Annotated in this window: 52 protein-coding genes and 1 riboswitch (1 of these 53 running past the window's edge); of the genes, 29 read left to right on the top strand and 23 right to left on the bottom strand. The window is 48.3% G+C overall.

Going from position 1 to position 57,671, the window contains the following annotated elements; genetic code table 11:
• The 4 genes from AA84_RS0104255 to menB form a co-directional block, all read right to left on the bottom strand.
• Positions 1-600 carry the 5' portion of a PH domain-containing protein gene (locus tag AA84_RS0104255; protein WP_028976172.1) on the bottom strand. Its footprint begins 843 nt before the window's first position, so only the first 600 of its 1,443 coding nucleotides appear in the window; it begins with the start codon at positions 598-600; its stop codon lies off the left edge, out of view.
• Entirely contained in the window at positions 590-1,072 is a 483-nt protein-coding gene (locus AA84_RS0104250) for a PH domain-containing protein (RefSeq protein WP_028976171.1), read from the bottom strand. Before AA84_RS0104250 ends, AA84_RS0104255 begins: the two co-directional genes overlap by 11 nt.
• Positions 1,073-1,491: 419 nt before the next feature.
• The gene (locus AA84_RS0104245) at positions 1,492-2,973 is read right to left on the bottom strand and encodes an o-succinylbenzoate--CoA ligase (RefSeq protein ID WP_081791717.1); all 1,482 of its coding nucleotides are present in this window, start codon (positions 2,971-2,973) and stop codon (positions 1,492-1,494) included.
• Positions 2,974-2,993: 20 nt separating this feature from the next.
• Positions 2,994-3,815, bottom strand: a complete 822-nt coding sequence (menB, locus tag AA84_RS0104240) for a 1,4-dihydroxy-2-naphthoyl-CoA synthase (RefSeq protein ID WP_028976169.1) — start codon at positions 3,813-3,815, stop codon at positions 2,994-2,996.
• Positions 3,816-4,018: 203 nt separating this feature from the next.
• On the opposite strand from menB, the gene truA reads away from it, so the two are divergent.
• Positions 4,019-4,756, top strand: coding sequence for a tRNA pseudouridine(38-40) synthase TruA (truA, locus tag AA84_RS0104235; protein ID WP_028976168.1), 738 nt, complete (start codon positions 4,019-4,021; stop codon positions 4,754-4,756).
• Here truA and AA84_RS0104230 read toward each other — a convergent pair.
• The gene (locus AA84_RS0104230) at positions 4,746-6,440 is read right to left on the bottom strand and encodes an adenine deaminase C-terminal domain-containing protein (RefSeq protein ID WP_028976167.1); all 1,695 of its coding nucleotides are present in this window, start codon (positions 6,438-6,440) and stop codon (positions 4,746-4,748) included. The two genes, truA and AA84_RS0104230, sit on opposite strands and share 11 nt — an antisense overlap.
• 272 nt (positions 6,441-6,712) lie before the next feature.
• Between AA84_RS0104230 and AA84_RS0104225 the strand changes: the two genes are divergently transcribed.
• A complete protein-coding gene (locus AA84_RS0104225; protein ID WP_028976166.1) occupies positions 6,713-7,324 on the top strand; it encodes a hypothetical protein in 612 nt (203 codons plus the stop codon).
• Here the strand turns inward: AA84_RS0104225 and AA84_RS17045 are convergent.
• Together AA84_RS17045 and AA84_RS0104215 are read right to left on the bottom strand one after the other, a co-directional pair.
• Positions 7,288-7,899 carry a DUF6944 family repetitive protein gene (locus AA84_RS17045; RefSeq protein ID WP_051575203.1) on the bottom strand — a complete coding sequence of 204 codons (612 nt, stop codon included), beginning with the start codon at positions 7,897-7,899 and terminating at the stop codon, positions 7,288-7,290. The two genes, AA84_RS0104225 and AA84_RS17045, sit on opposite strands and share 37 nt — an antisense overlap.
• A gap of 137 nt (positions 7,900-8,036) precedes the next feature.
• Positions 8,037-9,272 (bottom strand): MFS transporter, encoded by a 1,236-nt coding sequence (locus AA84_RS0104215; RefSeq protein ID WP_028976165.1) that lies wholly within the window; start codon positions 9,270-9,272, stop codon positions 8,037-8,039.
• A 434-nt stretch (positions 9,273-9,706) separates the two neighbouring features.
• Between AA84_RS0104215 and AA84_RS0104205 the strand changes: the two genes are divergently transcribed.
• Together AA84_RS0104205 and AA84_RS0104200 are read left to right on the top strand one after the other, a co-directional pair.
• On the top strand, positions 9,707-10,807 hold the full coding sequence (locus AA84_RS0104205; protein ID WP_028976163.1) for a branched-chain amino acid aminotransferase: 1,101 nt from the start codon (positions 9,707-9,709) through the stop codon (positions 10,805-10,807).
• 557 nt (positions 10,808-11,364) lie between these two features.
• Positions 11,365-12,525, top strand: a complete 1,161-nt coding sequence (locus AA84_RS0104200) for an aminotransferase A (protein ID WP_028976162.1) — start codon at positions 11,365-11,367, stop codon at positions 12,523-12,525.
• Between the two features lie 81 nt (positions 12,526-12,606).
• On the opposite strand, the gene AA84_RS0104195 is transcribed toward AA84_RS0104200, so the two are convergent.
• Positions 12,607-13,068 carry an Hsp20/alpha crystallin family protein gene (locus AA84_RS0104195; protein WP_172969028.1) on the bottom strand — a complete coding sequence of 154 codons (462 nt, stop codon included), beginning with the start codon at positions 13,066-13,068 and terminating at the stop codon, positions 12,607-12,609.
• 133 nt (positions 13,069-13,201) lie between these two features.
• Between AA84_RS0104195 and AA84_RS0104190 the strand changes: the two genes are divergently transcribed.
• From AA84_RS0104190 to AA84_RS0104175, 4 genes are all read left to right on the top strand, one after another.
• Positions 13,202-13,744, top strand: a complete 543-nt coding sequence (locus tag AA84_RS0104190) for a cysteine hydrolase family protein (RefSeq protein ID WP_028976160.1) — start codon at positions 13,202-13,204, stop codon at positions 13,742-13,744.
• A gap of 150 nt (positions 13,745-13,894) precedes the next feature.
• Entirely contained in the window at positions 13,895-15,679 is a 1,785-nt protein-coding gene (recQ, locus tag AA84_RS0104185; protein WP_028976159.1) for a DNA helicase RecQ, read from the top strand.
• A gap of 189 nt (positions 15,680-15,868) precedes the next feature.
• A riboswitch (Lysine riboswitch) is annotated at positions 15,869-16,050 on the top strand.
• 232 nt (positions 16,051-16,282) lie between these two features.
• Positions 16,283-17,671, top strand: coding sequence for an amino acid permease (locus AA84_RS0104180; RefSeq protein ID WP_223362608.1), 1,389 nt, complete (start codon positions 16,283-16,285; stop codon positions 17,669-17,671).
• A 207-nt stretch (positions 17,672-17,878) separates the two neighbouring features.
• Entirely contained in the window at positions 17,879-18,205 is a 327-nt protein-coding gene (locus AA84_RS0104175) for a DUF1516 family protein (protein ID WP_081788048.1), read from the top strand.
• 54 nt (positions 18,206-18,259) lie between these two features.
• On the opposite strand, the gene AA84_RS0104170 is transcribed toward AA84_RS0104175, so the two are convergent.
• Positions 18,260-19,453 carry an aminotransferase class I/II-fold pyridoxal phosphate-dependent enzyme gene (locus tag AA84_RS0104170; protein WP_028976156.1) on the bottom strand — a complete coding sequence of 398 codons (1,194 nt, stop codon included), beginning with the start codon at positions 19,451-19,453 and terminating at the stop codon, positions 18,260-18,262.
• Between the two features lie 250 nt (positions 19,454-19,703).
• On the opposite strand from AA84_RS0104170, the gene AA84_RS0104165 reads away from it, so the two are divergent.
• From AA84_RS0104165 to AA84_RS0104155, 3 genes are all read left to right on the top strand, one after another.
• Positions 19,704-20,963, top strand: a complete 1,260-nt coding sequence (locus AA84_RS0104165) for a glycosyl hydrolase family 18 protein (RefSeq protein ID WP_028976155.1) — start codon at positions 19,704-19,706, stop codon at positions 20,961-20,963.
• A gap of 81 nt (positions 20,964-21,044) precedes the next feature.
• Positions 21,045-21,917 carry an NAD(P)-dependent oxidoreductase gene (locus tag AA84_RS0104160; RefSeq protein WP_028976154.1) on the top strand — a complete coding sequence of 291 codons (873 nt, stop codon included), beginning with the start codon at positions 21,045-21,047 and terminating at the stop codon, positions 21,915-21,917.
• 98 nt (positions 21,918-22,015) lie between these two features.
• The gene (locus AA84_RS0104155; protein ID WP_028976153.1) at positions 22,016-22,390 is read left to right on the top strand and encodes a DUF423 domain-containing protein; all 375 of its coding nucleotides are present in this window, start codon (positions 22,016-22,018) and stop codon (positions 22,388-22,390) included.
• A gap of 233 nt (positions 22,391-22,623) precedes the next feature.
• Here AA84_RS0104155 and gerQ read toward each other — a convergent pair whose 3' ends face one another.
• The 3 genes from gerQ to hemQ all read right to left on the bottom strand — a co-directional run bounded on the left by gerQ (position 22,624) and on the right by hemQ (position 24,641).
• Positions 22,624-23,166: a spore coat protein GerQ gene (gerQ, locus tag AA84_RS0104150; protein WP_028976152.1), complete on the bottom strand. Its 543-nt coding sequence runs from the start codon at positions 23,164-23,166 to the stop codon at positions 22,624-22,626.
• 30 nt (positions 23,167-23,196) lie between these two features.
• Entirely contained in the window at positions 23,197-23,619 is a 423-nt protein-coding gene (locus AA84_RS0104145) for a cell wall hydrolase (RefSeq protein WP_028976151.1), read from the bottom strand.
• Between the two features lie 275 nt (positions 23,620-23,894).
• Positions 23,895-24,641, bottom strand: coding sequence for a hydrogen peroxide-dependent heme synthase (gene hemQ, locus AA84_RS0104140; protein ID WP_028976150.1), 747 nt, complete (start codon positions 24,639-24,641; stop codon positions 23,895-23,897).
• 154 nt (positions 24,642-24,795) lie between these two features.
• Between hemQ and pta the strand changes: the two genes are divergently transcribed.
• Together pta and AA84_RS17040 are read left to right on the top strand one after the other, a co-directional pair.
• The gene (gene pta, locus AA84_RS0104135) at positions 24,796-25,788 is read left to right on the top strand and encodes a phosphate acetyltransferase (RefSeq protein ID WP_028976149.1); all 993 of its coding nucleotides are present in this window, start codon (positions 24,796-24,798) and stop codon (positions 25,786-25,788) included.
• Positions 25,789-26,423: 635 nt separating this feature from the next.
• The gene (locus AA84_RS17040; RefSeq protein WP_028976148.1) at positions 26,424-27,701 is read left to right on the top strand and encodes an MFS transporter; all 1,278 of its coding nucleotides are present in this window, start codon (positions 26,424-26,426) and stop codon (positions 27,699-27,701) included.
• A gap of 66 nt (positions 27,702-27,767) precedes the next feature.
• Here AA84_RS17040 and AA84_RS0104125 read toward each other — a convergent pair whose 3' ends face one another.
• From AA84_RS0104125 to AA84_RS0104105, 5 genes are all read right to left on the bottom strand, one after another.
• Positions 27,768-28,649 (bottom strand): aminoglycoside 6-adenylyltransferase, encoded by an 882-nt coding sequence (locus tag AA84_RS0104125; protein WP_028976147.1) that lies wholly within the window; start codon positions 28,647-28,649, stop codon positions 27,768-27,770.
• Positions 28,650-28,959: 310 nt separating this feature from the next.
• Positions 28,960-30,204, bottom strand: a complete 1,245-nt coding sequence (gene efeB / locus AA84_RS0104120; RefSeq protein ID WP_028976146.1) for an iron uptake transporter deferrochelatase/peroxidase subunit — start codon at positions 30,202-30,204, stop codon at positions 28,960-28,962.
• Positions 30,205-30,224: 20 nt separating this feature from the next.
• Positions 30,225-31,379, bottom strand: coding sequence for an iron uptake system protein EfeO (gene efeO, locus AA84_RS0104115; RefSeq protein ID WP_037562929.1), 1,155 nt, complete (start codon positions 31,377-31,379; stop codon positions 30,225-30,227).
• Between the two features lie 6 nt (positions 31,380-31,385).
• Complete coding sequence (locus AA84_RS17035) at positions 31,386-32,852, bottom strand: FTR1 family iron permease (RefSeq protein WP_051575195.1); 1,467 nt, start codon at positions 32,850-32,852, stop codon at positions 31,386-31,388.
• 696 nt (positions 32,853-33,548) lie between these two features.
• Positions 33,549-34,043 (bottom strand): hypothetical protein, encoded by a 495-nt coding sequence (locus AA84_RS0104105; RefSeq protein WP_028976144.1) that lies wholly within the window; start codon positions 34,041-34,043, stop codon positions 33,549-33,551.
• Between the two features lie 158 nt (positions 34,044-34,201).
• Here AA84_RS0104105 and AA84_RS0104100 point away from each other — a divergent pair, with 158 nt between their 5' ends.
• The 7 genes from AA84_RS0104100 (at position 34,202) to AA84_RS17030 (ending at position 39,588) form a co-directional block, all read left to right on the top strand.
• A complete protein-coding gene (locus tag AA84_RS0104100; RefSeq protein WP_051575196.1) occupies positions 34,202-35,161 on the top strand; it encodes a CPBP family intramembrane glutamic endopeptidase in 960 nt (319 codons plus the stop codon).
• 84 nt (positions 35,162-35,245) lie between these two features.
• Complete coding sequence (locus AA84_RS0104095; protein ID WP_037562927.1) at positions 35,246-36,040, top strand: hypothetical protein; 795 nt, start codon at positions 35,246-35,248, stop codon at positions 36,038-36,040.
• A gap of 41 nt (positions 36,041-36,081) precedes the next feature.
• Complete coding sequence (locus tag AA84_RS0104090) at positions 36,082-36,459, top strand: GntR family transcriptional regulator (protein WP_028976141.1); 378 nt, start codon at positions 36,082-36,084, stop codon at positions 36,457-36,459.
• A complete protein-coding gene (locus AA84_RS0104085) occupies positions 36,456-37,148 on the top strand; it encodes an ABC transporter ATP-binding protein (protein ID WP_028976140.1) in 693 nt (230 codons plus the stop codon). The genes AA84_RS0104090 and AA84_RS0104085 overlap by 4 nt, the downstream gene beginning before the upstream one ends.
• On the top strand, positions 37,138-38,076 hold the full coding sequence (locus AA84_RS0104080; RefSeq protein WP_028976139.1) for an ABC transporter ATP-binding protein: 939 nt from the start codon (positions 37,138-37,140) through the stop codon (positions 38,074-38,076). Before AA84_RS0104085 ends, AA84_RS0104080 begins: the two co-directional genes overlap by 11 nt.
• Entirely contained in the window at positions 38,069-39,025 is a 957-nt protein-coding gene (locus AA84_RS0104075) for an ABC transporter permease (protein ID WP_028976138.1), read from the top strand. Before AA84_RS0104080 ends, AA84_RS0104075 begins: the two co-directional genes overlap by 8 nt.
• Before the next feature lie 311 nt (positions 39,026-39,336).
• Positions 39,337-39,588 carry a hypothetical protein gene (locus AA84_RS17030; protein ID WP_051577803.1) on the top strand — a complete coding sequence of 84 codons (252 nt, stop codon included), beginning with the start codon at positions 39,337-39,339 and terminating at the stop codon, positions 39,586-39,588.
• A gap of 57 nt (positions 39,589-39,645) precedes the next feature.
• Here AA84_RS17030 and AA84_RS0104065 read toward each other — a convergent pair whose 3' ends face one another.
• Both AA84_RS0104065 and AA84_RS0104060 read right to left on the bottom strand, forming a co-directional pair.
• Positions 39,646-40,269 carry a L,D-transpeptidase gene (locus tag AA84_RS0104065; RefSeq protein ID WP_223362308.1) on the bottom strand — a complete coding sequence of 208 codons (624 nt, stop codon included), beginning with the start codon at positions 40,267-40,269 and terminating at the stop codon, positions 39,646-39,648.
• Positions 40,270-40,350: 81 nt separating this feature from the next.
• Positions 40,351-41,181, bottom strand: a complete 831-nt coding sequence (locus tag AA84_RS0104060; protein ID WP_028976136.1) for a lipoate--protein ligase family protein — start codon at positions 41,179-41,181, stop codon at positions 40,351-40,353.
• 125 nt (positions 41,182-41,306) lie between these two features.
• On the opposite strand from AA84_RS0104060, the gene AA84_RS0104055 reads away from it, so the two are divergent.
• Positions 41,307-42,038, top strand: a complete 732-nt coding sequence (locus AA84_RS0104055; RefSeq protein ID WP_128167213.1) for an HD domain-containing protein — start codon at positions 41,307-41,309, stop codon at positions 42,036-42,038.
• Between the two features lie 229 nt (positions 42,039-42,267).
• A complete protein-coding gene (locus tag AA84_RS0104045; protein WP_028976134.1) occupies positions 42,268-43,059 on the top strand; it encodes a GNAT family N-acetyltransferase in 792 nt (263 codons plus the stop codon).
• A gap of 91 nt (positions 43,060-43,150) precedes the next feature.
• Here the strand turns inward: AA84_RS0104045 and AA84_RS0104040 are convergent, their stop codons facing one another.
• Both AA84_RS0104040 and AA84_RS0104035 read right to left on the bottom strand, forming a co-directional pair.
• Positions 43,151-44,161 carry a FecCD family ABC transporter permease gene (locus AA84_RS0104040; protein WP_037562925.1) on the bottom strand — a complete coding sequence of 337 codons (1,011 nt, stop codon included), beginning with the start codon at positions 44,159-44,161 and terminating at the stop codon, positions 43,151-43,153.
• The gene (locus AA84_RS0104035; RefSeq protein WP_028976132.1) at positions 44,158-45,216 is read right to left on the bottom strand and encodes a FecCD family ABC transporter permease; all 1,059 of its coding nucleotides are present in this window, start codon (positions 45,214-45,216) and stop codon (positions 44,158-44,160) included. The genes AA84_RS0104040 and AA84_RS0104035 overlap by 4 nt, the downstream gene beginning before the upstream one ends.
• Before the next feature lie 150 nt (positions 45,217-45,366).
• Here AA84_RS0104035 and AA84_RS0104030 point away from each other — a divergent pair, with 150 nt between their 5' ends.
• The 4 genes from AA84_RS0104030 to AA84_RS0104015 all read left to right on the top strand — a co-directional run bounded on the left by AA84_RS0104030 (position 45,367) and on the right by AA84_RS0104015 (position 50,657).
• A complete protein-coding gene (locus AA84_RS0104030; protein WP_051577802.1) occupies positions 45,367-46,332 on the top strand; it encodes an iron-hydroxamate ABC transporter substrate-binding protein in 966 nt (321 codons plus the stop codon).
• Between the two features lie 16 nt (positions 46,333-46,348).
• Positions 46,349-47,143, top strand: a complete 795-nt coding sequence (locus tag AA84_RS0104025) for an ABC transporter ATP-binding protein (RefSeq protein WP_028976130.1) — start codon at positions 46,349-46,351, stop codon at positions 47,141-47,143.
• Positions 47,144-47,156: 13 nt separating this feature from the next.
• On the top strand, positions 47,157-48,161 hold the full coding sequence (locus tag AA84_RS0104020; protein ID WP_160168692.1) for an NAD(P)/FAD-dependent oxidoreductase: 1,005 nt from the start codon (positions 47,157-47,159) through the stop codon (positions 48,159-48,161).
• Positions 48,162-48,671: 510 nt separating this feature from the next.
• A complete protein-coding gene (locus tag AA84_RS0104015; RefSeq protein WP_028976128.1) occupies positions 48,672-50,657 on the top strand; it encodes a beta-glucoside-specific PTS transporter subunit IIABC in 1,986 nt (661 codons plus the stop codon).
• A gap of 156 nt (positions 50,658-50,813) precedes the next feature.
• Here AA84_RS0104015 and AA84_RS0104010 read toward each other — a convergent pair whose 3' ends face one another.
• Together AA84_RS0104010 and ilvD are read right to left on the bottom strand one after the other, a co-directional pair.
• Positions 50,814-51,800: a bile acid:sodium symporter family protein gene (locus AA84_RS0104010; RefSeq protein WP_028976127.1), complete on the bottom strand. Its 987-nt coding sequence runs from the start codon at positions 51,798-51,800 to the stop codon at positions 50,814-50,816.
• A gap of 141 nt (positions 51,801-51,941) precedes the next feature.
• Positions 51,942-53,666 carry a dihydroxy-acid dehydratase gene (gene ilvD / locus AA84_RS0104005; protein WP_028976126.1) on the bottom strand — a complete coding sequence of 575 codons (1,725 nt, stop codon included), beginning with the start codon at positions 53,664-53,666 and terminating at the stop codon, positions 51,942-51,944.
• A 515-nt stretch (positions 53,667-54,181) separates the two neighbouring features.
• Between ilvD and AA84_RS0104000 the strand changes: the two genes are divergently transcribed.
• The 3 genes from AA84_RS0104000 to AA84_RS0103990 all read left to right on the top strand — a co-directional run bounded on the left by AA84_RS0104000 (position 54,182) and on the right by AA84_RS0103990 (position 57,009).
• Complete coding sequence (locus AA84_RS0104000) at positions 54,182-54,973, top strand: PHP domain-containing protein (protein WP_028976125.1); 792 nt, start codon at positions 54,182-54,184, stop codon at positions 54,971-54,973.
• Positions 54,974-55,130: 157 nt separating this feature from the next.
• Positions 55,131-56,423, top strand: a complete 1,293-nt coding sequence (locus AA84_RS0103995; RefSeq protein ID WP_028976124.1) for an HD domain-containing protein — start codon at positions 55,131-55,133, stop codon at positions 56,421-56,423.
• 67 nt (positions 56,424-56,490) lie between these two features.
• Entirely contained in the window at positions 56,491-57,009 is a 519-nt protein-coding gene (locus AA84_RS0103990) for a YwgA family protein (RefSeq protein WP_028976123.1), read from the top strand.
• Positions 57,010-57,671: the final 662 nt, after the last annotated feature.

The following is a 57,671-nucleotide window of genomic DNA, read 5'->3' as shown; positions in this document are numbered from 1 at the left end:
CCAAAGCCCGAATACCGCGGCCAGCATCACGCCAATTTTCGATGAAAGCAGCGCAGCGGCCAGCAGCCGCTTTCCTGATAATTGATACCTTTTCTTCGGCTGTTTTTCTTTATGTACCGGAGATTCCGGCGCAGTCCCCTCCGTCCGTAAGTTCGACAGCTGCCCTTTAACGCGGCTAACTTCCGCTTTAATGCGTTCCGCTTCCTTTTTGTTCAATGCGGTGAGAACCCTATCGCCTTTTGAAGCAGGATCGGCCGTATCAAATTTTAACTGCACAACGCCAAGCAGACGGAGCAGCAAATTGGTCTTAATTTGAACGGATTGAATACGTTGAAATCGGATGTAGCAATCGTTGCGTACAAAGATGCCGGAGCGGATATGGATTTGATCATCCGACCATTCATAGGTATAGCGCAGCCATTTTACAAAATTAAAGATCAGAATGACGAGCGGCAGGATCAGGACATAGCCGATAATGTCGTCAAGGTGGCGCAGTCCCCAGACAAGCCCGAAGCCGAAGGGTACGATGATACTCCAGAGCGTCGATAAGGCGTCACTGAATATGGCAAAAAAGTGAAGATGTCTGCGTTTAGAGTTCATTGGCCGGATTCTCCTTGATCAGCTCGGAGATTTGGTCGCGCAGGGCAAGGGCATCACGTTCTTCCAAAGCGGGGATCTCATGTTCACCGGCAGCAGTTGTCACCGAAACCGCAGTTAAATGATGCTTGCGCAGTAATGGGCCTTGTTCGGTTTCCACATTTTGCACGCGCGTGAACGGGATAACCGTCTGTGTAATCACTAAGATGCCGTCTTGAATGAGCAGATCCTCTTGCCTGATTTCATAGAAAAACGTTCGGTAATTAATGTTTGGAAAGAGAAAAACGTACAGAATCAGCTGGAGAATGTTGAGCGCGGCCAGAGCGCCGGCAATATAGAATAGAAAGTGTGGCCAATCAAAAAAGCGGACGCATACGGCAAAGCCGCCGATAATCAGCCAAAAAATAAGATGTGTCATGATCGCACGTTGCCGCCAGATCGTAACAATACGGGGATTGAGTTGTCTTTTCTGCAAATAAAGGTCACCTCTTGTTAAGTCAATGAATCGGCAAAGTTTGCCATTTTAATAAATTATAGCATAAAGCAGACGGTGGAAAAGCAGCACCGAGTTAACTTTTCTAGTCAAACGGACGATTTGATTAAAGGGCGATACGTTTTGACCTTATAAGAAAAACCGGGCAAAAAGCGCCCGGTCCTTAATCTCCAATCATGTGTGATGGTCTCCTGTCTTTTCGGTGCTGAATCGCCGCTTCGGTTACTCGCTTGCCGCGGGCGATCCGGAAGCTTCCTCGAACACACAAATTCCTGTGGGGTCTTCCTCGGCTCACTGTTCCCGCTGACGCCAGAGCATCTGCGCATTTGATGCACTGTCTTTTGTGGGACCAAAAATCATATACATTCTTTTCCTGTAAGAAAAACCGGGCTCAGCCCGGTTCATTTGACTTGATTTAGTTGTTCATAATACATATAGAGTTTACGCCGCAGCAATTTGTGTGCAGCATTTTCAGGCAATGCATCAAGAACGAAGATACGCCGCGGCACCTTGTAGGAGGCAAGCTGCGCGCGACAAGCACCAATCAATTTGGTTTCGGAGAACGCAGCGCCTGGCTTCAAACAAACAAAAGCAACGGGGACGCGGCCCCATTTGTGATCGGGAATACCGATCACACCTGCTCGCGCAATGCCGGGGCAGCCATGCAGGATCGACTCGATTTCAGCCGGATAAATATTTTCACCGCCAGAAATGATCAAGTCCTTACGGCGATCAAGGACGAACAGAAAGCCGTCTTTGTCCAAATAGCCAATGTCGCCGGAATGGAACCAGCCATTCTTCATCGCCGCGGCGGTTGCTGAAGCGTTGTTTAAGTAATGACTGAATACCGTCGGTCCTTTAATCAGAATCTCACCAGGTTCATGCACTGCGGCACGTCGCCCATCTGTGGCAATCTGCAGCTGCAGCGGGAAAAGCGGTTTGCCGGCTGAGCCGGCTTTTTCGCGCATGTACTCGGGCGGCAGCGTGGCCGCTTGAGAGGCCGTTTCGCTCATTCCGTACGTTTGATAGATCGGCATGTGCAGGCGCAGGCAGCGATCAAGCAGCGATGCAGGCACCGGACCGCCGCCAAGCAGAATGCAGCGCAGTGTGTTCGGATAAGCTTGTCCGCTGCCAAGTCCATCGCTCATACGCTGCAGCATCGAGGCGACCACAGAAATATGGGTTGCCTTGCTGCTTAATAGAAGCTGATTGACTTGCACCGCGTTAAATTTCTTCATTAAATACACCGGCATGCCGTAGATGATGCTTTTCATCAAAATGGACAACCCGCTGACGTGAAAAAGCGGGACGCAGCAGAGCCACGTGTCGCTCTGCTGGAGTCCGAGATTGATTAATGAACCATTGGCGTTCCACCAATGGTTGCCATAGGTAAGTACGACGCCTTTTGGTCGGCCGGTTGTACCGGAAGTAAAAATGATCGTACATGGATCAGTCAGTTCAATCTCGGTTTCTTGATCATCAAAAAGCGCAGCAGTTTGCGCCAACTCTGCCGCATCGCGTATCATGCAGCCCATAGTAGTGACCGCTTGTTCAGCGGCCGCCGCATTATCGTGATCGGTGACCAGTATCCGGCTGCCGCTCTGTTTAATTTGTCCGGACAACTCCGTTGGTGACAGCCGCGTGTTCAAAGGCACCATAACGGCGCCAAGCAGCATCAGCGCATAAACGGTTACGGCGCAATCCAGCGTGTTTCCTTGCAGCGACGCGACAGGATCGCCGCTGCGCACACCAGCGTCGCGCAGTCCGGCGGCCGCCTGGCGCACGCGCGCATAAAGTTGTTTGAAGCTGAGCTGTTCACGTACCGTTTCCATTGCGATCCGATCAGGCGTCAGCAGCGCACGCTGACGGAGCCATTGCGGCATCGATGGATATGCGTCCGAACTCATGGGAATTTCGGGAACTTGCTGAAATCAGGATCGCGTTTTTCTTTGAAGGCATCGCGTCCTTCTTTGGCTTCATCGGTTGTGTAATAAAGAAGCGTCGCGTCGCCGCCCAGCTGCTGCAGTCCTGCCAGTCCGTCCGTATCCGCGTTAAACGACGCTTTGAGAAACCGAAGTGCGGTGGCACTCTTCGACAGCATTTCTTTGGCCCATTTAACGGTTTCTTCTTCAAGCTGATCGAGCGGGACAACCGTGTTGACGAGGCCCATGTCCAGTGCTTGCTGCGCGTTGTACTGACGGCATAGGTACCAGATTTCACGCGCTTTTTTGTGACCGACAATTCGCGCTAGATAACCGGCACCGTATCCCGCGTCGAAACTGCCGACTTTTGGTCCGGTTTGTCCGAAAACGGCGTTGTCGGCGGCGATCGTCAAGTCGCAAACCACTTGGAGGACGTTGCCGCCGCCAATCGCATAGCCGGCAACCATGGCGATAACCGGTTTCGGGATGATGCGAATCAGATGCTGCAGGTCGAGGACATTCAGCCGCGGAATATTGTCTTTGCCGACATATCCGCCGTTGCCGCGTACTTTTTGGTCGCCGCCGGAGCAGAATGCCTTCGTACCGGCACCTGTCAGAATGATGACACCGATCGATGCATCATCACGTGCTCGAGCAAATGCGTCAATCATTTCAACTACTGTATTTGGGGTGAACGCATTGCGTACATGCGGTCGATTAATGGTAATTTTTGCAATCCCTTCGTAGGTCTCAAAAAGAATATCTTCATAGTCTTTGACCTTTTGCCACTCAATAGAGGACATCATTCCACCTGACCTTCTGGAAAATTGGTTGGATTTGTCACTATTTTGTCAAATGTGACACCCTCATTGTAGCATATTGGATTGCCTTTTTTCGAATAGAGCACCTTTTCATGCAGGATGCAAAATTGACAAGCGGACTGAAGTTGCGGGACAATGCGGAGGTAGGAATGAGACGCCTTATGAGGCTTCAAAAGGAGAAAGAAATGAACAATTATAAATTAACCATCCAGTATGACGGCAGCCGCTACAAAGGCTGGCAGCGGCTGGGCGATACGAAGAATACGATTCAAGGAAAAATCGAACAAACGCTGACAGCAATTATCGGTCAGTCCATTGAAATCGTCGGCTGCAGCCGAACCGATGCCGGTGTTCATGCACTGGGACAAGTTGCCAATTTCAAAACGGAGACGCTGCTTGATGAAGCGGATTTTCTCAATCAATTGAATCATCAGCTGCCTAGAGATATTTGCGTGCCGACCATCGAACGCGTTTCTGAACGTTTCCATGCGCGTTACAATGCTAAAGCGAAAACCTATCTATATAAAATTTGGAATGAGCCGAACAGTAATCCTTTTATGCGAAAATTCAGCATGCATGTTGACGAAAAGTTGGACATCGCGCGCATGCGGCAGGCCGGCACGCATTTTATCGGCACGCATGATTTTACTGCTTACGCAAATGCAAAATCAAAGAAAAAGTCAGCAGTCCGCACGATTTCGGCGATTAAAATGGATGCGCATGATGGCTTCATTGATATCCGCTTGACCGGTGATGGCTTTCTGTACAACATGGCGCGGAAAATGGTCGGCACACTCATTGAAGTCGGGATATGCGCAATCGAAGTCGATGCGATTCCGCATATCCTCGAATCGAAGCAGCGCGTACAAACAGGCCGCCTGGCGGACGCCTGCGGCCTGTATCTGGAGCACATCAGTTATTAATGGTTGGCACAATCAGCTGATTGGACTTGATGTCAAGGATACCCCTTGGCGTCAGTCGTACGAACGGGAGATGCTGTTCGGTCAGGAAAAACAAACAGAAGAACGGATCGTCAAAAGCGAAGCCGTCCTTTTTCATTGCTTGCAAGAACTGTTCGGCTTTGGGACTCAATGCGTCCATCGATCGTGTGCTCATGACACCGAGCAGATCCAAGCTGAACGAGAACGCATCCGTACCATCAAACTGTGCCGTGATCCCTTGGAATCCATGGCGGATTTCTTGGTAGGCGGCGTGCATTGCAGCACGGTCGCGCCCGATGATCAGGATGTCGCCAGAGGCGCAGTAGGTACTTCCCAGTGCCTGAAGCGAATGCGCAAAGTTGCGAATACGTGTGTTTAAGACGGCACCGGTTAATCGGCATATATAGGTAAGAAAGCATTCATCATCAGACAGCGGGCTGACCGGATCAAAGGGGTACGGACGGGTAATGACGCTGTTTTGCAGTTCGAGACCGATCGGCGCGACTGGGCTAAGCGGATACTGTTCCGGCAAATGACGCGTGTCGGCGTGATTAAAATAACGTTTCAGATCAAGAGCAACCGGCTCGGTCATTCGTTTCTCGTTGCGCACGAGCCATTTTCCCTCAAAAAGAACGCTCGTCGGCTCGGGCTCCTGAAGCGATTCGATAATGTTGATGTCGGCAATTCTGCCCGGCGTGATGCTACCGAACAGGTCGTCGATATGGTAATATACTGCCGGGTTTAAGGTCGCCATTCGGTACGCGTCCGCCATAGAAATACCGCAATCCATGGTCTGTCTAATCATTGCGGCATGTGTGGCATGGTGTAAAAAGGGAAGTGATGCGCCGTCATTGGTCAGCATCAGCTTGGACAGATCAAGTCCCGGATGCCGTGCCAATCCGCTCATGATTACCGGAAGATCGGGACGGATCGATGAGTTGCGAATCGCAGTATAATAACCGAGATTGAGCCGATGAATTACATCGCGCGGAGTCATAGACTCGTGATCGCCCGTCATTCCGGATGCCGCGAACAGGTTGAGTGTGTTGAGCGATGAACCGGGCAGATGCGCTTCCATCCGTTTGCCGGAGCGACGCACGGCAAACAATTTATCCTTTAAGTCCTGAGCACCTAATTTAAGCGGCAGCCAGTGGCTCAATTCTCCGCCCTGCATCACGAACGGCTGCTTCAGCCATTTTTCCAGCGCAGCAGTTGAAGGATGCTGGTTCTCAAAGTAAGCCCACCATAACCAGGAGTGTCCGCCTGCTTGATTCAGTTCGTGAACAAACTGTTCCATTTGTTCACCGCTCAAATGCGCCAAAGCGAAGCTATTGTCATTGACTGAAATCATCGTTCCTTTTTCCGTCAGATAACGGCCTAAAGAAAGCGGGTTATAAACAAGAAAGGGGTGGGCATGTGGCTCAATATAGGCAGGGACCATGATCTGATTTGCTTTTAAACGGCAAACTTCCGTGTTTTCGGAAATCAGCGGTTCATCCGGCCCAACATAGGCAATCCGATTGCCGCTGATCCAAATGTTCTCTTTTTGGACGATGCCAGAATAGACATGAAGCACAGGGGCATCGGGAAAGAACAAGGATGCAGCTGCCTTTTTTTGAACGGTATCAATCAATTGGTGGTGTTCTTTTTCAGTTAACGCATGCATGGATGATCACATCACATTCTAACAAGTTGTCTCTATTATAACGAGAGACGCGCTGATTTTCATGGAAAGCAGATCCGCACCCCAATTTTTACCACTTTTTTTGAGATCAACACGGTCATCGAAATGCTGTTAAATCCTATCTTCTGAAACACATATTGCGTCAGCATGCACCGGTCCAAACGGTTGGCGCACACGTGACAGACATGCAGTTCTGCCACGCGTAGGCGTATAATCAAAGTAAATCATTTTCGGTACAGCGCAAAGGAGAATCGATGAAAAAGAAGAAATGGATGTATTTTGTGTTCATCAGTGTCATCGCCGCCCTTCTCATGGCTGCCGCTTGGTGGATCGCCGCTGGCGCAATCAATCCCGCGATGCGTACCCCGTCCACGGATTTGTCCCGAGAGGCGTTCCATGGCATGCGTATCGGCGACTCGATTGAATCAAAGGCGTTTGTCCGTCGATTTGGCAAGCCGATTCCAAGAGCGCAGAAGGATCGAAAGCTGGTCTATTATTCCTGGAAGGGCGGGCTGGTTACGGCTTCAAAAAGGGCCGAACCGCACAAGGGGCGGATTGCCGCCTTTTATCTGCTTAAAATGCAGCGCGTGCGCCTTGGCAATGTGTTTTCAGACTCATTGCCTGCCTTGCCGTCATTTTCTTTTCGCCCAAATAATCCGCTCAAAACCTATCGAGAGATTCAAATCGGGGACAGCAAAGAACAGGTGATTCGCCACTACGGCACTGATTATTATTCATTTAATATACGCGAGGGCGGGCAAATCATTGGCTATGTTGATCACAAGAATGAAATGAAGCTCGAGTTCAACATGAATAAGCATGCCCAGGTTCAGTCCATTAGGCTGGCGGAAGAAGGAATGAAGTGACCGGTGTCACGTGACTCAAAGGGGATTGTTGTTGCCCGATCATAGGCAGCCAGGAAAGAGAGTGATGCGCCGGTGGCTTGTACCCAACTGCCGGTCGCGTTAACTTGGTCCGTCTTGGCTTCGTCTGCCGCTTGATTGATCTGAAGAATCGTCGAGACCGCCTGAAGTGAGTTGCCGGCAATCTGCAACAAGTTGCCAATGATCGAGAGGGCGGTCGCACGATTGCGTTCCTCCGTTTCCAGATCCGACTGCAGCGACAGCGACCCTCCAAGTGCCTGAAGCATGTTGCCGATCGTAGTCGTTCGCAGATTATCGTGTTGCGGTTGCGCGGCGATGTCCCCATAGATGACGAGTCCGTTGCCGAAGCTTTGCATGGTACCGCCGACCGCATCCAGACCCTCGCTAATGTTTGCATCTAGACCATTCCCGGTTGCCTGCAAGGCGTTGCCCACAACATCCAGACCATTCTTTATCTCTTCCGGAAGCGTGATGGACGGTGTGGCACCAATAGCCGCACTTATCGTCCCTAGTGCATTGATGAAGGCATAATCAACCGCTCGAATTTGCTCGTCCATTACTCGCTCCTCCTCTTATCACAATTTATTCGGGATGATGGCGTGAGTTCATCAAAAACAGGTGAATCTGTTGATATAGGCCGAATGAAAAACCCGTACGGATGAGCCGTACGGGTTATCATTTATTCAAATTAAATTTATTTATAACGTGTGCGGCGTCCTGCGAAGGCAGGCTGGGCACGATGAAGATGCCAATTAAATTTGATGCGGCCGCTACGCAACTGATTGATTACCAGCAGAAAGATGAGATACGCAACGGCGATGCTAACGATATACCACAAGGTCATGCCGACACCCGCACGGTCAAGCGCGAATCCGGTAATGGCTGGGAACACGGCGGCACCCAGTCCGGATAATCCCGAGATAATTGGCGTCACCAAGTGTGCGCTGTTTGGGATGGAGTAGTTTGCGTAGACTAAGGTGATCGAGTAAATCCCGGACATCATCAGTCCCAGTGTACCAACGAAGATGTATCCCGTTATCACATTCTTTATAAAAATGAAGAACAACAGTGAGGTGATGGTTCCGGCGATACTCATCAACAGAAATTTGCTGTAGGTGAGTTTGCGGATGACAAATGCAGTTGCTGCACGGCCAATAACCATCGCACCCCAAAAAATACCGACACTGATTGAGGCATAATAGGCAGCTTGGTTTAAATAGTTCATGAAAATTGAAGACATGAAATTATTCAGACTGCCTTCAAGCCCGCCATACAGGAAGACGATCAAAGCGAAAAAGCCAAGTACCATCCATTTTAATTGATTGCTGAGTGGTCGCTGCGCATCGCTTGAACCCGAGGCATCCAAGGGCTCGCGAGTATCGACCATGGTTTTCGAGTATGAAATGCGCGTCCAGACAATGGCAAGGATGACTGCGAGCACGGCGGTAATGACGAACAGATAACGCCAGATATCATGGGCGATAAAGAAACTGGCAAGAAGCGGCATTGTAAAAGCACCGAGTCCGAACGATACTTCAAGATAGCTCATCGCTACTGCCTGACGGCCGATAAACACTTCAATGAACATGGTGGCAACGACGATCCCGATAGAAGCCGATCCAACACTGTTGAGAAAATAAAGAGCCATAAACAATGGAAACGGCGGCAATAGCAAGATGCTGAATTGCGCTGCAGCAATCAACAACGCGGAAAAGGTCAGCAGCGCTTTCGGATGAAAGCGGCGATTGAGATATGAAGTCAGCAGAACGCCTGCAAGAAATCCCATTGCACCAACAAAAATTAGTCTTCCACCAATTGTGTATGAAACATGGTAGTAACTTAAAAGTTCAGGCATCACAGATCCGATAGAAATAGCCGTCAGTCCGGTCAGAAAATACAAAGCACAAGAGGCAAAAGTAAATTGGCGCATGGTAAAGCGCTCCTTTCATCGTGAACGATAATTGAGAAGACCGTCGTCCGCCTAAGCGTTCTCCTAAGTCAACCAGAACATTGTAGCAGGATGATCAAGACAATAGAAGCCTTTTGAATGAATTTTTTTATGTTTTTTTTGTTGCGTAAAAATGTGTGTATTTTCAATGATTACACGCATGAAATCCGCCCAAAAAAACATGTGTACGACGCGTTATTCGCCTAGCATTTGCACAGCGCTTATGCCGCATATGTATACGCAAGAACGGCCTTTAAGTTACCCCAAACAATTCTGGAATATTAATAAGGGCATTATCGATACTAAAGAAAAGAAAAGTGAAATCCGCATGCATGAATTGCTGCGTGATGTGGCGTCTGGCGAAACGGATTGCTATAATCAAATTAGGAATATGAAACTTTAGGAGGATTCGTATCATGGGGCAGTCGATCACGTTCAAAAAAGCTGATCATTTGAAAGAAAAGCCTGGCTCCGCGAAACTAGGTTTCGGTAAACTTTTTACCGATTATATGTTCGAAATGGACTATTCGACGGAAAAAGGCTGGCATGACGCAAGAATTGTACCCTACGGACCAATCCAATTGGATCCGGCTGCAACGATTTTTCATTATGGTCAGGAAGTTTTCGAAGGATTAAAAGCGTATCGGACGGAAGACAAACGTGTCCTATTGTTTCGCCCTGATAAAAACATGGCGCGTATGAATCAGTCGTGTGATCGGCTGAACATCCCAAAAATTGATGAAAAGTTTGTGATCAAAGCGATAAAAAAACTGGTTGCCATCGAAGAAGCATGGATTCCATCCGAACCGGGGCAATCGCTTTACATTCGTCCATTTATTATTGGTACGGATGCGGCATTGGGCGTACATCCGTCAGCAACCTATAAGCTGCTGATTATTCTGTCTCCAGTGGGTGCTTACTTTGGCAACTCCATGAGTCCGGTAAAGATCTATGTTGAAGATGAGTTCGTCCGTGCGGTTAAGGGCGGTGTCGGCTACGCAAAGACCGCCGGCAATTATGCGGCGAGTCTCAAAGCACAGACGAAGTCGGAAAAGCTGGGCTTTGATCAGGTGCTTTGGCTGGACGGTGTGGAACATAAATATATTGAAGAAGTCGGCAGCATGAACATCTTCTTCAAAATTGACGATGAAGTATGGACTCCGGCACTGAACGGCAGTATTCTCCCAGGCGTGACGCGTGCTTCTGTCATTGAACTGCTTAAAAAATGGGGCATAACGGTCAAAGAGAAGAAAGTCTCTGTGAACAAGCTGTTCAAAAAAGCAGAAAAACAAAAATTGAAAGAAGTCTTTGGTACCGGAACGGCAGCCGTTATTTCTCCGGTCGGTTTCTTGAAGTGGGAAGACCATGTCATTAAAGTGGCAAACGGAAAAACCGGCAAGCTGTCGCAAAAATTGTACGACACGATCACCGGCATACAAAGCGGCAAGATTGAAGATAAATTAGGCTGGACGCAGGAAGTTAAGCTTCAAAAAGAAAAAGAAGCCGTTGCTGAATAAGCAGGTAACCCAGAAAAGCCTTTACGCAGATTGAGGCGTGCAGGCTTTTTGTTTACAAACAGCTGCGCAAAGCGCCCGAATCGCCCCGCGGCAAGCGAGCAATCGGAGCGACGATTCAGCACCGAAAAGACAGGAGACCATCACACATGTATGAAGGAACTTTCCTAAAGGAACTTTCTTAAAGGAACTTTCGCTAAGTGCGCATACGTCCTGTATGCAACGCGAAAGTCATCACATCCTGTGAAAGCACGTCCTGTATGCAACGCGAAAGTCATCACATCCTGTGAAAGCACGTCCTGTATGCAACGCGAAAGTCATCACATCCTGTGAAAGTACGTCCTGTATGCAACGCGAAAGCCACCGCATCCTGCGGAAGTAAGGACCGGACGCTTTTTGCCCGGTTTTTCTCACACTGGTAAGAAAGTATAGAAAATAAAAAGATTTAAGGAAACGAGTGTAAGTGCAACTAAGCCTTTGCCTTCGCCAGAGGCTTGGCAAAGCCAAGTTTTCTAATCAAATAGAGATGAACGATGGGAGAGTGGAAGATCATGACGGCTATGGAACACCTTGTGAACAGTCATGTTCGCGACATTCAAATCAGTGGCATTCGACAATTCTTTAATAAAGTGAAAGACTATCCGGGGGCGGTTTCATTGACCATCGGCCAACCGGATTTCGCAACACCCGAGCATGTGAAAGATGCTGGGAAAACTGCGATTGATCACAACAAAACCACCTATACAGCAAACGCGGGCTTAATTGAATTAAGACAGGCGATTGCAAATTATATTTTAGAAAAATATGATCTTCACTATGAAGCGGCGTCGGAAATCATCACCACTGTTGGCGCAAGCGAGGCAATTGATCTTGCTTTTCGTACGATTCTTGAACCTGGCGATGAGGTCATTCTGCCGGGACCAGCCTATCCTGGATATGCCGCGCCGATCACACTTGCCGGAGGTGTACCTGTCTTTATCGACACTCGGGAAACGGCATTTAAACTGACAGCCGCCCAGATCGCTGAAAATTTGACTGAAAAAACGAAGGCGGTCATTCTTCCTTACCCATCCAATCCGACCGGATGCGTGCTGACGTACGAAGAATTGAAAGCAATCGCTGAAGTGCTAAAGGATAAGCCAGTTTTCGTCGTTTCTGATGAAATTTACAGCGAGCTGACCTACGATCAAAAGCACCGATCAATTGCAACCTTTCCAGGAATGAAAGAGAAGACGCTGGTGATTAACGGGTTGTCGAAGTCGCATGCGATGACCGGCTGGCGCATGGGCTATATTCTCGCGGACCAACCGATTGCTGAACAATTGATTAAAGTGCATCAATACGGTATTTCCTGCATTACGAGCATCACGCAATACGCTGCTATTGAGGCACTGACGACCGGGAAGAACGATGCGGAACCGATGCGTCGCGCTTATAAGGAGCGGCTGGATTATGTCATCGGCCGCCTCGAAGCGATGGGTCTTGATGTTGTGCGGCCGTCCGGGGCGTTTTACGTTTTCCCGTCGATTAAAAAGTTTGGGCGGACGTCCGAACACTTTGCCTTGCAGCTGCTTGATCAGGAGCGCTTGGCAGCCGTACCAGGAAGCGCCTTTTCATCTTATGGTGAAGGTTATCTGCGTTTGTCCTATGCTTATTCGATGGATGTCTTAAAAGATGGCTTGGATCGGTTGGAACGATTTGTTGCGCGACTATCCAAATGAACGGGATTCTACTTACATAAGCGCTGTCTTTGAGCTATGAAAAGAGGCTGCCTCCTATGAAGCAGCCTCTTTGCCTTGCATTCATTCGATTGAAAGCCGGTGTCCTTTTTTCGGCGTTTTTGGTCCGTGAATCTTTAAGATCCCATTGATGTAGGAAGCCTGGGTACGCGCACGATCAATCGTATACGGTATGGTCACGACGCGCTCAGCATGGTCAAAACGGTATTCGTGGGTAAAAGCACCGGTTTGCTGGTGCTGCGTATTCATTACCACATTATTGTTCACTGAAATTTTAACTTTATCGCTGAAGAGTTCAATATGAATATTCTTTCGTTCTGCTCCAGGCAGCTCAGCTTCAACCACCCATTCTTTTTCCGCTTCATAGAAATGAACTGGGAAACCGGACACGGAATGACTGCTGAAAAAATCGTCGATGGATCTCAATACATCACCGAAAGGATTGCGTTCGAAGAAGGCATCAAGATCATTCATGAGGTTCCTTCTCTTGGGCAACTGCGGTTTGTCGGGATTATTCTTATCCATCATGACTCCTCCTTTTCAGATACTTATCTGCTCCCATCATATGTATCCGGTGTGGATTTGTTTCGTGGATTTTCATTGGCGAATGCGGAACAACCGCTTTGGCAATAATGGGGGAACAGAGGAGGCGCGGGCGATGAAGAACGACAATAAAGCTTTGCTGATCATTGATATGATCAATCCGCTTCAATTCAGCAAAGCCGGGCTGCTCTTGAATGGCATCAAGCAAATGATTCATCCGTTGGCCTGTTTGATGGACAGGGCGCGAAAACAAGGCATTCCAATTATTTATGTGAACGATAATTGTGGCCGCTGGGCATCGAATCGCGATGATCTGATTCACGCGGCGCTGGAAGGACCGGGGGCTGAAGCGGTACGTCAACTCCTCCCCGATCCTGAGGACTACTTTATTATTAAACCGAAACATTCCGGCTTTTTCGCGACGCCGCTTCATGCACTCCTGCATGATTTGGGTGCGGATACATTGATCTTGACTGGGGTAGCAGGCAACCTATGCGTTTTGTTTACGGCAAATGATGCGTATATGCGCGACTTTCATCTGATGGTGCCGCAAGATTGTTGCGCCTCAAACGTCAAGGAGGATAATGACTATGCGTTGCGCATGATGAATCAAGTACTTGGTGCCGACACGCGCAGGCAGTCTGAACTTGAACTGTGAGGGCAAGAGCAAACGGGATAATTATGATAAAATGGGTCTAGCGTTTATACGACGTTTAAGGATGGGAAAAGGCTTGTGGAAGCGGGCGAATGTTACAGACAGTCCCGTACGATCCGATACGCAGGCCAACGATTAAAGGAGATTTCAATGATGGATGATGCAGCGCACCGAGCCTTGAAAAAATATTTTGGCTATGATGAGTTCCGCAGAGGTCAAGATCAAATCATTACGCGCTTGCTTGACGGCGACGACACGATTGGCATTATGCCGACGGGCGGCGGAAAATCGCTTTGTTACCAGATTCCGGCACTGCTTTTCCCCGGCGTTACCCTTGTCATTTCACCACTGATTTCTTTAATGAAGGATCAGGTTGATGCGCTTGGCAATGCCGGCATCCAAGCAACCTTCATCAACAGCTCACTCAGCTTCACTGAAGGAAAAGAGCGCCTGACAGCGGCTGCCCGCGGCAAGTATAAACTGGTCTACATCGCTCCAGAACGATTAGAGGTTCCTGATTTTGTACGGGCTCTGGAACGGATGAAGGTTTCTCTGGTTGCTATCGATGAGGCGCACTGCATCTCGCAATGGGGACATGACTTCCGGCCAAGCTATCGCTCGATTCCAGCGATGATCACGCGCTTTTCTCAGAAACCGGTGGTTGTCGCACTGACCGCAACGGCGACGCCGAATGTCACCGCAGATATTTGTCAGCTTCTGGGGATTGCGCAGGATCACGTGATCGCTACTGGCTTTGCCCGTGACAATCTGAACTTTCAAGTGATTCGTGGACAAAGTGCGGATGTCTTTCTTTTCGACTATCTGAAGAAAAATCAGGATCAGCCGGGCATTGTTTATGCTGCAACCCGCAAAGAGGTTGACCGCTTATCTGCGCGCCTTGCGGAGAAAGGACTGGCAGTCGGTCGCTATCATGCTGGATTATCGGAACAGGAACGGGCGATGAGTCAAGAACGTTTTCTCTATGATGATCTGACGGTCCTTGTTGCGACGAATGCGTTTGGTATGGGGATTAATAAAAGCAATGTACGCTTTGTGATTCACTACAATATGCCGCGCAATATTGAGGCCTATTACCAGGAGGCAGGGCGTGCCGGACGCGATGGAGAAAAGAGCGATTGCATCCTGTTGTTTTCGCCACAGGACATTCGGCTGCAGAAATTCTTCATCGATCAATCTGAGATGGATGATGCATTGAAACATGCGGAGTACCATAAGCTGGAGCAGATGATCGGTTATTGCCACACAGAAACGTGTTTGCAAGGTTACATATTGCGCTATTTCGGAGATAAAGATCCAGACAATTGCGGGCATTGCGGCAACTGCTTGGATACACGTGAACAATCCGATGTAACGATTGAAGCCCAAAAAGTACTGTCGTGTGTCAAGCGGCTGCGCGAACGTTATGGCAAGATGATGGTTGCCAAGGTACTCGCCGGTGCATCGGATCAAAAGGTGAAGACATTTCATCTGAATCGGCTCTCAACCTATGGCATCATGCAGGAGCAAACGCAGAAGCAGATCAGTGAATTCATCGATTTTCTGACTGCCGAGCAGTATCTTGTGCAGCAAGGCGGTGCTTATCCGGTGCTCGCACTGAGCGATCGCTCGCTCGCTGTTTTAAAAGGCGAAGCAAAGGTGTATAAAAAGGGCAGCGTACGTGCGGAACGTCTTGCTGTGGACGATGCACTCTTTGAAACTTTGAAACAAGTACGCAAGGCACTGGCTCAGAAAGAATATGTGCCGCCCTATATTATTTTCTCTGATCAGTCTTTGCGCGAAATGAGCGCACGGCTCCCCTCAACGGACCATGAATTCCTAATGATCAAAGGCGTTGGCCAGCAGAAGCTGGAAAAATACGGACAAGCCTTTATGAAGGCGATTGCTGAGTATCAGGAGGCGCAGCAGGAACCGGTATGACGTCACGCCCTGAGTTGAATTGGTCGGCAGTGGTTCGCCGATGTTTATTGATCTTATCTATAACGTTGACACAAACGTGCATGCATTGGTAAGTTCCTGAAATACCGGTTTAAAAAGGCCTTTTGGTTGAATTTTATCTGGGATGCAGGTAGAATTAAGCCTGTTGTCGAAAAAAGTCTCCTCGCAAACAGAGGGGGTAGAGGCGCGGCAGTTATGAGAAGTACATCTGAGGCGAAGGGACGCCGGACGGTGTGCGTAAGGAACTGTTGCCGAAGCGGGTTCGGATCCCTTGCCGAATCGGTTGGGTTCGTTTCCGAAAGGAGCGAAACTGTCACATGCGAGCAGTTTGCGTGTGGTGTGCTATCGGGGAAGATGTGCGTGGAGTGAGTGGATCGATTGACTTTAATTTTCAAGCAGATCTTATTAACTTTACTATGAAGAGTTCGCCCGTTTAAGAGCATCACGATGCTTTTGACGGGCGTTTTTATCGTTCATTCATTTTTATGCCGCATGTTCCTCTGAATTACAGAGAGGGAGAGAGAACAAGTGAAGAAAGACAGCAAGAATCAATTGCAACGCGGATTGAAGTCACGTCACCTAACGATGATTTCGCTTGGAGGGGCGATCGGAACCGGATTGTTCCTAGCGAGCGGGAACGCGATCTATACTGCCGGACCGGGTGGAGCACTGCTTGCTTATGGACTGACCGGAGTGATGGTGTACTTCCTGATGACCAGCTTGGGTGAGCTGGCTACCTATATGCCGATCAGTGGGTCGTTCAGTACCTATGCAACCCGCTTTGTCGATCCGTCCTTTGGTTTTGCACTCGGTTGGAATTACTGGTATAACTGGGCGATCACGATTGCCAGTGAATTGTCGGCGGCAACGCTGATCATGAAATTCTGGTTCCCGGACAGTCCATCCATGCTATGGAGCGGTCTGTTTCTAGCGATTATTTTCTTACTGAATGCCTTGACTGTGAAAGGCTACGGCGAGTCCGAATACTGGTTTGCCATTATTAAAGTTGTGACCGTCATTATTTTTATCATCATCGGTTTGCTGATGATTTTCCGTATCTTAGGCGGGGGTGTGCCTGGATTCTCGAACTTTACCGTGGGCGATGCACCGTTCCATGGCGGTTTTCTCGCTGCATTCGGCGTCTTTCTGGCGGCGGGCTATTCATTCCAAGGGACTGAACTGCTCGGCGTCAGTGCGGGTGAAAGCGAGCATCCAGAAAAAAATGTTCCGAAAGCGATGAATACGATTTTCTGGCGTATTCTGCTCTTCTATATTTTGGCCATATTTGTCATTGCTATGATTCTACCTTATACCAATCACAATCTGTCAGCGACGGACTCGGTCATGGTCAGCCCGTTCACATTGGTGTTTGACCGCGCCGGGCTTGCTGTTGCTGCATCAGTCATGAACGCGGTGATTTTGACAGCTGTTCTGTCGGCAGGCAATTCAGGTCTGTACGCATCGACACGTATGCTTTATGCACTCGCCACAGAGGGCAAGGCGCCGAAATTCCTCGGCTATGTTACGCGACACGGCATTCCGATTTGGTCGCTGATCGTTACGGCAGCCTTTGGCCTGCTTGCCTTCTTTGCTTCCGGCTTTGGCGATGGTATTGTTTATAACTGGCTGCTCAGCGCATCGGGCATGTGCGGGTTTATTGCTTGGCTCGGGATCGCAATCAGCCATTATCGATTCCGGCGTGCTTATGTTGCACAAGGCGGTAAGCTTAGTGATCTGCCATACCGGGCGAAATGGTTCCCATTCGGTCCGCTGTTTGCTTTTGCCGTCTGCCTGATCGTCATTATCGGTCAGAGTTTCGGTGCTTTTTCTGGAGGGGAAATCGACTGGGGCGGAATTATTGCCGCTTACATCGGCATTCCTATTTTCCTCGCCGTTTGGCTGATTGCCAAGTGGAAAATGAGAACGAAACTGATTCCGCTTGAGCAATGTGACCTGTCACGTCATGGCAATTAATTATTGATCTCAAGGAAGGTGTCTCAATAGTCAAAGGTGACGTTGAGGCACCTTCTTGTATGCGCGCTTCTGGGGTCGTTGGTGACAACTTTTGTGTGGATGGTCCTGTTTTTCGAATGTGTGGGTACATCGATGCGGCTTGGCCTGGGAATGGTACAGGTTCATGGTAAAATAAAGAGAGTTTCGTACAAGAAAAGAGGAATAGTGATGCATAGTTTGGCACAAATCCATGGGCTGGTTTGGGGACTTATGGTGATTCTTTTTCTCCTGAGCTATCTTTTCTACCAGCAAAAAGTATGGAGTATGATCCTGCGGCTCACTTATTTGGTGATGATTGGAACCGGAATAGCGATGCTGTTCATCATCCATTTTCCGTTCATGCTGGTCGTTAAAGCCGTTCTGTCCTTTGCATTAATCGGTTTGATGGAAGCGGCGCTTGGCAAACGGAAAAAACAGCAACCGGCAGGACTTCTGCTCGTGCTCAGTACGGTAGTCTTAATTGTGATTCTGTTGATCGGCTACCGCGTCATTTAAAAAAGAACTTTTCCCGAATAGCATCGGGAAAAGTTCTTTTTGTTTCTCTTATGCTTAATTTTTTACGGGTGCTTCACTTAAAATTCCTGATGCTTTAATGCGTTCGGCGGCTTCTTTGAGCCGTTCTTCAGGCTCAAGCAGTCCGACGCGTACAAATTGATCGCCATGGGTGCCGAAACCGGCGCCGGGTGCGACGGCAACATGAGCACGTTCGAGCAGAGCATCAGCAAAGGACTCGGAAGTGTAACCGTTCGGTACCTTGAACCAACAGAAGAATGATCCCTTTGGTGCACGGACATCCCAACCAATCGCGCGCATGCTTTCGACTAAGACATTTCGGCGCTGTTCGTAAAGCGCGCATAATTGCTGAACTGACTGCTGCGCGCCAAGCAGCGCAGCCGATCCCGCATCCTGAATCGGGCTCGGGACATCGGAGTGATCAATGTCGTGGAAGGTGCTGAGCGCGCGGATAATTGACGCATTTCCGACTGCAAAGCCGACCCGGAATCCGGCCATGTTGTATGTTTTTGACAACGTGTACACTTCAATGCCTTGTTCCTTTGCGCCCGGCGTCTGCAGGAAGCTGATTGGACGTTTCCCGTCAAAACCGAATGCCGCATAGGCAAAATCATGGACAACCGGCATTTGATGTTTGCGTGAGAAACGTACCGTATCAGCAAAGAATGCCTCGGTAGCCATTGCTCCGGTTGGATTATTCGGATAGTTTAACATCAGCAAATGCGCTTTTTCCAAAATATCTGCAGGAATCGTTCGATAATCCGGTAAAAAGTCGTCTTCTGCGCGCACCGGGATTCCGTAGGTCCGCGCACCGGCAAGTTCCGGACAGACGTAGTACAGCGGGTAGCCGGGATCGGTCGTCAACATGACATCGCCCGGATTTAGCAGTGTTTGCGGTAATGCTGAAATCGCCACCGTTGCCCCGTCAAAGACGGTCACCTCTGTTTCGGGATCAAGCGTGACCCCATATTCGCGTCTGTAAAAGCTGCTGATTGCTTCTTTAAAAGAACGTTTGCCGCCTGCAGTAGGATAACCTTGATTCTCATGGAGCGGAGCGGCTTGATTCATTGCTTCGATAATTGGTTTCGGCGTCGGCTGATCCGGACTGCCGGTATGAAGATGGATGACATCAATGCCCTGCTTCACCACAGCATCAATTTTTTGTTCAATGCTGGTGAAGTAATTGGCGGGAAGCGCTTGAACTTGCCGGGATGGAATGAATTCAGCCATAAATAACCCTCGTTTCTTTCCGTACTTTTCTATACTCTATGCCCTTCACTTTAAGGGCGTTCATTCTACCACAGGTTGCTCATAGTGATCAATAAAATTCGCAACGTCTCTTATCATAACGCTTTTTTCTCTATGAATCTATGTACCGTTGTGGAACCGTTCCTCAGCTGCTGAATAAGTTAGAGTGAAATGCCTATGTTTGAGTATCGTGCATACCTGTAAATCTTGGTGCGCGGGGAAGGGTGAAACAATGTTTGTTTATACAGTAAGAACCGGAGACTCTTTATTTGCGATCAGTCAGAAGTTTGATGTTCCGGTGGACACATTGAGAAGCGTCAATGGGCTGGCGGCGACAAATATTGTTACCGGTCAAGCGCTGCTGGTGACTAGCGATGTTTATACAGTGCAGCCCGGTGACAGTTTATGGACGATTTCGCGTATGGCTTATGTACCGTTAAGCGCGCTCCGACAAGCAAATCCAGGAATCAACCCAGATCAGCTGAGTATTGGTCAGAAAATTAATCTTCCAACGATTGAGCGGCGCGTCGCCACTCATTTCAGCTATTCACAGCTTCGGACGCCGGCGCTTGATCAATCGGTTATTGCTAATAATGCGCCGTATTTAACGTACATTGCACTTTTTGAAACGCATTTTAATTGGAACGGCGATCTGAGTCCGCTCAATGACAATGCCGCGGTGCTTGCCGCTTGGCGCGGGCGGGTGACCCCGGTGCTGACCGTAACCAATTTGACGGCGACCGGATTTAATTCGGCTTTAGTGCAACGTGTTTTAAATACACCGAGTGTGCAGCAGACTCTGATCGACAACATGATCAACATGGCGACCTCCAGCGGCTACGGCGGGATCAATATTGATTTCGAAGGCGTACTGCCGGCGGATCGCAATGCGTTTGTGATGTTTCTGCAAGCGCTAAAGCAAAGGACACAATCGGCCAATTTGAATCTGAGTATCGCTGTGCCTGCAAAAACGAATGATGATGTGCCTTGGGTGCGTGGCTATGACTATGCAGCAATCGGTGCGATCGTCGATCAATTCTTCATTATGGCGTATGACTGGCATTATAGCGGGAGTGAGCCAGGAGCAACCGCTCCAATTCAGCTTGTTCGCGAAACGCTTGAATTTGCTGCTAGCCTAATGGATCGAAATAAAATAATCATGGGTACACCTTTTTACGGTTATGATTGGCCGATTCCGTTTTCCGCTCAGAATCCGGGCCGGGCGATTACGTATCAAGCCGCCATTGATCTGGCAATGAGCGAACAGGTACCGATTAATTATTCAACAACAGATCAAGCCGCTTATTTCTATTATACCGACGACAGCGGTCAGAACCGCGTGGTCTGGTTTGAAGATGTGCGCAGTTTGTTTGCAAAGGCACAGCTGGTTTACGATTCGCGAATCGCTGGTATCGGTTCTTGGCAGATTAACTTTCCGATGGCGGTCTATCCTTGGGTGTTCACTCACTTTTTCCAAATTCGAAAGGTCTGAGCACTGCGTATGACGTGAAAATGAGAGGTGTTCATGCTATCGTTATCCTAGATGCTAAGGATAGGAAAGCGAGTGAGAGGCATGGCAGAAAAGACGATTGGGTTTATTGGAACCGGAGTTATGGGCAAAGGCATGATCCGCAATTTGATGAAGGCGGGTTTTGCACTTCACGTTTATAATCGTACCAAAAGCAAGGCAGACGATCTTATTGCCGAAGGCGCAGTCTGGAAAGCAAGTCCCGCGGAAGCCGCTGAAGGAGCCGACATTGTGATTACAATGGTTGGTTATCCTAAAGATGTGGCTTCCGTTTATTTTGATAATGGGATCATCGCTCATGCAAAAGCAGGCGCCTATCTGATTGATATGACAACGTCTTCGCCGCAGCTCGCTGAAAAAATTTATCGGGCGGCTGCCCCTAAAGGGCTGCATGCATTGGATGCTCCGGTGTCCGGCGGAGATGTCGGGGCAAAGAATGGGACGCTGTCCATCATGGTCGGCGGTGACGCGCACGACGCCGAAGCAATGACACCCGTTTTCCAGGCGATGGGCCAGAAGATCGTGTATCAAGGGAAAGCAGGCTCCGGTCAGCATACAAAGATGGCCAATCAGATCGCGATCGCATCCAATATGATCGGTGTGGCCGAGGCGTTAGCCTATGCAAAACACGCTGGACTTGATACAGACAAAGTCATGGAGAGTATTGAAACCGGGGCTGCTGGCAGCTGGTCACTGAGCAATCTGGGGCCGCGCATGCTAAAAGGAGATTTCGAACCCGGTTTTTACATCAAGCATTTGATCAAGGATGAACGAATTGCTTTGGAATCAACGCAAGCCATGGGCATGGATGCTCCGGGCCTCGCCTTGTCAAAGGAGATCTACGAAGCGCTCGCTGATCAGGGCGAAGAAAACAGCGGCACACAAGCGATTTATAAAAACTATTGGAATGAGAAATAAGCAACAAAACCGTTGCGTAAAGCGTGCAGCTTTCATTAAAGCGATGCAAGCGATGAAGGAATACGCATTGGGACAAATAATGAGAGGGGGGGCTTCATGTGAAAGTTTTTATTGCAATTGGTGCCATTCTGGCGTTCTTATCGGTTACTTTTGGCGCTTTTGGCGCACATGTGCTGAAGGCGCGCTTGACGGAGCAGAATCTTTCCATTTTCCAAACCGGCGTTCAGTATCAAATGGTTCACGCACTAGGGCTGATTTTGATTGGCATTTTGGCTCTGACGGTCTTCACTGGACAGACGACACTGCTCGCTTGGGCCGGCTGGTTGATGACGCTTGGCGTCGTGCTCTTTTCAGGAAGCTTGTATGCACTCACGCTTAGCGGTGTCCGCGTACTGGGGGCGATCACACCGATTGGCGGCGTTCTTTTTCTCATCAGCTGGGTACTCGTTGTTGCAGCGGTCTTGCGTGCGTGATGTACGCGAAAAAGACGGAGCGGTTTTTACGAACCGCTTCGTCTTTTTTACAGGAAAAAAAGGATAAGATTTTGCCCCGTCTTCAAACCAATAGACCCATGTCTTGACCGAGAATCAAAGTGGAGGTACTCTAGCGCCAGCGGGAACCGCGTGCCAGCGAGCAATCGAAGCGCACACAAAATTAGGATGGTTTAAGGACCGAGCACAGCTTGTTTTTTTCACGATTGCAGGAATTAACGCCCGGCAGGAGTTGGCGCCGCGTAAGGATATTCGTACGCCAGTGGTCCGGTAAACTCGAAATAGTTGACGAACACCATCGGAATGAGGAAGCGTCGTTGTGTTTCTTCGTCCTCAATAATAACATGATCACGTCCGGCCGCTTCAACTGTACCGGTAAACGTTTTCGCGTTCCATTGGCTATTGCCTTCGAAGGTGCAGTAGACGGTTGCTGTTTTGCCTAAATTCAGTCGCAAAATGTTTTCAATATAAGATTGTTCGACAAAAGGCAGCGGAAGAACTTGTGGGCTGACCGGTTGCTGCGGTGCACCGGTCTGCGGAACCGGGAGCGTATAAGCCGGAAAAGGATAAGGTAATGCTTGTGGTGCGGGCTGCGGTGCACCAATTGGCTGCTGCGTCTGAGCTTGAAAAGGAAATGAACCGCTCGGCTGCTGTGGCTGGACTTGCTGTCTTGAGTCATCCCAGGTCTGCTGCGCTTGGGGATCCGGATTAAATGCTGCGCCATAAGGCCAGCTGTCTGGCGGAAATTGAACGCCCATAAATGAACTCACTCCTTAACAATCGATTGGTCAATAAACTCGCGGACAATCCGATTCAGTAGGGGAGAAGAAACAATGTGCTTTAAAGCGGCCGGTGTTCCACTGATTGTACCACTGAGCAGGACACGCGCCTGCCGGCTGAAAAAACCAAAGCGAATTCGATGCAGGATGGAACCGTTCCCCTTTAAGTGTTCGCTCGGCAAGCCGTTTATCTTGTGAGCGAGCCGCTTGATAAAAATATCCCTTTTGCGTTGCCTCGAAACCGCCAGGACTCTGAAAAACCATTTGTTGAATTGTCCTCAATCCTTCAAAATCAAGACAGTTGCCGAGTACCCGATTGACGCCGACATTGCCGACCATCAGCATACCGAGCTGACCGTCGCCTTCTGCCTCGGCACGCATTAAACGAGCGAGAAGTGAAACATCGTTCGACGTATACTGAACCACGGCCATAATCATGCCTGCCCCCTTTTCTTTTGGTGAAGAATCTTATGTGAATTGGCATCGGTATCCCCATTGCAAAAGTGACGCATCAGTGCGGCCGTCCGGATTGGCGCGCGCCTTTTAAAGTGGTGCGTCGAACCAGCCCGGCTGCTTGAACGGAAGATTTATAAGCCAAGGTTCTTAAGTACATATAAAGCCTATGCGTCTGATCGCAAATGATGACAGCGGGTCTGGAATTACGGCCAATAAAAAAAGACCTGTTTCCAGGTCTTTACATCAGAAGATTAGATGAAAAATTTTTGTTGAAACTGCTCTTGTGTTAAATGATTGCCGACAAAAAACGGTCCGAATTCGCCGAAACGGGCGCTTGCCTCATCAAAACGCATCTCATAAACAATTTTCTTGAATTGCAGCGGATCATCTGAGAAAAGGGTTACGCCCCATTCCCAATCGTCGAAACCGACCGACCCGGTGATGATCTGATGAATTTTTCCGGCATACTTGCGGCCGATTTGTCCGTGGCTCTTCATCATCTCACGCCGTTCTTCCATCGGTAGCATATACCAATTATCGCCATGTTCGCGCCGTTTATCCATTGGATAGAAGCAGAAGTAGTCGTTTTTTGGAAGGATCGGTTTCAACCGCTTCTGAACATAGGGATTCGCATAGGGATCGCCGCCGTCTTTGCCCAGATAATTGCTTAGTTCTACGACCGAAACAAAAGAATAGGCGGGATCGGTCACCTCACCTAGTTTTGATTTATCAAATTCGGTTTCCAGATCACTGAGTTCGTCCATCGTTGGGCGAAGCGTAATCATAACGAAATCCGCTTTTTGACCGAGCACGGAATAGAGCGCAAAGCTTCCATCATGCGCTTCTTCGTTAATCTCGGCACGACTGAAAAACTGATTAAATTCATTTAATGCTTGCTGTCGCTCCCATTCGGATTTTTCTTTCCATGCCGACCAGTCAATGGTACGGAAATCGTGGAGACAGTACCAGCCATCGAGTGTCTGTGCTGCTTCAGCCATCGTGAACACCTCTCTTTTTTTTCATTTTCTCACCTAGTCTAATATAGCACAGTTTCCCAATTGGATCAGAGGATGAAATTAACTTTCCAAATGTAGGATGTGTTCTTTTCGTTTATACTAAAGGTATAAGATAATTATTGGGAGGCGATGGACGATGGCAGACTTATTTGAACGATTGAAACCCGAAATTAAGAAGGGGAAACCGTCGATTATTTTTCCTGAAGCAGACGATGAACGGATTCGCGAAGCGGTGTGCACTTTAGCGTCAGAAGAATTGATTGTGCCCATTCTGATTGGGAAACAAGAAGAATCCACTGAGGAATTGAGGACGCTTGCTTCTGAAAATAAGCTTCGATTTCTGCATCCGGAAACGGATAAAGAACTGCAGACTAAAATCGATGCATTGGTGGCACGCAGAAAGGGAAAGACGGATGCTGCCCAAGCGGCACAGTGGTTAAGCGATCCGTGCTACTACGGGACGATGTTGGTTTACTTGGGCGAAGCGGAAGGACTTGTCAGCGGTGCAGCCCATTCAACCGCTGAAACCGTGCGTCCGGCACTGCAAATCATCAAAGCACAGCCGGGCAAGAAACGGATCTCGGGTTCCTTTATTCTTACGAAGGGGGATAAAGAATTCGTTTTTGCCGACTGTGGCATTAACATATCGCCCGACAGTGAAACATTGGCGGAAATCGCCATCGAATCAGCGGAGACAGCGGTACTGTTCGGTATCGATCCGAAAATTGCAATGCTCAGCTTCTCTACGAAGGGATCGGCAAAAGACCCGTCGATTGATAAAGTGAACGAAGCAGTAAAGCGCGTTCATGAGAAAGCACCGGATCTTGCGGTTGACGGCGAGCTGCAGTTTGATGCTGCCTATGTGCCGGAAGTAGCAGCTAAAAAAGCGCCGGATTCCCCGATTGCCGGCAAAGCGACTGTGTTTGTTTTTCCAAATATCGATGCAGGAAATATTGGTTACAAAATGGTACAGCGACTCGGCGGCTATACAGCAGTGGGACCGATTTTACAGGGATTGGCCAAGCCGGTTAACGACTTGTCACGCGGCTGTTCGGCAGATGATGTTTACAAGCTGGCGCTGATTACGGCCAAGCAAGCGCTGAGTGCAGCCCAGCCTCAAAATGTATAAAGGATCGGCATCCGTTCCGAGGCGTTCGGTACCGTTAGGTGAGCAATTGAAGCAACGGGCAAATACTTCATACGACTGAAAGCACGCGTTTTTCGCTCGGTTTTTGAAAGTATAAGATTTTTGGTCCCGCAAAAGACAGTGCGCCCGAGGCAAGCGAGTAACCGAAGCGACGATTCAGCACTGAAAAGACGCGAGCCCATCACACATAAAGAAACTTTCTTAAAGGAACTTTCCTAAAGGAACTTTCCTAAAGGAACTTTCCTAAAGGAACTTTCGCTAAGTGCGCATACGTCCTGTATGCAACGCGAAAGTCATCACATCCTGTGAAAGTACGTCCTGTATGCAACGCGAAAGTCATCACATCCTGTGAAAGTACGTCCTGTATGCAACGCGAAAGTCATCACATCCTGTGAAAGTACGTCCTGTATGCGACGTGAAAGCCACCACATCTTGCGGAAGTAAGGACCGGGCACTTTTTGCCCGGTTTTTCGTATGGCTTGGACTAGTTTTAACCATTTGATGACGAGGTTCCCTAGAGACAAAGCATATTTTCTTTCGAAAACTTCTGAAAAATCTTTTTGGCTAAAAGGATAAGGTATATAATTGGAAGATCATGGACAATCGAAGGTGAGAATATGGATCCAGACCAAGCCCTTTATCTGAAACGGGCGTCACAGCGGCAAATAAAAAAAGCCGTCACTAGCGATTTTATCGGAAGCTTCAGTAGCTCACTTTTTAATTTTGCAATCAGTTTATACATATTAAAACTGACCGGATCGGCAATGAATTTCGGAACAACTTTATTGATCGGTCCGCTAATTGGCATTGTTTTTTCACCATTTATCGGTTACCTTGCCGATCATTACGATCACAAGCGCGTTATGGTTTCGACACAAATCGGATGTGTGCTTTTACTGATTGTGTACAGTCTGCTTTTCCCGCTGCTTGGAAATTGGCATTATTTAATGGTGCTCATCATGGTGGCGACCCTCGGACTAAATGCCCGCCTATTCAGTGTAACGTATATGTCAGCAATTTCCCGTCTTGTCGAAAAAGCGTTTATTCAACAGTTGAATGCCTTGGAGCAGTCGGCAAACTCGCTTGCGCAAATTCTCGGGCCTATAGCTGCCGGTGTCGTATTTGCGTTCGTACCGTTTCGGTCATTTATCTATTTTGAAATTGTCGCTGAGCTCGTGGTTGTTCTGATTGTGCTCACGATGAACTTTCAGCTTGTTGAACCGCCTGTCATGCAGCAGGGCAGCAAATCAGAGTCGATGTGGGCATCGATGAGGCAGGGATTGGTTTATGTGAAAAAACGACCGTTGATCTTGATGATGATTCTCGTTGCCTCGGTACTCAACTTTCTCTGCGGTGTATTTAACGTTGGTTTCCCGTATCTCATTGTTCAAGTCCTGCACATGCAAAATATTCAATACAGTCTCACTGAAGCGCTGTTTTCATTAGGGATGGTCGCCGGCGGGCTTCTGGCGGCGAAATTGACAGTGGACAGCAATCCGATTGGAATGGTCAGCAAGTCGCTTTTTTTTGAAGGACTGCCACTGATTTTCGCCATCATTCCGCTTCTTTTTACACTCAATTCATGGGTGTCGACCTTCATTTTTGGGAGCATTAATTTTGTATTGGCACTGGTTCTGGTCTTTGTTAACGTACCGTTGACCACATACATGCAAAAGACGATTCCGATGCATTACCAGGGCCGTGTTTTTACGATTTTGATGGTTGGCGCGACCTCGCTGCAGCCGCTTGGCATGTTTGTTTACGGGGTGCTGTTCCAGTATACATCAGCCATTGGCATCATTATTGGTTCGTTTATCGGCATGCTCGCGGTCAGTTTTTGCGCATGGACAGTCAGCCGCCGCGGCGCGTTTCAGGAAGAGAAGCTTCAAGGCTAATACACTCAGCGCAACGATAATAAAAAAACTCGGGCACCTGTGTGTCCGAGTTTTGCTGTCTAACGATTAGTCAAACGCCTTTGCCTCTTTAGGCAGTGCATGCACGTGATTCAAATAGTTAGTGACGTTCCGGTCATCGGCTTTGGCGTACTCATAGCCGAAATGATCTGCCACATGCTGCGCAAGTCGTCGAAAAAGTGCGCGCATGCGAAAAAGAGCTTGCCAGATGTGCTCTGAATCTGCATCCGGGTATGTGCTTAGATAGTCTTGCCAAACGTCTGCTTCGACATAGCGAGGCAAGTATTTGCCACATTTGCCTGCACTCACAGTAAAATCAGTGCGTACGCCTGCATGCCAAGAGAGCATGCGTACCATCATATCACGGACCGGGTTCTCAAGCATCGCTTTGGCATAAGGCATTTCGCCGCGCCATAACCCCTTAGCTACATAGGGTGCTACCCAGCAAAATTCATTACAACAATCGGCGAACTGCTGTTTGCTCGGTGGCGCGATGTGGTAATTCCGGTCGTATGAAGGTGGTACGGCATTAAATTGCCCATCCTTATCAAGCAGGATGACGCTCAGACTGTCGCCATTCACATAATCGTTGGCTTGTTCCGGAGTCATCAGCGTCAAATCGATTCGGTTGCCATCCTTAAAGAGCATTAAGTAGGTGAAGTGCTGATCGGATAATGCTGGCGTTCCGCAGCCGATGTCCGTCAGATCGGGCATCTGCAGGATGATGCGTTCACCAAAGACGTCGATCCATCGATGGTCAGACGTGAACGCGGATACTTTGCGTGTGACGTAAACGATATCGTAATCTTGAAAACAATCACGAGGCGCATCCGGATTTGCCCGTGAGCCGTTTAGGATGACCGCGCGAATGCGTTCATCATTGATTGCCTGGTCCAGAATCCGTTGGTTCATTTGTTGTTCTGTTCGCATTTTATTTCCTCCATTTATTGTAATGGTGAAAAAATCGCAGATGGGCGGAGGTGACTCAGAACGGGTCTAATGCCGGTTTAATGATTTCATTGTATTGTCCTTTCTGTATGAAAAACCGTTTCGTGATCTTCGTTTAAAAGAATGACAGAGGATCGATTGGCTGCGCTTCGCTGTAGGGGTGTAAAACGCTTTTCTTGATTCACACAATGCATTTCTGACTGATTATTAAGATTATTATACGTGAATTAGGCTAGCCGTGGAAATAATTAAGCCCCCGTGCACAGGAGCACGAGGGCAGAACGTATCCAAGTTATTCAAATAAATGCTGAGCGAAATACTCATTTTTCTTAATGCCGGCAGGGATGGCAAACAGTCCTGTGGCGATGTGATCGGTATATTCATTGAGCGCATCGCTTTTACCAAGCAAACGCAGCATTGGAATGAAGCTGTCTTGGGGTTTATTTTGATAGGAAATGAATAAAAGCCCCGCGTCTAAATTTCCGGTTTGCGGCTGGATGCCGTTCGTGTATGAATAGGCGCGCCGGTAAATCTGTTTTCCCGTTCCATGTGCCAGTCGAACATGCGCATCTGCTGGCATCTTGTTCATAATGACCGGATCTTTTTCATGCCTCTGTCCGAATGGTGCGCCGGAATTTTTCTTTCGTCCGAAAACATTTTCTTGATCGCTGTACGAATCCCGATCCCAAGTTTCAATGATCATTTTAATCTTACGGTAGCCAAGATAGGTTCCGCCACGCATCCACTGCGGTTCATCGCTGCCTGTCCAGATGACGTTCTTCTGGTCCTCAGAATCAGCGACGTTCGCCGTTCCGTCTTTGAAGCCAAATAGATTCCTTGGAGTTTGGCCCTTTGGCGCATTGAGAAAGCCCGACTCCATCCAGCGAATGTTCGCTGTGCCAAGTGCTTCTTTGATCAGATTGCGCAAGGCATGAAAGGCCACTTGCTGTACATCGGCACAGACCTGAACACAAAGATCTCCGTTTGAAATAGCAGGATCCAGCGTTTCATGGGCGATATGCGGCATCGCTGTGAGCTGTTTCGGCATGTGGGCTGCGACCCCAAAGCGGTCTTTCCCATCCTTGGTGAAGAAAGAATGACCAAGTCCAAAGGTGATCGTTAGATTTGCCGCGCCGAGATCGCGCGCCTCATTCGTGTCGTTTGGCGGCAGCTCTTTATTGTCGCTGTTGACTTCGCGTTTGCCTTGCGTCAGCGTGGCAGCCAAGCGTGTCCAAGTGATGAATAGTGCCATGATTTTGGCTGCATCATGTACCGATGGATCAATGTCGAATGCGGCGAGATAACCGTAGTTTTGATGGGCAGTTGTGATGCCGGCCTGATGATTTCCGAAGAATGGGACGGTGGATTGATTTGCGGCATTCGCTTCACCGTTTTTATTGCCAAGCAGTTCAAGTACAGTACCGAAGCCGCTTGCGCCAAGCGCGATGCCTCCGCCGGCGAGTGCCGTCATTTTCAACATATCCCGTCTTGAGTACTCTTTTTGCTCATTTGGAGTGCTCAGATCATCTTTGGCCATGAGGGATCAACCCTTTCTGTTTAGAATATTTTTGCTGTCTGGGCCATCAGCTTGGATAGCTTGCTCAATTCATTGCTGATTTCTCGGATCTGTTCTTTGTTCAGTTTCGTATAGTCTTCGTATTCGGTATCTGATTTTTTGTATTTCAGCATTTGTTTGTCAAACGCTTGAAATTGCTTGTCGATTTGGTTTGCCAGATCTTTATGGCCTTGAATCAGCGCCGGAATGGCAGCCTGATAAACGGCTTTTGAACCGTCAACATTTGCTTGAAGATCGACGAGATCTGTATGTGAGTAGCGCTCTTCTTCACCGGTAATCTTGCTGGTTGCGGCTTCTTCAAGCAGTTCCATTGCCCCGGCGACCATCGCTTTTGGTGTCAGCTTGAACGATTTTGCTTTCTTTTGCAGACTGAGCACATCGGCCATGAGCTTATCGGCATACTTTTCTTGGCCTTTCAGACTGTTCTTCTCCCACAACGCGCGTTCAATTTCATGAAAGCCACTCCAGTCGGATTCGGTCTCTACGTCATTGATCCGTGCGTCGATTGCCGGATCAAGGTCTCCGAAACTTTCAGCGATTGGTTCGGCCCGTTCGTAGTAGATACGCGGCAATGTATAGCGTTTCTTCGCTTTTTCAACGTCTCCGTCTTTAACTGCCTGGACGAAAGGTTTGGTTGTTTTGACAAGCTGATCAATCTGTTCATCAGCATACTTCAAGTAATCATCAACGGCCTGATCCATTTGCTTGGACGGTTTTGCTTTGGTTTCTTTTGCTGCAAGCAGATCGCTGAGCTGGTCGGTCAAGGCCCTGCTGTTTTCTTTAACTTGTGCTGCATTGGGATTTTCCAAATTTGATTGCGCATAAATCGGTTGCTGATAGCGTTCAATTTTTGCGTATTGGAGCGGGAAACGGTCACGGACACCATTTTCATAGGAAAGCCACTGAGTGTTTAGTTGTTTGCCGTATTTTTTAATGGCGGCGGTATCGTTTTTTTCTAACGCTGCTTGAAGATTCTTGTTGATTTGCTGCATCTTTTTCGTCCCCTGTTTAACTGGATCTGCGGTTGTTTGTGCTGATTTTTCACCATCGGATTTCTGCGCACTGCTGCAAGCGGAGATGGGGAGGAGCATCAGTGCAGCTAAAAGGATAAACATGATTTTCTTTTGATTTGTCATGAGAAGTTAAGCCTCCTTGGCTTGTTTGCTGTTTGTATGAAATACGTTCATCAACCATCTTTTTGAAAGAACGATGACGAAAATAACAAGGCATATCGCCTGCGGCACAATGCTGTACCAGGATGGGAAGATGCTCAGACTGTTTACGGAAGGCAAACGATCGGACACCGAGGAAGGCAATACGCCGGCCATTTGCAAACTGTGGATGCCTGAACCCATAAATTTGAAACCTAAGTAAAAGACCACAAAACTTGAGATCATAAAGAATGGACGAAGCGGCAGCAGAACGCCAAGCTTCAGCATGAGCACACCGATCACGATTAGAAAACCGAAGCCAATGGCGATCCCGAGAATCAACGTTGATGCCGGCATGCGTCCGGCCATTCCAATAAGAAAAATGACGGTTTCCATGCCCTCACGCAGCACAGCGATGAAGGCAAGCAGCGCAAACGAGATCATTTTGCGCTTGCTGATTGCTTGAGCCGTTTGCGACTTAATGAACGCATTCCAGCGTTGGATATCAGCATTGCGGTGCAGCCAGTAGCCGACATAGAGTAGCATCAGACTGGCAATGACGCCCGACCAGCCGTTGATCAGCGAATTGTTGTTGCCGAAGGAAGCGACTGAAAGTAGGAACGAAACCAGTGCGCCGACAGCTAGACAGACAACGATGGCAAGCGTTGTACCGCTCCAGATCCACAGCTTAGCAGGCGTTGAATCGGCTTTGCGCGCAAACGTCAGCAATGCGCCGATGACGAGCAGAGCCTCAAGTCCTTCGCGAATCGGAATGAGTGCGGCATCCCACATCCCGTAATTCGCTGAGGCGAGTGGTTTAAGGCTCGTGATCATCTCGTCAATCAGTGGCTGCGCTTTTGAATGCGTTTTCGGATTTGCCAGGTAAGCATCCATCATGACGAGATTTTTCTCCGACTCGGTATAGATACTCTGTGATTGACTGACCACATCCCCTTCTACAGAAAGCCAGTCCTGTTGCAACTGTTTGACCTGGGTGGCTGCGGTGACCCAATCCTTTTGCTCCAAAGCGTGTTTGGCGTTCTCAAGCTCCGTTATGTAAGAACCTAGGGATTGGTGCGTCGAACTTTTGACGCCGCCATATAACCCGCTTTGGTAATCCTGAAGCGTCTGCCTGAGCGTGCTGAGACTTTTGATTGACTGTTTGCGATTGCCGTTAAGCAGATCTAGTGAAGCGGAACTGATGTCCTGACTTAATTGAATGGAGACATCGAGCGAGCTTTTAGATACCGCTGTTTTGTGCTGCTGCCACCACGTTTTAAATGATGAATAAGGCGCATCCGCCGATTGACCTTTTTGAAGGGCGGTGATCGCCTGATTCAAGTCTTTCAGTGCAGGAGAGACATCCACTGCCTTTGCCGCATGTGCAGGAAAAGGATGGAGAAGGCTGAGCAAAAGCAACACGATCATGATTGCGCCGATGCTATGGCGCCGATTCATATACAAACACCTCCGTATTGGAAATGATAATCATTTTCAACTAAGCATTTATAGTTTAGTAGCCTTACATAAAGGTGTCAATAAAAATTTTAAAAAGTGAATAAATAATGTGATGAATGTTATAGATAAAACAATAATTTTGTTAGGGTGAGCGTGAGAGACGAGCAACATCACATGAAGAATGGGCTAGAAATGGTAGAAAATAAGAAAAACCGGGTAAAATACGCCCGGTCCTTCATTTTCAGCTATGTGTGGCGGGTTCATGTCTTTTCAGTGCTGAATCGTCGCTTCGGTTATTCGCTTGCCGCGGGTGCACCACGAGTCTCCCCAGACAGGCAGAAATCTGCGGGGCTCGTTGGCACGCATCAATAAAGCGCGATCCCGCAGGCGTCAGAGTACCTTCGCTCGGATTCTCGGTCAAGATACGGGTCTATGGGTTTGAAGACGAGGCAAAACCTTATCCTGCGAGCAAAGACGGATAGGGAATGAGCAAGAAGAGATCGGGGATGTGTAACGGTGGATCACCTATTGGAAAACTTGGCTTTGCCAAGCCTCTGGCGAAGGCAAAGTCGCCGTCGCGACGGCCATGGACGGCCTAGTGTTCGGTGAGCCGCAGGACGCGGCGTTCTACCGAAAATCTTTTATTTTTTATACTTTCTTACCAGTGTGAAAAAAGCGCCGCTTGCCTGCGGCGCCTCATTTCCGGACGAAGCCTTCTTCCGTTAAATATTCCACCGCTTCTTTATAGGTTCGGAACGTTCCGTCGAGTAAATCTCCAGCATAGACGTTCCACAATGCATTGTCGTAGACAATTTCCAGTTCGCTCCGGCCGCTTGGCGTCACCCAAAGTTCGTGATCGTTGCCGTTCGCGGTTTCTCTTTTATAGAGGCCTTCAGGCGACAGCGCAAAAATGGCTTTTTTCAGTAATTCTCGGAGCTCCTCTTCAGAGAAATCGCGGATGTTGACCATACCTTTGGCATCAGCATCGTAGCCATCAATTCCTTTGGCGTATACATAGCCGTTGCCGTTCGGATGCAGATGATAGACGACGTTTTTCTTGTCTGTCGCACTACCATTGTATTGGAAATTCAGCCTTCCCAGTGAGACTTTCTTTTGTTCAAGTTCGCTAAAGGATTCAATAATCGCAAGCTTTTGATTGAAATCAAGTAACAAAGATGCGTTCAACTCCATTTTCTCGTTTTGTCGGTTTATTATAGCATACCCAGCTTCAGTAAAGGAACGCGGGAATATTTACGCTTTGCGTGCGGGTCTAACCCAACCGGGAATTGACAGAAACAAATCATCACTGTACTATTTTACTAATACAATGATGTGTTAGAGGGATGCTTATGAATGGTAATAGAGCTAAACGGAAGAAAATAAAGCGTCATTTTAGAAAACTGGGGATTTCATTGCTGTTTCAAGGGGGATTATTATGGGCCGTGGTGATTGCATTTATGGTTGTTCAAATCTTCCCGGCGCTGTTTCTCACCCCTGACCTGACGGAACAACAGATGGAGAAACAATTCATTAATCCCCTGCAGGAAAGCGGCTGGCCGATGATTCTTGCGGTGGTGATCGCTTTTATCCCGCTCCTGATCTATCGAAAGAAGCTGTTTTGGACGCATGATTTAACAACTGTTGGAAAAAGGATGAATCGTCGCATCGTTTTTATCGGGTTTGTGTTTGTTCTCGGACTTAATATGATTTTCATGCTGATCATGTATCCGGTCGAAGGACTGCTGCATCTTTTCGGTTATACGGCAGAGCCGTCTGAAGAAATTCTGGAAGGGTCGAAGACAATCAGTATGTTTGTCTATACTTGCTTGATTGCACCGATCTTTGAAGAATTTATTTATCGCGGCGCTGTTTTGCGCAGCCTAGAACGCTTTGGCTCATTTTTTGCGATTACGGGTTCGGCGCTGCTGTTCGGCATGATGCACGGCAATATTATTCAACTGCCGGTCGCCTTTGGAACCGGCATAGTTCTTGGCTATTTGGCAAAGACCTATTCCATTTGGTTGACCATACTCATACACAGTTTGAACAACTTGCTGAGCGAAGCGATCAGTGCGGTACACTCTGAGGTATTATCAGCCATCCTGAATAGCGGGTTACTTGTTGCGGTCTTCCTGGTTCTTGGCGTTTTTCTCTATAAAAATAGAAATGCTATTCGAAGCTGGCTGCATGCTGCGTGGGAAAAGCGTCCGGAAAAGAAATTGTGGTTGTACTTTTTTACCTCCATTCCCATAATCCTCTTGCTTCTGTTCAATGGCGTGGCGATTCTGCTCGGTATTGAAAAATTATAAGCACGTTCTAAGGTGAATTGACAAAACGGGATGTCTAGTGTATTATTTAACTAATACGGTAATATAAATAAACGGGGGATATACATGAAAACGGTTTGGTTTACATTGTTCAAAAAGGAATTGAGGCTCGGCTGGATGGCTTTCGTGATCTTTTTGATCCTGCAGCTGCTGCTCATGGCTCTGGGCGTATTCTTGAACTTTCGCTACGGCGATGACGGAAATGTCGCACCGATGGTTATCGGTGTCATGCTGACCATTCTGTTGTTGTTCTATGTTCCGGTATACCTGCTTTTTACGGTCATTCAGGAGCGGAAAACGTTTCATATCTGGATGCAGAATCCGCTGCCCGGATGGTCAATGCTCCTTGCAAAATTGTCTGGAGCGTTGGTTTACTTTATCGGCACTACGGCGATTGTCGGCACCTACACATGGGTAAGTCTGATGAGAATCACCGAGATGCCGCAGGAATTATCTCTCTTTCGAATCACCATGCTTGCTGTGCTGATCTTGATTTGGAGCGGCATCGGCGGCGGGATCACCTTTCTTTTCCTTTGGATGGTTCAGCGCACGATGCGGTCGCGCATTGGAAAATGGGCTTGGATCGTCTTGATTGTCGGCATCGTGGTTTACTCCATTATTGATGGGAAATTTATCGAATCCGGAGCATTCGCGTTTCTAACCGATTGGGGCCCGATTCAAAATGTTTCAGTGCTGCACTTTGTAATGCCGGACGGCGCACCGACAACGCTGAGCACAGATTTTGCAACGGCTGATCCAATTGGTCTGACGGTGGGCGATATTGTCCTTGATCTGGTGAAAACGGTGATTATGTTTATTCTGGCTGCTTGGCTAACCGATCATAAGCTGGAGGCATCATAAGTGTATGAATAACGAATGTGACAGCAAGGAGGAGAACGCGCATGGCCCAGCCATTTAACCCGTCTGTTCCGATCTATTTACAATTGTGCGAGCGTATTAAAAACAGGATTATCCGCGGTGAAATTGGAATAGGTGAACGTTTGCCTTCCGTTCGAGAGTTGGCTATTGACGCGGCAGTAAATCCGAATACCGTGCAGCGTGCGTACCGAGAACTTGAAGAAACGGGCATCGTTGAGAAAAAACGTGGACAGGGGACCTTTGTAACGGAGAAACCTGCCGTACTGCAGCGCATGCGCGAGGAATTGAAAACCAGCCATATCAAGCTGTTTGTGTCTGAGATGCGTGAAATGGGTTACTCAGAACGGGAAATGCTGGATGGATTGAAAGACTTTTTAACGGATAAGGAGGAAAAGGAATGATTCAGTTAGAAGGCGTATCGAAGCGCTATTTAACGAAAAAAGCGTTGAAAGACGTCAGCCTGCAAATCGAACCAGGCCAGATTACCGGGCTGATCGGCTCAAATGGCAGCGGCAAGTCAACAACGTTGAAGCTGATCGCCGGATTGCTCCGACCCACACATGGCACTGTGCTCATTGATGGTGAGACGGCCAATCGAAGAATCTGTCGAAAGGTCGCCTATTTGTCTGAGTTGGACAGTTATTATTCATTTCTTACGGTCTTGGAAACCGTTGACTTTTATGCGCGTACCTTCAGTGATTTTAATCGCGTGAAAGCTGAAGAGATGCTCGATTTCATGAAGTTGGATCGTATGCAGAAGGTCAAGCATCTCTCAAAAGGCAATCGCGGCCGTTTGAAAATTGTTGTGACGCTTGCCCGCGAGGTGCCGTTTCTTTTGATGGATGAGCCGCTTTCCGGACTGGACCCAATGGTGCGCAGCTCAATTATTAAGGGCTTGATTTCATTCGTTGATTTGGAAAAACAGACGGTGATCATCACAACGCATGAATTGCAGGAAATCGAACCACTCTTGGATTCGGTCATTCTGATTAAAAACGGAGTGATTCTTGATCAGAAGCGTGTTGAAGCGATTCGTCGCAATGAGAAGTTAAGTCTGAGTGATTGGATGGTGGAAAAGTATGGCGAATAATGCCGCAGAAAAGAAACCGGCCGTACGCTTGGAACATGTGAGTAAACGTATTGGCGGGAAAACGATTATTGATGATTTAAGCTTTGAGATCTACAGCGGTGAAGTCTTCGGATTTCTTGGTCCCAACGGTGCAGGGAAAACGACGACCATTCGTATGATCGTTGGCTTGATGAGAATGTCCCAGGGAAACATTTACATACAGGGCCACAGCATCAATGGCGAATTTAAAAAAGCAATCCGTCAGGTCGGCGCGATTGTTGAGAATCCGGAAATGTACAAATTCCTAACCGGGTACCAGAACCTCATTCACTATGCGCGCATGATCCCGGGAATTAGCAAAGACCGGATTATGGAAGTGGTCAAATTGGTTGAACTTCAGGATCGTATTCATGAAAAAGTGAAGCGCTATTCGCTCGGAATGCGTCAGCGCCTCGGTGTCGCTCAAGCGCTGCTGCATCACCCATCTGTGCTGATTCTTGATGAACCAACGAACGGACTTGATCCGCAAGGTATTCATGATTTGCGCAACTATTTGCATGAATTGTCGCGCAAAGAAAACGTGGCGGTGATTGTTTCCAGCCACCTGCTTTCCGAAATGCAGCTGATGTGCGATCGCATTGGCATTCTGCAAAAAGGAAAACTTGTCGGCGTTGAAAAAGTCAATGAATTCATTGAAAAAGGTGCGGCAAAAGTACGGATTCAGGTTGATGATGGTCGCCTAGCCGCGCAAGCGATCAAAGAGAAGCTGGCGATTGAAACCGAACGGATTGACGAGACAACGATCGAACTGCCGGTGGAACATGAAAAAATTCCGGTCGTCGTCGATACATTGGTGCTTTCAAAAATAAGGATTTATGGTGTAGCCGCTGTTGCAAAATCACTGGAAGACAGATTCCTGGAAGTTACAGGGGGGAAGAGCGTTGAGTAATTTTTTTGGACTGCTGCAAAATGAAAACATGAAAATTTATCGCCGAACATCGGCGAAAGTCATGATTATCATTCTTTTAGGGCTGATTTTAACCGCCGGTCTCATTATTAAATTAAACAGTCCCGAGCCAAAGAATGATCACAATTGGAAACAGATGCTGGTTCAAGACAATAAGAACATGGAAAAACAAATGGCATCGGTAAAAGGGAACAAACAGGCCACCGATTACTTTAAGAAAACAATCAAGATGAATGAGTACCGGATCGATCATAATCTAAAACCGGCGCAAGGCGAAACGTTGTGGAGCTTTGTTCAAGGCGCGGGCAGCAACCTGATTATTGTGATCAGCATTTTCACCATTATCGTCGTGTCCACCTCGATTGCCAGCGAATTCGACACGGGGACGATTAAATTGCTGCTGATTCGTCCGATCTATCGCACGGAAATTCTTCTGTCGAAATATATTTCTACTTTATTGTTCACCGTTGTTTGTCTGATCACGTTGTTTATCGCCTCATGGCTTGTGGGCGGGATCTTCTTCGGCTTTGGCGGTGCGGGTGAGGCCCATCTGGTGTATGACCATGGCACGGTCTACCAATCGAGTTGGACGCTCGCCGTTTGGAAGGACTACCTGCTCAATTGCGTCTCACTCTTCATGATGGTGACGTTCGCAGGACTGATCGCCGCCGCATTCCGAAACGGAGGACTTGCGATTGGCCTATCGATCTTTACCTTGATGGCTTCCTCAATTGTCGTTAGTCTGCTTGCCAAATATGACTGGGTAAAATATGTGCTGTTTGCCAATACCGATCTGACGCAGTATACGACCGGATCGCCGTTGCGCGACGACATGACCCTCGGCTTTTCACTCGCAGTTCTCGTCGTTTATTACATCATTTTCGTTTTGGTCGGCTGGCTTTTCTACACACGCCGCGATATTAAAGCATAAACAATACCTGAAAGAGGGCGTTCCAAAGTCACTCGTTGACTTTGAGACGCCTTTTTCACGGGAAAAGAAAGTATAAGATTTTGCCCTGTCTTCAAACCAATAGCCCAGTGTTTTGGCCAAGAATCAAAGCGCAGAGCGAGACGCCTGCGGGATCGTGCTTAGTTGATGCGTGCCAGCGAGCAGTTGGAGCGGCGCGAATTACAAAAAATTTTTCACAGTCGCGGATCGCAATGAAGACTAAGTTCATAATTAACCTGTAGACTAAAGGTGATCAAGAAAGACAGGTCTAAGAATCAAGGAGGATGACGAACATGAAGCATATCTTTTCATTCAAAGTGTATGCTGCCGCCTTCCATGTCAAACAGATGATTCGCTTTTACAAGTATTGCGAAAAACTAGGTCAAGATGTATACATTTATGGAAAAAATCAGGTGAAACAAGTCCACAAGATGTCCGATTGGCTAACACTTCTGATTGATAATTTGTCAAAGGGCGATGAGTGTCTTGTTGTGGTTGAAGGAAGTCGCGCAGGTCAGCTAAGAAAATCTTTTTCCTTCGCTTAATTGAATGGAGATGAAATAAGCAGCTTGGTTCTCTTTGGAAACCAAGCTGCTTATTTTTTAGGCATGAATGACTACTTTGGTGTTGTATGGGATATGCTCGTACACCCATTTGGCGTCGGGAACGGTGAGATGAATGCATCCGTGTGAATCTTTTTTACCTAGGTTTGCTGCATCGGCCGGCAGCACCTGTTTGTTTTGGTTCATTGGGACACTGTGAAAGAGAAATTCGCCGTGGTTTTTCCAGGATACCCAGTATTTTGCGCCTTCTTTGTATTTCGGGGAGTAGAACCATTTTCCGCGTTCCGCCTGGATGTAGTAGGTTCCGGTCGGTGTTGTTGTATCCGGACTGCTATCAAGACCGGTTGATGCCTGCATGGTGTACAAGGTGCGGCTACCGCTTTTGATGTACACTTTTTGTTTCTTGATCGCCACATCGATCCAAAGTGGCTCATTTTTTCCGATGACCGGATAACTGCCGCCGGACGGTTTATTCCAAGAGACAGGCCGCGCTTTTGAAGATGATGCCGGCGTTTTCTCCTTGCTACTGATCGTGTGGCTGGTTTGGTTTTGCTCCGCTTGACGACCGGAAAAGCTGTGCGGCGAAAGTAACGGCAAAAAAGCGGTGATGCCCATCGCTGCAATAAGGGCAAACACAATGCAAACTTTATAGAAAACGTTCATGATTATCCTACCTTCATAACCTGGATAAAGATTTTCTTCCCTTTATTGTTCGACTGTCAGTACACCAATTTTGGGACTTTGTTACATGAAGTCGAACGCTTTTTCATTCCGACGAATCATTCGCTCGTAGTAGCTGCCAAAGGCAAGGGATTCTTCAGGCGACAAAGATGATGAAGATTGAACGGTTCCCAAGCTTTGCAGGCTGCACAGGCACGCATGAACGAGTCCCTGAACGGTTAATGGACACCCGCTGATTTCTTCCAAGGATGCCATAACCTTCGGGTCAATGTCGGGATAGGCAAAATGTGTCGCCTCCCCTTGCAGCGCTTGCGTATAAAAGGAACGAATCAGTTGCGCGCGCTGCGAACCGCTGCCGCAGACGCAGAGATAGATTTGTACGGCGACCCCTTGCTTGACACGGCGCTGCGAAATGCCGGCAAACTTGCGCCCGCTCGAGCTCAGGTCATAGCGGCCGGGGCAGTAGGACCGGTTGATTTCGCCACAGTTGAAGACGATGTCCAGCGGCGCCAGCATTTTCTTCATAAATGCTGTCATGGCTTCAAACCCATCATCGATCGTCGATGCCCCATCCTTTTCCGGAAAAATCAAAGAGAGATTGAGCACGCCTTGATCAAGAACAACGGCAAGTCCGCCTGAATTGCGTACGATGAAGTTGAATCCGTGGGCCCGCAGTACATCAAGCCCTGCACGCAGATGGGGCAGTCGGGTATCTTGTATACCGAGCATCACCGTTTGATGGTGAACCCAGAGCCGGGCAGTGCATGGCGACTGACCACTTCCGACCGATTGGCAGATGGCGTCATCAATCGCAAACGACTGTCTGCCGTCAAAGCCTCTGCCTAAGCTGCTTTGATCGATCACACGCCACACGGGCTGATTGAGCAGCGACATGGGAATGCCTCCTTTTTTCGTCGATTGATCTACTCCTATTATAGCAAGTGATCGGTTTGTTTTCGAAACATACGTCGGTAGCGGTGCTTCGCGTTGCAGCAGCAGATGAGGGATGCGCTATAATTATGGGAGAAAGTGAGGTTGAGAGAGCGATGAATCGTGTTGCACAGACCGAAAGTTATCTGAAAGAAAAGTTCAAGAGCGAGAGCAGCGGCCATGACTGGGCGCATTTGTACCGTGTGTATCGGACGAGCCTGCAAATCTTGGCGGGTGAAGCGCCGCATCAAGCAGATAAACAAATTGTTTCTTTAGGCGCGCTTCTGCATGATATCGCCGACTGGAAATTCCATCACGGTGATGAATCGGTCGGTCCGCGCGCCGCCGCAACCTGGCTGAAATCATTGCATACGGACGAGCCGACCATTCAAGCCGTGTGCACCATAATCAGCGAGCTTTCGTTTAAAGGGGCCGGTGTGCAGACCCCAATGTCAACCCTTGAAGGGAAGATTGTCCAAGATGCGGACCGGCTGGATGCGCTAGGCGCGGTTGGAATTGCACGTGCTTTTGCTTATGGCGGATTTAAGCATCGAATGATGTTTGATCCGGGAGCGCCGCCGCATCTGCATCAGACGGCGGAGCAGTACAAGGCGCAGCAGTCAACAACCGTCAACCATTTCTTCGAAAAGTTACTGCTCCTTCGGGATCGTATGAATACAGAAACAGCTCGAAAACTGGCTGAAGAACGGCATCGCTTTATGGTCGATTTCTTAGACCGTTTTTTAAAGGAGTCCCATGCGGACGAATCGGTGCATCTGCGTCTGCTGCGGACTTTTTGTCAAACCGAGAATGATTCGTGAATGCGCGAAATAAACAGCCGGCGGATCATGAAGGAAAACGTGTTCATTTATGGGCCCAAGTGTGCCGACAATCACTTCATATCCACGAAGGATAGGCTAAACTGTATAGAAATTCAATGGCTGCAGAAAGCCGATGAAGCGTTTTGTGTTTGGATCGAGGCGTGATCATGGCTTATCCATGACTCGGCAGTTAGGGTAAGAAATAGGAATGAGAGAGGGGGCCGTGTGAATGATCCGACAGCTTACCGAGAAAGACAGAGACCTAGTCATGCGCTTTGCTGGCGATCGACCGGCAGAGAATCTATTTATATTTGGGGATATTGAAGCATATGGTCTAGAGGGCGAATGTGTTACCCTGTGGGGGGACTTTGACGGCCAAGGAGCTTTGCGCAGCATTCTGCTCCGTTATCTTGGCAATTTTATTCCCTATGCACGAGATGCCAAACTGCTTGACGGCAAGATATGGGCGGACGTGATTACGCGCTGCAGCGTACTAACTTGCCTGTCCGGCCTGCAAAATCTAGTGCAAAAAATACTTCCTTACATGAGTAAGCCCGTACAAAAGGAACAGCTCTGTTATTACGCAGCGCGAGATCTTGGCGCACCTCTTGATAAATCAACGGCACGTAAAGATGTGAAAATGCTCTTTCCTGAAGAAGCAGAAAAAATTATTGCGCTGCGTCAGACGATTTTCTCTAATCATGCGGAGACGCCGGCAACCCTCCAGAAGAATATGGATCAAGGGATTTCCAGAACGTTCTACATTGAACGGAATAATGAACCCGTCAGCAGTGTATCAACCACAGCCGAGACAGCCGGAGCGGCGATGATTGTCGGTGTTTGTACGAAAAAAGGATATGAGCACCAAGGGTTTGCAACCAGTTGTCTGATTAAGACGATCAGCGCGCTGCAAGCCGAGCATAAACGCCCCTGTTTGTTTTATGATCATCCGGTCGCCGCACGTATCTACGAAAAACTCAACTTTATTCCAATAGGAAAATGGATGATCGAACGTTATTAAAGGATATAAGAGGCTGACACTGCGGCACTTGCCGGGAGCGTCGGCCTCTCTTTGTACCTTCAATGATCGGTCGTCATCTTACCTTTGGCTATTAAATCTTTTCTCGAAATAAGAGGTAGATGAAGTAGGGTGCACCGATCGCTGAAACAACAAGACCGACAGGGACCTCTGCCGGTGCCCAGATCGTTCGGCTGAGCGTATCGGCAATGAGCAGCAGGCAGGCCCCCATCAGTGCGGATAATGGGATTAGAACTTCATGACGGCGTCCGATAATCCGGCGGACGAGATGCGGGACAATCAAACCAAGAAATGCGATGCCGCCACCGACAGACACACTGGCTCCGGCAAGGGCGACTGCGATGATCAGAAACAGCGTTCGTTCACGGTTCACCGCCACACCTAGACCGCTGGCCACTGCGTCTCCAAGCGCAAGAATGTTTAATGTGCGCGCTTTGAAAGTGGCTAGCGGGATAAGGATGAGCATCCACGGAAGAATGGCGAGTACATAAGGCCAGTCGGTTCCCCATATGCTTCCCGACAGCCAGATTGTCGCCTGCATGAAATCTTTTGGATCCATCCTGAGCTGAATAATCGTGATCACAGCCATAAATGCGGCGTTGACGCCGATTCCTGATAAAATCAGGCGCAGCGGCGTGACGCCATGCTGCCAAGCAAGTGCATAAATAAGCAAAGCAGCCAGCGCTGCACCAAAGAGTGCGGAAAACGGCATTAAGAATAAGGACAGCCCGCTCAGTGCGGATGCTTGCCCCTGAATCATAGAGATGTAAAAAACAACAGCCAATCCCGCACCGGAATTAATCCCGAGGATGCCGGGGTCGGCCAAGTCGTTCTGTGTGATGCCTTGAAGAAGGGCACCGGAAACTGCCATGCCCGCGCCGATAAACAGCGCAATCACCATGCGCGGCAGACGAAATTGAATGAGCACTAACGCATCTTGGGGACTGCCTTTTCCTACAAGCACACGCAGCACATCGATGGGGGCGATCCGCAAATAGCCGGTATTTAAACTTATGATCAATGTAACCCCAATGACACAAAGTATACATAAAGTGACGCTCAAGATCCGTCTTTTCGGTATCATCCGTGCATCCCTCCTGCGGCATGGCGCGAGAGATAGAGGAAGAAAGGTACGCCGATTAAGGCGGTAACGACGCCGACTGGAGTCTCAAAAGGCGGATTAATCATCCGCGCACCCAGATCGGCGCCAACCAGCAGGACAGCACCAAATACGGCTGAGCAAGGCAGCAGCCAGCGGTAATCGCCGCCAATCAGAAATCGTGTGATATGCGGCACGATCAGACCAATGAATCCAACCGCTCCGGCAGCGGATACAGCGGCGCCGGTCATCAGCAGAACGGCCAGAATAGCGATTGTTTTTACGAGTAGGGTGCGTTCGCCAAGTCCTTTGGCGGTCTCCTCGCCTAAGCTGAGTGCATTGATTGAGCGTGAAATCGTCAAGACGAGAATAATACCGAACACGGCGACGGGAATCAGGAGTTGGACATGCAGCCATTGCACACCGGATACACCGCCGGCATACCAGAAACTCAAATCGCGCGCCACATTAAAACGAATGGCAATCGTTGATGTGCAGGCATTCAAAAAGGCGGTAACCGCCATCCCGGCAAGAACCAGCTTAACTGGAGAAACGCCGCCGCGTGAGAACAGGGCAATACCGAAAACGAGCAGTGCTCCGATGCCGGCGCCGACAAACGAACAAAGCATCAGCGAAAGAACGGAAGCCTGTGGAGCAAAAACAAGGGCGCAGACCATGACCAGGGAAGCCCCGGAACTGACCCCCATCAGTGAAGGTGAGGCCAGTGGGTTACGGGTCATCCCCTGCATGACGGCTCCGGAAGCAGCAAGGAGAGCGCCGACCAGCGCCGCGCCAATCGCTCGAGGTATTCGGATATTACGAATAATCTGCTGATTGGCTGTGAGCGTTTGATCATTCGTGAAGCTTTGCCATACAGTTGAGAAATGAACGTGTACCGCGCCGTAGAGCAGTGACAGAATAAAAGTGACGACGAGAAGAATGAGGCCGCCAATCAAAGCCGTTAACGCCCGCGCTGCCCGCGTTGGTTTTCGATTGTTGGGGCGTTGTGTTCGCTGTTTTGCAATAAATGACAAGAACATAGATGAAGCTCCTTAATATTGAACTCTGTTTCTATTATAATTGATAACGAATATCAATAGTATAAAATCAAAAAAATAGTTGTAATTGATAATGAATATCGTTATCATAAAAATGTCACAATTAATTAATAAATTAGGGAGGAACCACTCTTGATTTACATAAAAAAAGCGGCAGTTACTTTCGCAAGTGTTTTACTCGTTTTAAGTCTATTGGCAGGATGCAGCACGGCGAACGATGCATCGGATAACAACGCATCGTCTGTTCCAAAAACGCGTGTTGCTAAAGATGCGATGGGTCACAACGTCAAGGTGCCGACAAAACCGAAAAGGATTCTTGCCTCTTATTTAGAGGATAATCTGGTAGCGCTTGGTGTTAAACCGGTCGCCCAATGGTCGATCAACAACGGTAAAAGTGTTCAGGACTATCTTCAAAAGGATCTAAAAGCGGTTCCTACTGTTCCTTCTGACCTGCCTTATGAAGCCGTTGCCTCATTCAAACCGGATCTTATTTTAATTGACTCAGCCGGCGCAGTAAGCGGAGGCAAATACGCGCAATACCAGAAGATTGCGCCGACATACGTCTTGAATAAAGATGTGAACGGCGACTGGCGCGACAAATTGCTTCAAGTCGGTACTGTTCTTGGCAAAAAAGAACAAGCAGAGAAAGTACTTGCTGATTATGATGCCAAAGCCAAAAAGGCAAAGCAGACGGTGAAAAATGCAGTAGGCACGCCAACTGTAGCCGCGATTTGGCTGACTGGGAACAAGTTCTTTGTCGTTGGCGACAATGTATCCAGCGGCGCGGTTCTTTATCAAGACCTTGGTTTAAAAGCACCGCAAGTCGTTCAAGAAATTTCAAAAAGTGCAACGGCCAACTGGTCGGCGATTTCACTTGAAAAATTAGCTAAACTCGATGCAGATTATCTTTTCTTAATTAATAGCGACAAAAGCAGCGGTGCAAAAATGCTTAAAGATGCTGTGTGGAAAAACATTCCTGCAGTGAAAAATCACCATGTCTTTGAGTATGGCGCGGACGCAAGCTGGTTGTATTCAGGACCCAATGCCAATTCACAAATCATTGATGGTGTGCTGAAAAATATGACTCAAAGTAAGTGAAAGGGAGCGATCGTGCATGGGACGGCTGCATACGGAAGAACTGGATATAGCTTATGGAGATAAACTGATCGTTGACCGTTTGTCCATTGATCTGCCCGAAGGCAAAATCACCGCTTTGGTTGGAGCAAATGGATCAGGAAAGTCCACGATTTTAAGAACAATGGCTCGTTTGATGCGCCCAAAAGGCGGGAGCGTGCTGCTTGACGGCCGCAGCATTCACAAACAGCCGACGCGTCAGGTAGCGAAACAACTGGCTATTCTTCCGCAGCATCCGATTGCCCCCGGAGGCGTGACGGTTCGAGAACTGATCTCTTATGGACGTTATCCGCATCAAAAGGGAATGCACCAACTTAGCGAGACAGACCGGCAAGCGATTCAATGGGCCATCCGCGCAACGGGTTTGGACTCCTTTGCTGACCGCGCAGTCGACAGTTTATCCGGCGGGCAGCGCCAGCGCGCCTGGATTGCGATGGCGATCGCTCAGGAAACCGATTGGCTTTTTCTCGATGAGCCGACAACCTTTCTGGATATGACCTATCAACTGGACATTTTGAAGTTAATTCGCAGGCTGAATCGGCATGAGCAGCGATCCGTTGTGATGGTTGTCCACGATCTCAACCATGCGATTCGATTTGCGGATCATATGATCGTCATTAAATCGGGCAAAGTGATCTGCGAAGGCGCACCGCGGAATGTTGTAACGGAACAGGTGCTGGAGCAGGCATTTGGCGTGAAGTCGGATATTTTTATCGATCAACGGACACAGCTGCCGCTCTGCGTGCCCTATGATACAGTAAATGAACTCAGCTGAGGGGGAGAAATGTGTGCTTGATCTTTATGACGTAACCATTATCGGGGGCGGACCCTCCGGACTGTACACCGCTTTTTACAGCGGAATGCGCGCACTCAAAACGAAGATTATTGAAGCGAAAAGTGATCTTGGCGGATTGGTCACGCACTTTTACCCAAAGAAGACGATCTATGATGTTGGCGGTATTCCGAGTATTAAAGGCGCACAGTTGATTGAGCATCTGAATCGGCAGGCTGAGACCTTTCATCCGGCGATAATCACCGGCCAAACAATTGTGAACATGGAGAGGCTGGAGAATCAGACCTTCAAGTTGGTTGCTTCAAACGGTGCTGTTCACTATTCGCGCCGGATCATTCTTGCGGTTGGCAGCGGCATTTTTGAAGTCAACAAGCTTCCACTCGAAGAGGCGCCTTTATATGAAAATACGAGCCTGTTTTACGCTGCCGGCGATCCGCAACGATTTGCCGGCAAACAGGTGGTGATTTCCGGAGGCGGGAACGGCGCACTGGATTGGGCGGCAGAGCTTGAGCCTCATTGTAAGCGTCTCACGGTGATCTACAGAGGAGACCAATTTGTTCATGCTTTAGAGCATAATGTGGAACGGCTGCATACGTATCAGGTAGACGTGAAAATGTCCTCTGAGATTGTTGCGCTAAGCGGTACGAAGGGACAATTGAGTAGCGTTACCGTATGCAGCAGTGCATCCGGTTGTTCGGAGACGGTTGCGGCCGATGCGGTGATTGTCAATCACGGTTTTCAATGCAGCCTCGGCGGATTGGATGATTGGGGGATGACCATTGACAACAGCGGAATCTGCGTTGATCAAAGCATGCAGACCTCCGTAAACGGCATCTATGCAATCGGCAATGCCGCTTCCTATCCGCAGAAATTGTATTTGATCGCCGCCGGATTTGTTGAAGGTCCAATAGCCGTCAACAGCGTGAAGCACGATCTGGAACCGGAAGCACCGGCTCAGGCAATGGTCAGTACACACCACAGCTTCTTCAACGATAAGTAAAAAATGAACGAACAAAGTAGCGCATCGGAGCAATCCGGTGCTTTTTTTATCTAGAACGATCAAACCTGAAAAGTTGTATCAAACGGACCAAAATTCGTATCAAACCTGAAATTGGCGATGCTGTTACGTGTAGCGATGTGAATCCGAAGATGTCGAGACGCTGAATCAAGAGGAGCCGGGTCTTGGTGAGATGATGCTGAGAAACTAGAAACAGAACCGTTTGTTTTTGATGCTTTTCCTTATTTATTATTCAATTATCGAGCCTAATAAAAAGCGTACCAGCTCCGATAAGTCGTCTTTGAAAGAACGGTTTAAGAAAATAAATTTCATGAAAATTAATTTGACAAGAAGGCGTTTTTATTTTAAGCTTAATTTGCTTAAAGCATGTTTACGGTCTCGCAATAAAGTGCCGAAAACATAAGGATTTGTTCGATGAACTTGATTATAGAGGAACTTGTGCACGTAGCGTTTAATGCGTATTAATGAAAACGGTTTATAGGAGGCTTAGACATGGCAAAGAAAGACTACTCCCAGCTGGCAAATGAAATTGTTGCAAATGTCGGCGGCAAAGAGAACGTGAAATCATTGATTCATTGCGCGACACGGTTGCGCTTCAGATTGAATGATCAAAGCAAGGCAAATAAGGAAGTGCTTGAAGATCTTCCAATGGTGCTGACCGCAGTTAGTGCCGGGGGACAATATCAAGTGGTTATCGGCGACGAAGTGGTGCCGGTCTATGAAGCGATTATGAATCGATACGGATTCAGTGCCACAGACAGCAAATCTGCAGCGGGACAGGAAGACAAAGCAGAAGAGGCAAAATCGGAGAACTGGTTTGAACGTTTTGTTGCCGTTATCTCTGGCATTTTTACGCCGTTTATTTCAGTACTGGCCGGTGTCGGCGTTCTAAAAGGCGTCGCTATTCTTATTTCAACGTTTCACTGGCTGCCAGCAAACTCACCGATTTATCTCATTATAAATACACTGGCGAGCGGCGTATTTACGTTGTTGCCGATTTTCATTGCCATTACGGCGGCCGACAAGTTTAATACCAATCGCTACATCGCGGTGGCCCTCGCTGCAGCGATGATCTACCCGCTGACGGACGCTCAGATTCCCGAGGTTGCCCATTTATGGGGCTATGCGGTAGACTTTAAAACTTATGGCGGTGCGGTTATTCCGACCATTCTGGCGATCTGGCTTGAAAGTCATATCGAACGTTGGTTTAAGAAACAGCTTCCGGCAGTCATGCAGCTGGTTTTCGTTCCTTTTCTGACCTTGGTTGTTGCCGGGCTGTTGACCTTCTTGATTATCGGACCGCTCGGCACGGCGATCGGTACCGGGCTTGCTTATGGGTATAAGTTCTTATACGACTTAAGCCCACTGATTGCCGGCGGCATTCTGGGTGCCACCTTCCAGATCTTTGTTATTTTCGGATTGCATTGGGGCATCCTGCCGATTTCGTTGATTAATATTCAAGCGTACGGCTATGATACCTTGCTTGCGGTTATGATGGTTGCCGTTGCCGGACAGTTTGGCGCAGTCACCGGGTCAATTTTCAGAGCAAAGAAGCTGAAAAACCGAGAAATCGCCATTTCAGCCGCAATCAGTGGATTCTTTGGGATTACTGAACCGGCAATCTACGGGATTAACTTAAAATATAAAAAAGCATTTATCTTTGGCCTGGTCGGCGGTGCGCTTGGTGGCGCAACGGTGAGTGCAGCGGGCGTTAAATGTTTCAGTTACACACCGATTATGAACATTTTTGAAATGCCGCTGTTTATTGGCCGCGATTCAAGTATTGTATGGGCGATCATCGGTTTTGTTGTCGCCTTTCTCAGCGCATTGCTGCTCGTCCTTGTTTTTGGATTTAATGAAAGCAACACGGAAAAGCTGTTCGCCAAGGTGACCTCTGGAAAGAAGAGCCTGACGGAAAAGAAGACAGCAAAGCTTGGACTTAATGTAAAGGATGAAGCAGCAGCTTCAACCGCAGCGGAAGAATCCGAGCAGCCGGCGGTAAACGTAAGCGGCCTGACTTTGACAGAAACCGTATACAGCCCGGTTGCCGGTCATCCGGTGCCGCTTTCTCAAGTAGATGATCCGGTATTCAGTTCGGGTGCGATGGGATCCGGCGTCGGCGTGCTGCCGTCGAAAGGGACTTGCGTGTCGCCGGTAGACGGTGAAATTACGGTGGCTTTTCCGACCGGTCATGCATATGGAATCAAATCCGACAATGGTGTCGAAGTACTGATTCACATAGGAATCAATACGGTTGAACTGAAAGGCAAGCACTTTGATCCGAAAATTGAAACCGGTGCGAAAGTGAAAAAAGGCGATCTATTGACAACCTTTGAGCCGGACAAGATTAAAGAAGCCGGTTATGATCCGACCACGATGGTGATTGTGACCAACACAAATAATTATGAGGCCGTTGTTCCAAAGCTAGACCAAGACGCTGCAACGGATCAGCCGCTGATTCAGGTATACAGCAAGTAAAAGGCAAATAAAGAAAACTTGGCAAAGCTAGGCCTTTGGCGCCTGCTAAATCATAGTTGCCCTTATACTTCTTATCATGCGAAAAAGGCGCTCATTTCCTTAATTTGAAATGAGCGCCTTTTTTGTAAGTGTAGATTGGTCTGCTGTTAAGATGCTTTATGGAGTAGGGACTGCGTCTGCATCATCTTTTGATACGTTTTCTTTAGCCGATATTTTTTTGCCCGCCCATAAGGAGGCAAGCAGCGAACCGGACATGTTGTGCCAGACGCTGAACAGTGTTGCCGGAATGGCAGCGACCGGTGAGAAGAACGCCATAGCAAGGGCAACGCCGAGTGCGGAGTTCTGCATACCGACCTCAAAGGTGATCGCGCGACTTTTAGCGTGATTCATACCAAGCTTGCGACTGAAGAAGAAGCCTAACAGGTAGCCAAGCAAGTTGTGTAGGATAACAACCGGAATGATGACAAGTGTTCCCGCAGTCACTAAGTCGCCGTTCTTATTTGATGCGGCAACAACACCGCCTGCGATCAGGATAATGGCAAGTGTTGAAACAAGCGGCAGCGCATCGGCTACTTTAGCGGTCTTTTTGCCAAACAACGTATTGACGAGTACGCCGAGAACGATCGGCACAATGACGATTTCAACAACGCTGACAAAGAGCGACTGGGTCGGAATCTTTACCCAGTGACCGGCGAGCAGCCAGAGAATCAGCGGTAGCATCACGGGTGCAATCAGCGTAGATACAGCACCGATCGAAACACCGAGTGCCACGTCGCCCTTGGCGAGGAAACACATGACATTTGAAGCTGTTCCGCTTGGGCAGCAGCCGACGAGGAGCACGCCGACAGCAACGGCAGACGGAAGCTGGAACGCAAAACACAGTGCGAAAGCAATCAGCGGCATAATCAAATAGTGAGCAACAACACCGATGATAACGTCTTTTGGACGTTTGAAAACTGCGGAAAAATCAGATTTCTTAAGGGTCATGCCCATGCCGAACATGATGATTCCGAGCAAAACGTTCACATACGGAAGTACCCACGTGATTAAGCCGGGTTGGAGGTAGCTGACAACAGCAGCTGCCAGTACGAATGCAGCAAAATATTTTCCTAAAAATTGGCCCGTTGCGACAACAGCCTTCATGATTCAGAACATCCTTTCTCTTTTCGAGTATCCTTTTTTATTTTTCTGTCTCGTTCACAAAATAATCATAAAAATTTCAATGGAATCACTGCTAATGGATCATTTCGTCGGTATCTTCTGTCTCTTTTGGATCACCGCCGATCAGTGCACAGGATTCGTCTTTTTCTCTGTTTCAGATCCAGACCATGCTTCAGGCAGCTGCATCACGCCGCCGGTATGTGCAGAAGTGACCAGTGCGGCATAGCGGGACAGATAGCCGCTTCGCACTTTCGGTACAAAAGGCTTCAATGTTTTGCGCCTTGCAGCAAGTTCTTCGTCGGAAACATGAAGATGCACGGTACGGTCGATCAGATCGATGGTGATCTCATCCCCGTCTTGAACGAGTGCGATTGGACCGCCTGCAGCGGCTTCAGGGGAAACGTGACCGACCGAGATGCCGCGTGTCGCACCGGAAAAACGTCCATCTGTGAGTAATGCAACTTCTTTACCAAGCCCGCGTCCAACGATTGATGAGGTTGGCGCAAGCATCTCCGGCATACCCGGGCCGCCTTTTGGGCCTTCATAGCGGATCACGACGACATGGCCCTTGTGTACCATGTGATGATCAATCGCTTCAACCGCTTCATCATGTGAGTTGAAGCAGATCGCATGACCGGTAAATGTTTTGACGGACGGATCGACACCGCCGACTTTGATGACCGCACCTTTTGGCGCAACATTGCCGAAGAGCACGGAGAGTCCGCCTTCGTTGCTGTAGGCGTCTTCAAGCGGGTGAATGACTTTTGGATTTTTGATGGTCGCATTGGCGACATTTTCGCGGAGTGTTTTTCCTGAGACGGTAAGTCGGTCCGGATGGATGACCCCATCCATATCGGTGAGGACCTTGATGATCGCCGAGATACCGCCGGCTTCGTGAACATCTTGCATCGAGAATGCGGAGCTTGGCGCTATTTTTGCCAGGTACGGCACCTTTTTTGCGACTTGGTTAATGCGGTTCAGGTCGTAATCAATCGCTGCTTCAGAAGCAACGGCCAGCATATGAAGGACGGTGTTGGTTGATCCTCCCATTGCCATATCGAGTGCAAATGCGTCATCAATTGCTTCCGGGGTGATCAGGTCGCGCGGGCGAACATCTTTTTTGATCAGGTCCATCAGTTTAAACGCTGATTTCCGAACAAGTTCACGTCGTTCATCAGAAACGGCCAGCGCGGTGCCGTTGCCTGGAAGTGCGATGCCGAGCATTTCCATCAGGCAGTTCATCGAGTTGGCGGTGAACATACCGGCGCATGATCCGCAGGTGGGACAGGCGGAGGATTCAAGATCCAAGAATTGTTCCTTGGTCATCTGTCCTTCTTTGAAGGCTCCGACACCTTCGAATACCGATGACAGTGTGAGCGCTTTACCCTGCGCAGATAGCCCGGCTTTCATTGGACCTCCGGAACAGAAGATAGCCGGAACGTTGGTACGAACAGCTGCAAGCATCATGCCCGGCGTGATCTTATCACAGTTAGGAATGTAGAAAACGCCGTCAAACCAGTGTGCATTGATCATCGTCTCGGCAGCATCGGCGATCAGTTCACGGCTCGGCAGCGAGTAGCGCATGCCGATATGACCCATGGCGATGCCGTCATCAACGCCGATGGTATTGAACTCAAACGGAATTCCACCGGCTTCACGGATCGCTTGTTTGGCAACATCGGCTAATTCACGCAAATGAACATGACCGGGAACGATATCCACATAAGAGTTGCAAACGGCAATAAACGGTTTGTTCATATCCTCTTGATTCTTTACGATGCCGGTTGCGCGCAGCAGGCTTCTGGCCGGGGCACGATCGACCCCTTTCTTGATTTCATCACTTCTCAATTCATTTCATCCTTTCTGTTTCTTTTTCTTATTTTCCAGAGGTACAAAAAGGCTCCCATTCAAATTGAATGGGAGCCTTGCCCGACTCCCAACTACGCCAAGGAGGACCCGGACAATCGTTATTCATTTCAGCGATTGCCAGGATCCTAGATAATAATCACGACGCGTAGTTGGGATAGAATGAACATTATGATCAGCCTCTGATTTAAATTAAGAAATTTGTAAAAATTACTATAACACGCCCATTGCCGTTCGTCAACGGAATTTTTAGAAAATGCACAGCATTCTTATTGAATGACAATAGGCCGAGTTAATCGATGCAGCGAGCAAGGATCACTGGACGATCAGACATGAAAAGAACGAACTTGGCAGATCCGTTGTTTCAAAATCTATTTAATCTTATACTATAAAGATATGAAAAAAGATACGTACTCATACCGGTTCACGTGGTTAAGCAAGCCATCTCTGGATGGACCGGCTGAGGAAATGAAAACGGCTATTGGGGGAACGAAGTTATGGTTTTTGATACGCATAACCACACACGTTTTTCATTTGACGCAGATATGGATGTTCAAGAAGCGCTGAAAAAAGCGGAAAGCTGTCATATGAATCTCGTGCTTACCGAGCACTATGATCTGAATGAACGCCAAGAGGACGGTTCTTCAGTCGATTTCGACCTTGCGCATTATTTCGATGCTTATGGCCCGTTAAGAGGTGAGCATCTGCTGCTCGGAATTGAACTTGGTCTGGATAATCGGCCGGATTATACAGCACGCAACCGTGCACTTGTGGAAACCTATCCATTCGATATGGTGATTGGATCGGTCCACAACCTTCAGGATTTTGATTTGTATTCAGATCGGGCTAAAAATTTTCTCAGTAAACATGATCTGTTTGCACAGTACCTCATCTATGCCGAACATACGATTCATCGAAATCCGTATATCGACACGTTTGCCCATATCGATTACCCATGCCGTTATTTGAAATACAATGATAATGTTCTTCGCTACGAAGACTACCCGCTCCTCATGGATAATCTGCTCAGCACACTGATTGAGAATGATATTTGCCTTGAAATCAACCTTCGTCTCATTGATCAAAACGGATTCCGTGAAGGACTTGAAAGTATTGTACGCCGCTACAGCGAGCTTGGCGGCAGCTTTGTGACGATTGGCGGCGATAATCATACGGCGGAGTCGATTGGAACGAACTATGCGCTTGGTGAAGCGATGGCACGTGAGTATAATCTCGTTCCCGTTTATTTTAAGGAGCGCAAGCAGATGGTGGACAAGCTGACGCTCTAAAACATACCGGTCAAACAACAATATCGAAGGACCGAAACCCGTTTAGTCGATGAAAAAAGACGCTTGTGATTAACAAAAACGCTTCATGCAGGTATACTAATCGCAGAACTTAGCGAGAGAATGGAAAAAATCGCTTTAATTATAGGATGTGGTGTTTTTGACCCAGGCGGCGCAGAAACTGAATGAAGAGAAAGTATTTAAGGATCCGGTGCACCGGTATATTCATGTTCGGCACCGTTTGATTTGGGATTTAATCGGTACGCCTGAATTTCAGCGCTTGCGGCGTATTCGGCAACTGGGCACGACATTTCTCACCTTCCATGGCGCCGAACACAGCCGATTCGGTCATTCGCTTGGCGTCTATGAAATTGCCAGACGTGTGATTGATATATTCAAGTACCGAAACAACTGGGATGATTCGGAAACGATGATTGCGCTCTGTGCTGCATTGCTTCATGATGTCGGACATGGACCTTTTTCACATTCCTTTGAAAAGGTCTTTGGTACCAATCACGAAGAGTATACGCAGAAAATCATTCTCGGGGATACGGAAATTCACCGCTTGCTTGAACGGCAGGGCGAAGGATTCGCAGAAAAAGTTGCTGAAGTCATCGGCAAAACCTATCCGAATCGGTTGGTTGTCAGTTTGATTTCCAGTCAAATTGATTGTGATCGGATGGATTATCTGTTGCGCGATGCTTATTTTACCGGGGTCAGCTACGGCCATTTTGATATGGAACGTATTTGGCGCGTGATGTGCACGGTTGATGATCAGATCGTTTTTAAATTATCCGGCATGCATGCAGTGGAAGACTATATTATGAGCCGTTATCAGATGTATTGGCAAGTATACTTCCACCCGGTGACACGCAGCGCCGAGGTCGTTCTCACTCAGATTCTGCATCGGGCCAAAACGCTTTATCAGGAAGGTTTTCAATTCAAGTACACACCGCATCCGCTGATTCAGATCTTTGACGGAAACATGACGCTTCATGACTATCTCAAGCTGGACGAGTCGGTTATTCTCTATTTCTTCCAGGTCTGGCAAGAAGAAAAGGATGAGATTCTCCGCGATCTCTGCTGCAGGTTCATGAATCGGCGTTTGTTTAAGTATGTTGAATTTTCGCCGTCTCTGATTCACTCCAAAGATCAGCTCGCCCTTGCTTTTAAACAAGCGGGCATCGACCCGCGCTACTATCTGGAAATTGATTCTTCATCCAATTCACCCTATGATTTGTATCGGCCGGGTGAGGAAGGCGAGCGGCAGCCGATTGAACTGCTGATGCCGGACGGGACACTGCATGAGTTGTCGCAGGAATCCGATGTTGTCGGATCAATTACCGGGATGCGCCGGACGGACTGCAAACTCTATTTTCCAAAAGATCGGATTGATGAACTGCCCAAGCAGGAAACGTATCGAAAAAAAATAAAACAGCTCCTTGGCATCTAAGCGACTACAGACCGAAACATGTGTAAACGAAACGATAGAGATCATGGTACATGGGGGATAAGGATACATGTTGGAAGACCACGCGAAAATTGCTGCCTTAATTCATCAATCGGAGGGTTATTTAGAACGCAAGAAACTTCAGAAAGTCGTATACATTCTTCAGCGCTTCGGCTGTCCGTTCAATCAGAAGTTCCATTTCTATTTTAGCGGACCTTATTCTGAAGAGCTGTCGATCCAATTGGATGAATTATGCGACTTTGGTTTTTTAATCGAGGACTGGACGAGTCGAAGCGATCAGGCTGAACAGTGCGCCTATCGCATTTCAGAAGCCGGGGAGGATTTCCTCTCCCATTATAAAGATGAGCTGCCGAAAACCCCGCTGATTCAGCGTGTGATGGGGCAAACAACGTCTTTTCTTGAATGCGCGGCGATGCTACTTTTCTTTGATCAGCTGCCACAAAATGTAGCGTTCGACAAAGTGAGAACGCTTGAAAAAAATAATGAGGTATGTCGCTTTCTCGAACCAGCACTTACGTTTCTTAGCGAACTGCGTGCGGCACAGGCTGCGGATGTATCCGTCTTTTAATTGCGGAACATCTGCCAGAATAAGAAAAACTAGGCGATGCCTAGTCCGTACTTCCGCAGGATGCGGTGGCTTTCGTTAGCGAAAGCTGTTTTTTTAACAGGATAAGAAAGTATACGATTTTGCCCCGTCTTCAAACCCATAGACCAGTGTCTTGGCCAAGCGTCAAAAGCGGAGGTGCTCTGGCGCCTGCGGGATCGCGCTTAGTTGATGCGTGCCAGCGAGCAACCGAAGCGACGATTCAGCACCGAAAAGACACGAGTCCATCACACATGGTTGGAGATTAAGGACTGGACGCTTTTTGCCCGGTTTTTCTGACAGGTAAAGAAAGTACATGATTTTGCCCTGTTTTCAAGCCAATAGACCAGTGTCTTGGCCAAGAATCAAAGCGGAGATGCGAGACGCCAGCGGGAACAGCGTGCCAGCGAGACCCCGCAGATTTCTGTTTGTCTGAGGAGGCTCGCGGTGCGCCCGCGGCAAGCGAGTAATCGAAGCGATGATTCAGCACCGAAAAGACACGAATCCATCACACATGGCTGGAGGTTAAGGACCGGGTGCTTTTTGCCCGGTTTTTCTTACAGGAAAAGAAAGTATAAGATTTTGCCCCATCTTCAAACCAATAGCCCAGTGTCTTGGCCGAGAAACAAAGCGGAGGTGCGAGACGC

The organism is Sporolactobacillus terrae DSM 11697, from assembly GCF_000648615.1.
Taxonomy (GTDB): domain Bacteria; phylum Bacillota; class Bacilli; order Bacillales; family Sporolactobacillaceae; genus Sporolactobacillus; species Sporolactobacillus terrae.
This window is presented reverse-complemented; position numbering and strand designations above follow the sequence as displayed.

Coding starts and splice junctions, on each gene's coding strand:
- AA84_RS17030 (WP_051577803.1), top strand. CDS start 39,337: ATGAAGCATATCTTTTCATTCAAAGTGTATGCTGCCGCCTTCCATGTC.
- hemQ (WP_028976150.1), bottom strand. CDS start 24,641: ATGGCTGAAGCAGCACAGACACTCGATGGCTGGTACTGTCTCCACGAT.
- AA84_RS0104245 (WP_081791717.1), bottom strand. CDS start 2,973: ATGCCGCAATGGCTCCGTCAGCGTGCGCTGCTGACGCCTGATCGGATC.
- AA84_RS0104170 (WP_028976156.1), bottom strand. CDS start 19,453: ATGGCTGAATTCATTCCATCCCGGCAAGTTCAAGCGCTTCCCGCCAAT.
- AA84_RS0104095 (WP_037562927.1), top strand. CDS start 35,246: ATGAAAACGGTTTGGTTTACATTGTTCAAAAAGGAATTGAGGCTCGGC.
- AA84_RS0104145 (WP_028976151.1), bottom strand. CDS start 23,619: ATGGCCGTGGTTCAGTATACGTCGAACGATGTTTCACTTCTCGCTCGT.
- AA84_RS0104060 (WP_028976136.1), bottom strand. CDS start 41,181: ATGTCGCTGCTCAATCAGCCCGTGTGGCGTGTGATCGATCAAAGCAGC.
- recQ (WP_028976159.1), top strand. CDS start 13,895: ATGGATGATGCAGCGCACCGAGCCTTGAAAAAATATTTTGGCTATGAT.
- AA84_RS0104080 (WP_028976139.1), top strand. CDS start 37,138: ATGGCGAATAATGCCGCAGAAAAGAAACCGGCCGTACGCTTGGAACAT.
- AA84_RS0104225 (WP_028976166.1), top strand. CDS start 6,713: ATGAAAAAGAAGAAATGGATGTATTTTGTGTTCATCAGTGTCATCGCC.
- AA84_RS0104085 (WP_028976140.1), top strand. CDS start 36,456: ATGATTCAGTTAGAAGGCGTATCGAAGCGCTATTTAACGAAAAAAGCG.
- AA84_RS0104215 (WP_028976165.1), bottom strand. CDS start 9,272: ATGCGCCAATTTACTTTTGCCTCTTGTGCTTTGTATTTTCTGACCGGA.
- AA84_RS0104165 (WP_028976155.1), top strand. CDS start 19,704: ATGTTTGTTTATACAGTAAGAACCGGAGACTCTTTATTTGCGATCAGT.
- AA84_RS0104035 (WP_028976132.1), bottom strand. CDS start 45,216: ATGTTCTTGTCATTTATTGCAAAACAGCGAACACAACGCCCCAACAAT.
- AA84_RS0104160 (WP_028976154.1), top strand. CDS start 21,045: ATGGCAGAAAAGACGATTGGGTTTATTGGAACCGGAGTTATGGGCAAA.
- AA84_RS0104000 (WP_028976125.1), top strand. CDS start 54,182: ATGGTTTTTGATACGCATAACCACACACGTTTTTCATTTGACGCAGAT.
- AA84_RS17045 (WP_051575203.1), bottom strand. CDS start 7,899: ATGGACGAGCAAATTCGAGCGGTTGATTATGCCTTCATCAATGCACTA.
- AA84_RS17040 (WP_028976148.1), top strand. CDS start 26,424: ATGGATCCAGACCAAGCCCTTTATCTGAAACGGGCGTCACAGCGGCAA.
- AA84_RS0104195 (WP_172969028.1), bottom strand. CDS start 13,068: ATGGATAAGAATAATCCCGACAAACCGCAGTTGCCCAAGAGAAGGAAC.
- AA84_RS0104040 (WP_037562925.1), bottom strand. CDS start 44,161: ATGATACCGAAAAGACGGATCTTGAGCGTCACTTTATGTATACTTTGT.
- AA84_RS0104015 (WP_028976128.1), top strand. CDS start 48,672: ATGGCAAAGAAAGACTACTCCCAGCTGGCAAATGAAATTGTTGCAAAT.
- AA84_RS0104010 (WP_028976127.1), bottom strand. CDS start 51,800: ATGAAGGCTGTTGTCGCAACGGGCCAATTTTTAGGAAAATATTTTGCT.
- AA84_RS0104045 (WP_028976134.1), top strand. CDS start 42,268: ATGATCCGACAGCTTACCGAGAAAGACAGAGACCTAGTCATGCGCTTT.
- AA84_RS0104180 (WP_223362608.1), top strand. CDS start 16,283: ATGATTTCGCTTGGAGGGGCGATCGGAACCGGATTGTTCCTAGCGAGC.
- efeO (WP_037562929.1), bottom strand. CDS start 31,379: ATGACAAATCAAAAGAAAATCATGTTTATCCTTTTAGCTGCACTGATG.
- pta (WP_028976149.1), top strand. CDS start 24,796: ATGGCAGACTTATTTGAACGATTGAAACCCGAAATTAAGAAGGGGAAA.
- AA84_RS0104230 (WP_028976167.1), bottom strand. CDS start 6,440: ATGCATGCGTTAACTGAAAAAGAACACCACCAATTGATTGATACCGTT.
- AA84_RS0104175 (WP_081788048.1), top strand. CDS start 17,879: ATGCATAGTTTGGCACAAATCCATGGGCTGGTTTGGGGACTTATGGTG.
- AA84_RS17035 (WP_051575195.1), bottom strand. CDS start 32,852: ATGAATCGGCGCCATAGCATCGGCGCAATCATGATCGTGTTGCTTTTG.
- truA (WP_028976168.1), top strand. CDS start 4,019: ATGAACAATTATAAATTAACCATCCAGTATGACGGCAGCCGCTACAAA.
- gerQ (WP_028976152.1), bottom strand. CDS start 23,166: ATGGGCGTTCAATTTCCGCCAGACAGCTGGCCTTATGGCGCAGCATTT.
- AA84_RS0103990 (WP_028976123.1), top strand. CDS start 56,491: ATGTTGGAAGACCACGCGAAAATTGCTGCCTTAATTCATCAATCGGAG.
- menB (WP_028976169.1), bottom strand. CDS start 3,815: ATGTCCTCTATTGAGTGGCAAAAGGTCAAAGACTATGAAGATATTCTT.
- AA84_RS0104025 (WP_028976130.1), top strand. CDS start 46,349: ATGGGACGGCTGCATACGGAAGAACTGGATATAGCTTATGGAGATAAA.
- AA84_RS0104105 (WP_028976144.1), bottom strand. CDS start 34,043: ATGGAGTTGAACGCATCTTTGTTACTTGATTTCAATCAAAAGCTTGCG.
- AA84_RS0104100 (WP_051575196.1), top strand. CDS start 34,202: ATGAATGGTAATAGAGCTAAACGGAAGAAAATAAAGCGTCATTTTAGA.
- AA84_RS0104090 (WP_028976141.1), top strand. CDS start 36,082: ATGGCCCAGCCATTTAACCCGTCTGTTCCGATCTATTTACAATTGTGC.
- efeB (WP_028976146.1), bottom strand. CDS start 30,204: ATGGCCAAAGATGATCTGAGCACTCCAAATGAGCAAAAAGAGTACTCA.
- AA84_RS0104200 (WP_028976162.1), top strand. CDS start 11,365: ATGGAACACCTTGTGAACAGTCATGTTCGCGACATTCAAATCAGTGGC.
- AA84_RS0104190 (WP_028976160.1), top strand. CDS start 13,202: ATGAAGAACGACAATAAAGCTTTGCTGATCATTGATATGATCAATCCG.
- AA84_RS0104125 (WP_028976147.1), bottom strand. CDS start 28,649: ATGCGAACAGAACAACAAATGAACCAACGGATTCTGGACCAGGCAATC.
- AA84_RS0104205 (WP_028976163.1), top strand. CDS start 9,707: ATGGGGCAGTCGATCACGTTCAAAAAAGCTGATCATTTGAAAGAAAAG.
- AA84_RS0104065 (WP_223362308.1), bottom strand. CDS start 40,269: ATGAACGTTTTCTATAAAGTTTGCATTGTGTTTGCCCTTATTGCAGCG.
- AA84_RS0104055 (WP_128167213.1), top strand. CDS start 41,307: ATGGGAGAAAGTGAGGTTGAGAGAGCGATGAATCGTGTTGCACAGACC.